Below are 57671 nucleotides of genomic sequence, written 5' to 3'. Positions count from 1 at the left end.
TACGGCGTTTACCGAACCAGCGAAAAGGCTTGAACAGCCAGGCTGAGTGATTTGGGTGAATATAACCATACAGATTGGGGACGTGAATAGTGATGAGCTATGTTCTTCGCTTTGATGAGATCGATCGCCACTGTTTGCCGATGGTCGGCGGAAAGGGTGCGAATCTGGGGGAAATGGCCAAAGCGTCACAACAGAGGCCTATCGCCAGTTTATCGCCAAAAGCGGGGAGTTGGATGAATGGCTGGACGCGTTAAATCGCTTAAAACCGGAACAGCTTGATGAGATCCGCATGTGGGGGGAGAGAATCCGCAACCACCTGCTTGAGCTTCCGTTAACGGAGGAAATACAATCGGCAATCGTCGGAGCTTGGGAGGCGCTGGGCAAAGAGCACGCTTATGCCGTCCGCTCCAGTGCGACCGTCGAGGACCTCCCAACTGCCTCATTTGCCGGGCAGCAGGAAACATATCTGAATGTAAAAGGGGAAGAAGCACTCCTCGACGCCGTCAAAAAATGCTGGGCGTCCCTGTTTACCGATCGGGCCATCACTTACCGGGCCAATAACGGATTTGACCATCGCTCCGTCTTCCTGTCCGTCGTCGTTCAGCAGATGGTTTTTCCGGAAGCATCCGGCATTATGTTTACGGCAGACCCAGTCACCGGACATCGGCGCACCGTTTCCATCGATGCCGGATTTGGTTTGGGAGAGGCGCTCGTTTCCGGCATTGTGACGGCAGATTTGTACAAAGTCCGGGACTATGAGATTATCCAAAAACAGATTGCCAAAAAAGAAAAAGGGGTTTTTCCGGTTCAGGAGGGCGGAACGGAAATCCGTGAACTGCCGCCTGAACTTCGCCAGGAACAAGTGCTCCCGGACCACAAAATCTTGGAGTTGGCGGAACTGGGACGAAGAATCGAAAATCATTACGGTTCCGAGCAGGATATCGAGTGGTGTTTGAAGGGCGATGAACTCTATATTCTCCAAAGCCGCCCGATTACTTCCCTCTATCCGGTCCCTCCGTCAAAGAATGGCGAATATTGCGTCTATCTTTCGGTTGGCCATTCGCAAATGATGACCGATTATATGAAGCCGCTCGGGATCTCGGTTTTTCAATCGCTCATTTCCCTTGATGATGTCACCTCTCAGTTTCCTGAGGTGGGCGGGCGTCTTTACTGGAATTGTTCCGGTTTCCTGTTCCTGAAGCCGGTTCAACGAAAGATTCTCAAAAGCACGGTTGCCGATGATAACCTGGTGGCGCTGAAAAAAGTGATCCAAAGCGAAGATTTTCAAAAGCTGGCACCAAAGCGGGGCGGGATGCGAAAAGCATTCGGTACATTGAAATTGATGTTGGGCCTGTACCGGAAGATCATTCCCCGGTTGATCCAGATTTGGTATTGGGAAGATCCGCAACTCGCGCTGAAAAAGGCCTTTGCCACATATGAACAGGATTTGGCCCGGTTCAGACAGGCATTGTCCCAACGCACCGGATCGGAACGGATTCGGTTGATCCGCGATCAAGCCGTTTTTGAGACGATCGTCGATCCCTTGGCCTACACCTATGCCGGATTCATTGCCTTGCCGGTCATCAATAGAAAACTGAAAAAATGGCTGGGAGAAGAATTGAGCCCCTCCATTCAAAAGTCTCCACCCGGAAACATCACCAGCGAAATGGGGCTGGCGATCGGGGATTTGGCAGATGCGGCCAGACCTTATCCCGAAGTCGTCCGGTACCTGGAACAGGCAGAAGACCGCACGTTTTACGAGGGGTTGAGCCGGGTGGAAGGCGGTGACGCATTCCGGGCGGAATTGGAGCGGTTCATGGAAAGATTCGGCATGAGGGCTCCCGGAGAAATCGACATTACACGGGTTCGTTACAGGGAAGCGCCCACCATGCTCGTCCCGTCCATTCTCAGCCATATGAGAAGCAATGCCCCCGGAGAGCACCGGGAAAAATTTAAAAACGGAGAACGGGAAGCCCATGAAGCGATTCAGGACTTGCTTAAACGGGTGAAGGAGCGCTGCGGCAACAGGAAAGCGAAAAAAATGTCCCGGCTCATCTCTCTTTACCGAAATACAGTGGGCATCCGTGAACTGCCCAAATATATCATGATTCGTTATTTCTCTCTTTATCGGGAAACCATTTTGGAAGAAGCCCAAACCCTTGTGAAAAAAGGGGTGTTTGAGCAGAAAGAGGACGTTTATTATTTGCGGCTGGACGAATTGATCGCCTTGCTGGAAGACCGCCTGAAAAAGGATGAAGTTCATGAACGGATCCGTTCCCGCAAGGCATCGGAAGAGATTTACCGAAAACTGACTCCTCCGTTCGTCATCACCAGTGAAGGGGAAACATTTTCAGCGGTCATCCGCAACGAGCAGGCACCGCCTGGGGCTTTGGTCGGCATTCCTGCTTCCGCGGGTGTTGCGGAAGGCTATGTCAAGGTTGTTCGCAGATTGGAAGAAGGAAAACTGAACAAAGGAGACATCTTGGTCGCTCCCTACACAGATCCCGGTTGGACGCCCTTGTTCCATTCGGCCAAGGCACTTGTGACGGAAGTCGGGGGCATGATGACCCACGGTTCCGTCGTGGCCCGGGAATACGGCATTCCCGCCGTTGTCAGTGTGGAAAATGCGACCCGGATTCTGAAGGATGGTCAGTATGTCCGTGTGGATGGAACCAACGGATATGTGGAGATCCTTGATGAAAATAATTGACAGGAATCCCCGCTGATTGCTTTCCGTTTGATAAATGATTGTTTACCCCGCCAGCATCAGGTGGGGTAATTTTCTTGATCATGCCGGATTACTCCATTTTTTGAAGGATGCGAAGAAGCTTGTGGATTGCGTAGTCCAGATCAATCCTTTCATCTTCACCAAGTTGATTGATCCGGTTGATCAGCAAAGAATGTATATCTTCCCACCGCGTTTTCACCAGGTTTTTTCCTTTTTCAGTCAACATGAGCTTGACATATCGCCTGTCGCTGACATCCTGCCTTTTGATGAGATATTCCTTTTCCTCGAGCTTATTGACCAACGGGGTTAATTGCTGTTTGGAAATATTGATGTTTTTGGCCAATCGGGTCATCGAAATTCCGTCTTCAATCGGGAACAGTTCCTCCAAAATGTGAAATTGCAGATGGGTTAAATCGGACTGTTTTTTAAGATTTGATGCATTCTGCAATGCAGGTTTGAACAGCTTGTCCTGAAGCAAAGGAAGAAGCTGAATAATATTAGCTGCGAGTTGTTCGGTTTTGGCAGGCACCGCTCAACTTCCTTTCCTCTGACTCTGTTGACAATCAGTCAACGATAATTTATGATTGAGTTGATCAGATGGTAAATAATTATTTATTTTTTATGGGATTTATCGCACTGATCAAGGGTTAAAGGTTAATTTATGTTTACTGTTTGTGCAGATGAGAAATAAGGAATGATTTCTTAGTTTACCACAATAGAGCAGGTTGTTCCATGTGGGGCAAATTTCAAGTGAGAAGGAGAGATTTTCAATGCATTTACCAGGGTTGAAGTTCGGAATTTATCCGCTTGGTGTGGCCGGCACGCCCGCCGGCTTGGCTGTCGGGCCTGAGGACGACTATGAGCAGATTCAACTTGCGTTAAAACGTCTTCGGGGAAAGGCAAAATCACTGTTGCCCAGAATGTATCTCGTTTATACAGGACCGGCTGACACGGATGAGAAACTTTTATCCATTGTGGATAAATATGTACGGTCGGGATTGATCGGAGACTTGACGGTAGGTTCTTTGGCTCCGGACATAGAGATGGAGCGCTGGCTCGGGCTGATCCGGAAAATCATCAGACAGTACGGTTCCGAGATCGCTTCGCTGCAAATTACCAATGAACCCAATTTGACCTTCATGGACGGAGCAAATCCGAATATTGTGCAAATGTTGGTGCAGGGGGTTATTGCGGCAAAGGAAGAAACACAAAAAGCCAATGTGGGAGTGAAGATTGGTTTTGGCTCCGTACCGGACAACGGCCCAAAAACGGCTGCTGATTTCTGGGAGAAGTTGGCCAGGATCGGAGGGGAGACATTTACAGATTCATTGGATTATGTCGCCCATAATTTTTATGTCGATGTATTTGAAGAGCCACTCTCCGCAGATGAGATTCCCGGTTCAGTAGAGCGCTTGCTGCGTCGTTTGCGCGAAGTGAATCTCAGAACAGCCGGAATTCCCGACACCATCCCGATCCACATCGCTGAAAACGGATGGCCCACCGGCAAAAATCCCTTTACCGGCCATGACCGAACTTACGAAAGGCAGGCTGAAGTGCTTGAGCTGATCATCCGCACCGTTTATCAATTGCGCCATGAACTCAATATTACTCATTATAAGCTCTTCGGCCTGCGGGATGCGGACAGTTCCAAGGATGATCTCTTTCATCAATTTGGCATTATGCGGGATGATTACACGCCGAAACCGGCATTTCATACATTCCAACGTCTGGTGCAGGAGCTGGGGGAATAAGAGAAAGGCAGGAATGCAATCGAGGACGTCATAGGGTCCTCGATTTTTTGGTTTGCGGAAATTTCTTGTGAGCAAGAAACAATTCCATGAATTTGTCGAAACGTTCCGGGTCTTCCAGGCGTTTAAAGCCGAATTGGGCGTACAGGCCGTGCGCATCTCTTGTATATAACGTAAATTGATGAATATCTGCCAAACAGGGGCAATTGAGGATGGTTTCAAGCAGCCATTTTGACAGACCCTGTTTGCGGTGTTCCGGGAGAATAAAAACATCCGCCAGGTAGCCAAAAGTTGTATAGTCGGTGACCACACCGAATCCTGCCTGATTGCCGTCTGTTGTATAGAGCCCAAAACAGAGAGAGTGGTTTATGGTACGTTTGATCTGTTCCAGTGTGCGGTTTTGCGCCCAGTAGGATTGATGATTGAGAAATTGCTGTATAACAGAAAGATCCAACCGTTTCCGGTCAGTGCTGATATAGTATTGCCCCTTTTCCACGCGATAGGGCCGGGTGAGATCCATCTGTATCACCTTCGCTGGATTGTTTTTAGTAGAAATATGTTTTTTATATCTTACTGTATTGAAACCTTTGAAAAAACAAAAATAAAAGAGAAGTTGCTACGATTTTTTACATCATTTTTGACAGGCTGTGACGCTTATCCGATTTTTTCAGTGCAGACAGATAAATGCCGCCAGCGATGAGCAGTGCCCCCAGATAGAAGTTCCATGAGAGTTTTTCCCCTAGGGTGAATGCCCCCAGCAAACTGCCGACAATCGGTTGGATGAAGAAAAAGAGCGAGCCGGTGGCAGCATCCACATATTCAAATCCTTTGTTCCAGAGATAAAAGGCGAGAGCAGTCGAGATGATGCCAATGTAGAGAATGCCGATCCAGATCCAGAGACTGTGGGGAACGGTAAACGGATGGTTCCGGTATTCCCAGACGAAGAACGGTGCGGTAAATATCACCCCGAATGTGTTTGCCCAGAAGGTAACGGTCAAAGAGGTGTAGGTGACGGTTTTGAGTCGGGATAAAACGGTGTAAAGCGCCCAGGTCAGCGCTGCGCCGATCAGAGCGAGATTTCCTGCAAAGGAAGGGGATGAAGCGGTGAGCCCGGTCAGGTCGCTGACGATCAGCACCCCGATCGTCGCGAGGAGAAGGGCACTTGTTTTGGATAAGTTCAATTTTTCTTTCAAGATCCACCATGCGAACAGGGAGATGAGGGCAGGGGAAGCGGAGGTGATCAATGATCCCATCGCCGCACCTGACAGGTGAGTGCCGATGAACTGCAGTCCGATTGAACCTGTATAGCCGACGAGCCCGATCAGCGCAAACAGCCAAAGATCCCCGGGTTTTACCCGCCATTCCCGTTTGCGGAGAGCCCATAGCCCGAGGATGAACAGGGCGATCACAAATCGCCATTCCAGTAAAATCCACGAGGGAATGCAGGCCAAAACCACCTTGCTGACCACATACATCCCTCCCCAAATGGCAGCGGCAGCCGATAAACACAGGGGCCCGAGCCAATGTTTCAATATTTCCACTCCTTTTGCCAATCCACCGTCAAAAACGAGGTGGATTTGTATGATGATCATGCGTGCTATATAATGGATATGATGTGCTTCATTGCTTATCCACGAAACGGATTTGCGATAACTGCTGTTTGACCTGTCCGCGGATCGCTTTCAGGTAGACTTGATATAATCTGGCTTGTTCCTGCTTTTCCTGGTTTGTCAGTCCTTCTGCTTTTTTCTTGCGGGCCAGCTCATTAATGCGCTGGATCAGTTGTTGATCGATCATTTCGAATCACTCCTTCTAAGACACTTTACCCAAATCTCTGTTTTTGTGCAAGAACTTGAGAGGATGATGGTTTTTACTTTATGAAAGCTTTGATCTATGCGAGGGTCAGCACCAAAAAAGAGGAACAGGAAACAAGCCTGGAAAGGCAAATCGAGGAGTTATCGGAATGGGCGCGGGAATTAAACATGGAGACTGTTCAGACCATCGCGGAACAGCACAGCGGATTTGACCTTGATCGCCGGGGGCTGTATGAAATGCTGGAGGCGGTCAAAAAAGAGAAAATTCAGGCGCTTCTGGTTCAGGATGATACAAGGCTCGGCCGCGGAGAAGCCAAGCTGGCGATCATTCACCAGTTGTCCCGTCACAATGTACGCATCTTCTGCAAACAACAGGGAGGGGAACTGGAACTCGATGCCGGCGAATCGACCGTTCTCTCGATCATCGCCAAAGTTGAAGAATTGCAGCGCAAAATGATGAACCAGAAAATCAGCTGGGGCATGCGGCGGGCCATTCGGGAAAAAGGATTTAATCCGGCCAAAAATCTGAAAAACCAGGGGATGGGAGGAAGAGAGAAAAAAGAAGTGCCGATGGAGCAAATTGTGGCCCTGAAAGAAAAGAAACTGACGTTTGAAGAGATTGCTGCCACACTAAAAGGATTTGGCTATGATGTGTCCCGTGCGACCGTTCATCGCCGTTATCAGGAATGGAAGAAAAAGTTGGAAGAAAGAGATGGCAGAATCAACGATAGAGTTGGAGGAGTAAAGGATGGCAACGATTCAATGGGAACGTTTTGAAAAGTTAACGCAGACTCCCGGTGCGCCGGGGTTTGAGCATGAAGTGAGAAAAATCATGCGTTCATACATATCCGAATATACGGGAGAGATCATCCAGGACCGGCTGGGCGGCCTTTTCGGGGTGAAAAAAGGTGATCCAAACGGCCCCAAGGTAATGGTCGCCAGTCATATGGATGAGGTTGCCTTCATGGTGACCAAAATCACCAGCGAAGGATTTCTGAAGTTTCAACCCCTCGGCGGTTGGTGGTCCCAGGTGATGTTGGCCCAGCGCGTTGACGTGATCAACCGCTCCGGCAAGCGCATTCCGGGGATCATCGGCTCCATTCCGCCTCATCTTTTGAGCGAGGAGCGAAGACGGAAGCCGGTGGAAATCGGGCAAATGTTTATCGATATCGGAGCGGAAAGCGAAGAAGAAGTGAGAGAATGGGGGATTCGCCCCGGGGATGTTGCCGTTCCTCATTTCCCGTTCGTGGAAATGGAAGGTGGGAAACGCTTGCTGAGCAAGGCCTGGGATAACCGGTTCGGCTGTGGCCTTGTCCTGGAGCTGCTGGACGGCTTGAAACATAATCATCATCCGAACGTGATCTATGCCGGGGCCACAGTGCAGGAAGAAGTCGGTTTGCGCGGCGCAGGAACAGCAGCCACGTTGATTGACCCCGATATCTTCTTTGCAGTCGATTCCGGACCGGCCGGCGATATTCCGGGCGTGAATGACGGCTTTGGCAAGATTGGAAAAGGAGTGGTTATTCGGCTTTACGACCGTTCCATGATCACGCTTCCCGGGATGAGGGACTTTTTGCTCGATACGGCGGAATCGGAAAATATTCCATACCAGTTTTTCGTCTCCCAAGGTGGTACAGACGCGGGCAGGGCGCATCAGACGGGCATCGGGATTCCCTCGGCAGCGATCGGCATCTGCGCCCGCTATATCCACTCTCATGCAGCAGTTGTGGACAAAGAGGATATCGAAGCGGCTAAAGCATTTGCGATTGCTCTGATGAAGCGGTTGGATCGCGCTGCCTTTGAAGCCATTTTGCCCCGTTAAATTGAAAAGACCAGATCGGAAGGCAATCATTTTGCCGCGATCTGGTCTTTTCTTTTCTCCGCACGATTTTCTTAACTGTTTCCCCGGTTTAACAAACGCATTCCGTTGGTGATCAGGGAATGGAGAGATGGGTCATCCTGCCCCAACTGTTCCAGTTCATGTTGGATCCGGTCGGCGAGAAGGCGGTAAATTCCTTTATCCCTGCAAATTTCAAGGATTTCGAGGCGGAGGAGCCAATCGCCGGGGCAGATATCATCCAGGGTTCGGGCAATTGAGGGCAACGCCTCAACCGATGTTTTGCCTTCGCGGATTTCACGCACCGCCTGGTATAAGTGATCCAGGGTAGAATAGGAAGGAACCGGTTCCTCATCCAGCTTCGGCTCTGCTTCATCGGCATAGTATTTTCCAGGATCAGCAGCTCCGGCAAACACGGACACAATCTCCCGGCCAATTACGAGATCGTATTCGCCCCAATCGGGATGAAAAAGCGTCTCGCCTCTGTAAGTGACTGTGCAGTCGGTCAGGGTGAGCAAAAGCGGATGGGAATGTTCTTCGATCCTGTCTGATACTCTGCCGGTTACCCGGAGACCGCTTTCCCAGTGCCAGTCGATGGTACTTCCCGGCTCCCCGCTTCCATTTTGCTTCACTACTCTTCCGATCGGCGCACCGAATCCGGAAGCATGGCGTTTCGTACCCTGACGGGGTAATTCGTTCCCATGAAAGGCGAGAGCGGTCGGTCCTGTCGTTTTCATGTAAACCGCTTCTCCTCTGTCGTCCCGGATCATGTGTGTAAACACGCCGCTCACTTGTAAACCGGTGTTGTACTCCACCGTTGCCACATCGCCGGAAGCGATCGCTTTTTGCAGTCCTTCCGTTCCGCCTGTGCGAAAAGCCATGCGCGCCGAGAATGTTTCCACCGCATCAATCAGTTGCTCAAAATCCCGGCAGACGAACAGCTGCGGCTGCGGTCTGGTGACATCATAGTCCGTCGCGATGCATGTTTCCAAATCAAACGGAAGTTTTCTGACCTGATCGGAAAGGCAATGCTGCCCTTCGCCGATCGACGAGAGAAGGCCTGCGCCGTAAATTTTGGGATTGTCGCAATCACCGATCAAACCGTATTCCACTGTCCACCAGTACAAGCGGGAAATGAGCGTTGCTTCTGATACGGTTGTGGCGGCGGCCCGTTTTTCCTGCAGTTCCTGTTCGGCTTTCCTGATATCATCGGGAGTGGATTCAGGATTTTCCATTACCTGGGTTAACCGTCTCGTTGCCTGAAAAACCTCGTTTTCTTCCCTGCTGGCCAACGCTTTGGCACCGATTTTCCCAAATGTTTTCACATAACGGGCATAGGTCTCATCGCTGAGAATGGGTGCATGTCCGGCTGCCTCATGAATAATGTCCGGAGCAGGCGTATAGGCGATATGCCCCAATGTGCGAATGTCGGTGGCGATGGGCAATAAGCCGTTCGCCTGAAATTCAAAAAAGGCCACCCCGGGAATCAAGCCGTCAATCGGGACAGCGCCCCAGCCAAACGGGGACAGGCATTGATCCATTTCTTCAATGCGCGGAATCCGTTCGATTAAAATGCCTGTTTTCGCCAATCCGTCCTGGTATGCGGCATGAGCCCGCTCCTTGAAGAAATGAACGTTTTGCCTCATTACATATCGCCAAACGGCCTGATCGATCGGAGTATAGCGTTCATATTTTTGCCGGGCGATATAACGTTTCAGGTGAGGCGGGATTTTCTTCGTTTGCAGTGAGACAAAACTCATGGCATTCACTCCTTTACAAAATAAAAAAAGCTCCGTCACCATAGGGACGAAAGCTCCGCGGTACCACCCTATTTGACAAATCGCCTGATTTGCCCACTTTTATGGTTGCCTCATCTTTGACGGCAAGTTGTAATTCACCGGCAGGGCACCCGGGTTTGCACCAACCCACCCGGTCTCTGTTTGCTGTACGTACTGACGGCTACTTTTTTCTTGCAGATGAGAAAATATACGGTTTTCTTTATTGCTTTTAAGCTTATACGCTTTTAAGCGATAAAGTAATTGTAAATAAGCATGCGTATTTTGTCAATCCTGTTAAAGAATTTTCCAGTATGACACAACCTTTAGGCAATGAATTCAGTTATAATGTTTTCGTTGGGAGGTGAGGCAGTGAAGGAACGTTCATACCATGCTCCATATGGGAAGCGGGAGCTGTTGGATGGCGCATTCCGCATACTGCGCCGTCATCTGAAACCGTACTGGTTGTTGTCATTTTTGGGGAATCTGCCGTTTGCCCTGTGGTTTAACTGGATGGATGTGAAACAGATGGTTTCTCCAAGCGCAGTATCGGCAATGGAAATGATCGGCGTTGAAGTTGCCGAAATATTGGTTTTTCTCCTTTTTCTTTACCCATTTTTGCAAAATGCAATATATCAGTCAGTTCAAAGCGGGGAAGCTGGCCTCCGATTTTTGTTTCGCGCCGCCTGGCGAAACGGTCGAAAAGTGTGGCTTGCCCAGCTGATTTTATGTTTGTTCTATTTTGCCCTTTTTTTGGTGATCATCGGGATCATCGGTGTTCCGATTGCTGTTTTGACACAATCCGGCGCGGATGCGGATTTTTCGGTCTTAGCCGCTTCTTTTGTTTCTTTCCTGGCCATTTGCGTGCCGGGGCTTTATTTCTTTGCCAAATTTTCTTTTGTCATCCCGGTGATCCATGAAGAGGGAGGGACGGTCCTGGGGTCCCTGAAGCGGAGTTGGTCTTTGACAAAAGGCTCAGCGGGGATGATCGCCTTGCATATATTTATTCTTTCCTTCATCCTCTCCATTCCTTATCTCGTGCCCGCGGAACTGTACGGAGTGGCCGTTGTGTCATCGCCAGACTGGCTGCTTTTGACCGTTGTGTACGGATATCAATTGCTCATCGCGCCCTTCCTTTATCCGGTGATCCCGATTTATCTGGCATTGGTTTTTGTGAATGAACGAATCAAGAAAGAAGGGCATGACATTTTGCATCACCTTTGATGGGGGTGAGTGTTTATCGCTGCAGATTTTGAGAAGGCCCACCGGCAATTGGAAGAGATTTTGGCAAAGCCCGAATACGGCAGGCAAACCACGACTTTGCCGCAATTTCACCTTCCCGGCTGGATGAATTCGTCTTTGCTGGAAGACACGATGCTGGGAATTTTCATTCTCTTCCTCTGTTGTCTGGTTCTCGGTATTGGATGGATTTTGCTCCGCTATTGGATGAAGCGGGTGAAAAAAGGACCGGTCCATGAAGAAACTCCGGAACAGGAGATCCCTTGGCTTGAAAAAGCAGAGCGTTATTCCGGTCTGGGCGATTACCGTTTCGCTGTTCGCGCGTTATATCATTATGTGTTGTTTTATACATATAAACGGCGGAAATTGGAAGAACTCCCCGGTCAGACCAATGGGGAACAACGGGATCAGATCAGTCAAACGTGGCCGGAAAAAGCGTCTCTTTTTTGCCGGCTGAGCCAGCGGTTTGATGAAATCTGGTATGGACACATGCGGATTGAACCGGCTGAATATGAGCGCTATTTAGAAGGTGCGATGAAGTTTGCAGAGAGTGGGAACAAAGATGCGGAAGAATAAAATCGGGATTGGAATCGTCTTGGCCATCATTGCCTGCTTCCTCGCCGGTCTGATCTGGCTTGAGTGGTCGAATGTCGCGGAAAAAGTTCCTTGGTCTTCGCAAAACCCGGAACCGACAGGGGTAAAAGCATTGTCGGAGTTTTTGTCTGAACGGGGTGTTCCGGCGAAACCGCTGGAAACCGAAAATAACCTGCCCTCCGGTTCCGGAAATACGTTGATGTTTGTCAATCCGCAAACAAATAAACCGAATCCGGAGCGCCTCCGCGCATTGCTGAACTGGGTGAGCCGGGGAAACCAGGTGGTGTTATGGTCTGCTCCTGATTCGGATTGGAGCAAAGCTTTCCGGTTCTCGGGGCAATCCTGCCGATTCGGTGAGGAGTATGTCAGGGTAAAACCGCAATTTCATCAGGAATGGCTGGACGAAGTTCAATTTCTGAGCTGGAAAAGTGCCACGTGCATTGCTCCCAGACAAGGAATTATTCCGGTTCTGAAGGATGATCAAAACCATCTGTTGGTTGGGTATAAACAGTCAGGTCAGGGGCGGATTGTTTATGTCCCGGACCCCTCGATAATCGCAAATAAAAATATTGATAAGGCCGATCACATTGCCCTGTTGCTGTGGATGGTATCCAATCCCTTTCAGAAGGCGGTTTGGTTTGATGAAACGAGTCACTCCTTGCTGGGACAAGGTGAAGCACCCTCCACGGAAACGGACGAGCTGCCTCCGATTCAGGATGAAGGGATCCCGGAGCCGTCGGCAGTCACTTTTTTGGCCGCATTGGGGATCAACGGCGGATTTGTGCTGGTGCAGATCGTTTTGCTGACACTTTTATGGCTGTTTGCCCGCGGAAAACGATTTGCTTCTCCGCGAATGGAACAAGTGGTCGAAAAACGCGATTCGATGGAATATATTGATGCAATGTCCAGATTGTATCGCCGTTCCAATCTGAGAATGGAAGCACTGCTTTTTATGAAGGAGCAGTTGCATTTGGCGATATTGCAAAAACTGCGGATGCGGGGGCATGAATCGGAAGCGGAGTTGCTGCATCAGCTGGAAGTCGCGATGGGATCGGAATTTCGTCGAAACTATGAAAACATTGCCCGCCTGATTCAGGATGCAGCCGATGCAGACCGAAAACTGACCTCCTACATTTTTGTGGAGTGGAGTCGGACATTACGGAAATTGAGAAAGGAGATTGAGCAGTGGGGAGTTACGTCATCAACGTTGACCGCATCCAAAAGGTGAGCGAACAGGCGATGCAAGCCATCAATCAGGTTGTGCTCGGACAGGAAGAGAATATCCGTTTTCTGTGGGCCAGCTTTTTGGTCGGGGGACATGTCCTCTTGGAAGGAGTTCCGGGACTCGGAAAAACGTTGCTCGTCCGGACGCTGGCCCGAATCGTCGACTGTTCCTGTTCCCGTCTGCAGTTTACTTCGGATCTGATGCCCTCCGATGTGACCGGAACCAAAGTGTATGATATGCAATCGGGAAAGTTTACGTTTCGGAAGGGCCCGATTTTTGCCGATATCCTGATTGCTGATGAAATTAACCGTACACCGCCGAAAACGCAATCGGCCCTGTTGGAAGCGATGGAAGAAAAACAAATCACAATTGACGGGGAGACTTACACCTTATCTCCACTCTTTTTTGTCGCCGCAACACAAAATCCGATTGAATATGAAGGTACGTATTCCTTGCCCGAGGCGCAGTTGGATCGCTTTGCCGTCAAGCTGGTTGTCGATTATCCGGAGGAAAAGGAGGAGGAGCAGTTGCTCGCCGGCCACCGGATCGGGGGAAGAGAAGAAATAACCTTGAAACCGATCGTCGGGATGGAAGAGATATTGGCGATACGTAATGACTTGGAGCAAATATCTGTTGATCCTTCGGTCGTTCAATATTTGTTGCAAATGTTGCGCGCCACCCGCCGACATCCCAAAGTGATGCTGGGGGCCAGTCCGCGTGCGGGCCTAGCCATTCTGTCCCTCAGCAAGGCGGAAGCTGCGATGAGCGGACGGACCTTTGTGACACCGGACGACGTAAAGAGATTGATCAAACCGGCGCTCAGGCATCGCATCCTTTTATATCCTGAGGGGGAACTGGAGGGATGGAAAGCGGATGATGTTTTGGCAGAAATTATGGAAGCTTCAATGGTTCCAAGGTAGAGCGGTCATCCCGGCCCCCCGCTTTCTGCGGCTGGTTTTTTTCAGTGTTTTGATCACCGGATTTGGTGCTTGGTGGGGGCTTGGCGGTCTGTTTTTCCTCCTTTCAAACGGAATCCTGCTCGGGCTGGTGGCGATCGAATTGCTCCAATTAAGGAAAATGCCGAAGTTCGGGGGGGAACGGGAAGCAAAGGCTCTGTTTGAACTCGGAGAAGAGAATCAGATCCGCCTGTCGCTCCATGCTTCAGCTCCCGCGGTCGGAACGATGTGGGTGCGGGATGATTTCCCCCATGGGTTTTCGGTCAATCAGCGGACATTTCAAATCGAGTGGAAAAGAGAGACAGAACAGGCGATTGTTTATACGGTCTGGCCACATCGCCGGGGAAAGCATTTCTTTCACGATTTGCATGTGCGCATGGAAAGCAAATGGAAGTTGTTTCATTATGAAGAGCGGATTCCGGCGCGGCTGGCCGTCGATGTTTATCCCCGTTTGGAACCGGTTCGCCGGGTAAAACAGGGATTCTACCGGAGCATGCCCGCCTCTGAAGGGCAGCCGATTGCGCGGGTTTTTGGCCGGGGACAGGAGTTTTCCCATATCCGGGAATACCGTCCGGATGATGATCCGCGCCAAATCAACTGGATGGGCACGGCCCGGCGCGGCAAACTGGTCAGTAATGTCTATCAGCCGGAAACAGGGCAACAGGTTGCGATTTTTATCGACTGCGGACGGTTGATGGGGGTGCAGAATGACGGGGAATCCCGTTTGGATCGCGCTTTGGAAGCTGCTTTGGGCTACGCGGCGATTGCCCTGGACCGGGGGGAGCAAGTGAGTGTGATCGCTTTTTCAAACCGGATGTTGCGGATGATTCCGCCGGGAAAAGGGATGGCCTATCTCAATAAAATCATTGAAGGCGTCTATGATTTAGCGCCGGATGATGTCGAGTCGGATTACTTGGCTGCATGGGAGGCGGCCGCCCCTTTCCTGAAAAAGCAGACCTTGGTCACGTTGTTTACCGATGCGGCAAACGTTGCTTTTGCCGATTCGTTGTACCGCATGGTAACCCTGGCGAAAAAACGCCACCTCGTTTTGACTGTTTCGATGCAGGAACCGAAGTGGACCGAGATTTTGCAAAAAGAACCGATTCATGAACTGGATGTCTACCGGCAAATTGCCGTGGAGGAACTCATGTCCGAACGGAAAAAGGCGCTCACACGATGGAATCATAAGAAAGTGATTGCCCTCGATGTTGAACCGGAGCGATTGGCAAGCAGCGTCATTTATTCTTTTCTCGACATTCGCCGTCGCATTTGGACGTAAAACAAAAGCCTGTTCCCGATTTTGCGGGAATGGGCTTTTCCGTTAACGGCAATCGAAATCGGAAGCGGAGTATGGCTCTCGTAGACAAAAACCGCCCGGTTTTCCAATGGGGCGGTTTGGCCAACATCATTTATTTTTTATGAACGTAAATTTCTTTGAATGTTCCGGGTTTATTGTTTTCATCATAATAAAATACGAATTCAAGTTGATATTTTCCTTCTTTGTATTGAAAGTAAATCCCGTCCTCCCCGTAAACGACCTGCTCAGGTTTTCCGGCTGTTTCTTCTACGTCGGTGACCGTGATGTTCTCCAGTCTTTGATCAAAAGAAGTAATCCAGGTGACCCGGTTGTTTTCGAGTTGAAAAGATATTTTTCGATCATTGTAGTAAAGATATGCTTCATCTGAGCCTTGATCAGGCTGTCCCCAAACCTTTTGAATGCAAGTTCCTTTTGAACCGATGCCAAATCTTTCACTGTTGATGGTTTTTCCGTGAGAAGCCAGCTTAACCGTTTTGGCGACAACCTGTTTCGGGCTTTCCGACAAGGCTTTCATTTGTGCCCCTGTTGCAGCATGAGCGCCGGCAATGGAGGTCATGAAAATGGTTCCGGTTACAAAAACGGAGAGTAAAATCAGCTTTATCAGCCTGTTCATGCAACTTCCTCCTTTTAATGCTGTTCAAATATATATTCGTAACGAATGGGGAAATTACTTCTATTTTAATTGAGCGGAGGACAAAAAATATTAAAAACAGATAGGATTATCGCTTTATTAATAGAAAATTACTAAATAGACATCTGATTATATGACAAGTGTGGAAGGATTTTGGCCTGGGTGAAGCGGCAGGTTCTTCGTTTGGTGGAAGCAGGAAGGAGGGGAGAGGAGATGGGGTTGGATCCAAGTATTGTAAAGGAGCTGATTCGCATCACGGATGAGGAGCGAGTTTTGCTTTCGCTCGATGAGCGTTACACCTATGCGTTTGATGCGTCTTTTGGAACCTATCTTCCGGATGTTGTCGTCTTTCCACAAAGCGCGACGGAAATCGCGGAAATTATGAAGCTGGCCAACCGGGAACAAATTCCCGTGACGCCGAGGGGAGGAGGGACTTCCCTCAGCGGCGGCCCTCTTCCCGTGGCCGGCGGGATCGTCCTGGCGATGACGCGGATGAATAAATTGCTCAGGATTGACCGGGACAATTTAATCGCCTTCGTCGAGCCGGGGATTACGACGGCAGAACTGCAAAGGGAAGCGGAGAAAGCAGGGCTCTTCTACCCGCCCGACCCCAGCAGTTCCAACGTTTCGACAATCGGTGGGAACCTGGCCGAAAATTCCGGGGGCCCCCACGGGCTCAAATACGGGGTGACCAAGCATTATGTTATCGGGCTGGAAGTGGTTACCCCGCAGGGAGAGATCATCCGCACCGGAGGGATGACGGTCAAAAATGTAACCGGATATGATCTCACCTCCTTGATCGTCGGTTCGGAAGGAACGCTCGGCATCATTACCAAAGCGGTTCTCCGCCTTATTCCCAAACCTCCGGCCCGTAAAGCGCTGATGGCCATTTTTGATGAGATTGTCGATTCCGGGCGGGCCATCAGCGGTATCCTGAAAAACGGCATCCTTCCGGCAAAGCTGGAGATGATGGATCAAGCCTCGATCCGGGCCGTGGAAAACTATCAACCGTCGGGGTTGCCGCTTGATGCAGCAGCAATTCTTCTGCTGGAAGTGGACGGGCACCCGGCGGCGGTTGACGAGGAAATCCGAAAAGCAGCGCAAATTTGCCGGCAATATGCAGCCAGGGAGGTGCGGCTGGCCGCGGATGAAGCGGAACGGGCGGAACTTTGGAAAGCGAGAAAGCTGGTATCTCCGGCAATCAGTCAGGTAAAACCGACGAAAATCTCCGAGGATGCGACGGTGCCGCGCAGCAAAATTCCGGAGATGCTGGAGCGGCTCAGGCAAATCAGGGAAAAGTACCAGCTCCATCTGGTCGTGTTCGGGCATGCGGGAGATGGAAATTTGCATCCCAATATTATTGCCGACAGCAGGGATCGGGATGAGATGAAGCGGGTTGAAGAAGCTGTTGCAGAGATTTTCAAAGCCGCGGTGGAATTGGGCGGAACCTTGTCGGGAGAGCACGGCATCGGAACCATGAAGCCTGCCTTTATGGAGATGGAGCTCGGTTCCGCCGGTCTGGATATGATGCGCCGCATCAAACAGGCATGGGATCCGAACAATATTTTGAATCCGTTTAAAATCTTTCCGCAGCCGGGTCAAACGCGGGTGGTGTTGACCGAGTGAATGAATGGCAAAAGCTCCTTCCTCATGATGAGACATTCAAGTGTGTCAAGTGCGGGTATTGCCTTCCGGTTTGCCCGACATACAAGGTGTTGGAAAAAGAATCAGCCTCACCCCGCGGCAGGATCGCCTTGGTAAAAGCGGCGGCGGAGGGGAAAATCGATGTGTTGCAGCATCTGGCCGGGCCGATTGACCTGTGTCTGGGCTGTCGTGTCTGCGAAGTGGCCTGTCCGGCGGAAGTGAAGTACGGCGTAATTTTGGAAGGCGCCAAACAGGCGATTCACGGGGCCAAACAGGAGAAAAAAGCGGAAACGCCGCTGTTCCGCTGGTTGGAGAAACTCATTTTTCAGTGGTTGTTTCCATATCCCGGCCGTTTAAAAGCACTGAGTGGGATACTGTGGTTTTACCAAAAGACGGGGTTTGCCAGATTGGTTGAAGTCTTGGGGTTCAGCCGGTTCTTGCCATACCATTTGGGGGAGTTTGCTGCGGCGTTGCCTGCGGCCCCCTTTCCTCTCTCTTTTTTTGGAAGGAAAGAGAGGCTCGCTCCACGCAAGGGGAAAAAAGCCCGTGTTGCTTTTTTTACGGGTTGTATCATGGACTCGCTCTTTTTTGAGACGAACCGAAAGAGTATCGAATTGTTAGCCGCAGTCGGATGCGAAACCATTCTGCCCAAAGGTCAAACCTGTTGCGGGGCGCTTCATGCTCATGCAGGTAAAATCAGTCAGGCCAAGAAGCTGGCCAAACGCAACATCGAAGCGTTTGAAAGGTCCGGTGCCGATTGGGTGGTTACCAATGCGGGAGGATGCGGAGCAATGCTGGCCGAGTATCACCACTTGCTGTCGGATGAGCCGGAATGGGCGAAAAGAGCGCAGGCCTTTGCCGCAAAGTGCCGGGATCTCAGTACGCTGTTGGAGGAATGCGGGCCGCTCCCCTTTAAGAAGAAGATTTCCTGTCGTATTACCTATCAGGACTCCTGCCATCTCAGAAATGTACAAAATGTTATTTCCGCTCCCCGAAAGTTACTTCACTCCCTTCCGGGGGCCGAAGTGGTTGAACTATGCGGAGCCGGGGAATGTTGCGGTTCAGCCGGTATTTACAATTTGATCCAATATGAGACTTCCATGAAGGTGCTCGACCGGAAAATGGAGGCGGTCAGAGAAACCGATGCGGAGATTTTGGTCACTTCCAATCCGGGTTGTTTGCTGCAGATGCGTCTGGGGATCAGGAGGGCCGGTTTGGAAAACCGGATGAAAGCAGTCCATCTCGCCGACTTGCTCCATGAAGCCTGCACGGGGGAATAAGTGAGTGGCAGGAAGATAACTTTTCATTCTATGATTAGAAAGAGAAGGAGGAATGAAGCAATGGATTTGGGATTAAAGGGAAAATCAGTTCTGGTTACAGCAGCAAGCAAAGGACTGGGGAAGGCAAGTGCACTTGAGTTTGCGCGGGAAGGTGCCAAGGTGACCATCGCGAGCCGCAACCTGGAAGAACTGAAGCGGGCGGCGGGGGAAATTGAATTGGCGACAGGGCAAAAAGTGACTGTAGTACAAATGGATGTGACGCGGGAAGAAGATATCGAGCGGGCGGTGAAGACGGCAGCGGAGGCCGGAAACGGTCTGGATGTGCTTGTGACCAATGCCGGTGGTCCTCCGGGAGGGACGTTTGACGACTTTGCCGATGAGGCATGGATGGGGGCATTTGAACTCAATTTGCTCAGCGCGATCCGGCTCATTCGGACCAGCTTGCCTTATATGCGGGCCAAGGGAGGCGGAAGGATTGTTACGATCACTTCGACCTCCATCAAACAGCCGATCCAGGGGCTGATTTTGTCCAATACGATCCGTGCCGGGGTAAATGCCCTGACGAAGAGTTTGTCGGTGGAACTGGCCAAGGATCAAATTTTGGTCAATACAGTTGCTCCCGGACGGATCGCCACAGACCGCGTAGCCGAATTGGATCAGGCCAAAGCCGAAGCAAGCGGGAAATCCGTTGACGAAGTGAAAGCGGAAATGAGCGGACAAATCCCGCTCGGCCGGTATGGACTGCCTGAAGAATTCGGCAGGGCCGTAGCTTTCCTCGGTTCCTTCGCCAATACCTATATTACCGGCCAGGCTCTGCTCGTTGACGGCGGAATGGTCAAAGCGCTTTAAGCAACACTGAGTGAAAACCCTTCCCGCTTGATCAAAATAGATGAAGCGGGAAGTCCTGCTTTTTTTAATAAAGATGACAGAAGAAAAGAGGTCCCGGTAATGGAATCGATTCGCAATATTTACTGTGTTGGCCGCAATTATGTTTTGCATGCAGCGGAACTGGGCAATGAGGTTCCCAAATCTCCGATGATTTTTTCCAAACCGACTCATGCGCTTATCCAAGCCCGGGGGCAGGTGATCGATTTGCCCGGTGACCGCGGGGAAATTCATTATGAAACAGAGTTTGTCATTCAGATCGCCAAACCGTACGAAACGGGAATGAAAGCGGAGGATGTGGTGGATCGTTTTGCCCTCGGCATCGATTTTACCTTGCGCGATGTACAGAGCGAATTGAAAAAGAAAGGCCATCCCTGGCTTCTGGCCAAAGGATTTCCCAACTCTGCCGTCATCACGGAGTTTCGGGAATTTCCCGGGACGGAAGTGTGCAAAGCCCGCTCTTTCTCCCTGATTAAAAATGGCGAAGAAGTTCAGCGCGGCAGCCTCAGCGACATGATTTTCGACCTGGATACAATCATTTCATTTTGCGCCGACCATTTCGGCATCGGGCCCGGCGATCTCATCTATACGGGAACCCCGGCCGGCGTGGGAGCAGTTAAAAACGGGGATGAGTTGCAACTGAAGTGGGACGGGGAGATCCTCGGACATTGTTCGATTCACCTATCTGAAAGAATAGAAGGGGCCGTACAATATGAATGACACACTCTTTGAAAATCCGCCTGTTTTGGAAGGGAAAAGAATCCGGCTTGTCCCGATGGAATTCGAGCATGTAAAGCCGCTTTTCAAAATCAACGACCCGTCGATCTGGACCTATACGCTGACCGAGATAAGGACGGAAAAAGAGATGGAAGACTGGGTGGCAGAAGCGATCCGACTGCGCCTGGAAAAGACGGCCTTACCGTTTGTCGTCATCATCAAGGATACAAACCAGCTGGCCGGAGCGACCAGGCTTTTTAACATGAACGGAAAGCAACGATGCTGCGAACTGGGATCGACTTGGTACGGAGTGGAGTATCAGAGAACGTTTGTCAATTCCGAAGCCAAGTTTTTGCTGTTGCAATTTTGCTTTGAAGAACTGGGATTGATCCGGGTTCAGCTGAAGACCGATGAGCGCAATCTGCGGTCTCAAGCGGCGATCGAGCGTCTGGGTGCCGTTAAAGAGGGCATTTTGCGCAATGAACGTATCCTACACAATGGATATATCCGAAACGCCGTGTTGTATTCAATTACCAATCAGGAATGGGAAAAAGTGAAACAAGGGCTGCTGGAACGGGAAAAGCGCTATGCTTTGAGTCTGGTTCATGGCAGGTGATCGATGAAAGCGCCCATCCCCAGCGCACGGGATGAAGTGCTGAACTGCGAGGATATTTTAAAAGGAGCCTTTTTACAGAGGGTTCCTTTTAATTTTTTGGTTGTATCACATAATAAAACAAGGCTTTTCCAAAATACGGATGGATCACCACGTTGATTTCCGTAAAAAAGGAGGGAATCTGTTGGCGAAAAAATCAATGATTGTGAAGTCCGAGCGTCAACCGAAATTCAAAGTTCGCGCCTATACGCGTTGCAAACGTTGCGGACGACCGCATTCGGTATTGCGCAAGTTCGGGCTCTGCCGCATCTGCTTCCGTGAATTGGCTTATAAAGGGCAAATTCCCGGTGTCAAAAAGGCCAGTTGGTGATGGAACGGATCCGGATGCGGGAAAAGAGCGAAAGGCTCCTGCTTTCAAGGCAAGAGCCTTTACTTGATTCCAATAAACGGAAAAACGATCCTACCAAAAGGGGAGAAAGCGGGATTACGAATGAAACACGCTCATTCCATAAGCGAAATGATGGAGATCTGTTTGCTGGCGGGAAAGTTGCTGCTGGAAAGCGGAGCGGAAACCTATCGGGTGGAAGATACGATCGCAAGATTGGCATCGAGCGGCGGGATTGAATCGATTGAGGTTTTTGTGGCTCCAACGGTGATTATCCTTTCGATGAGGAAACCGGGACAAGCGGAGGATTACACCAAATTGGTTCGGATAACGAAACGGTCGACCGATTTGCACAGGGTTACCCTCGTTAACGATCTGTCACGAAAAGTGAGCCGGGAATTTTGTATATTGGAAGAAGCGAAAGAGAAATTGAAACAGATGGAACGGGATTCGTCGCCCTACCCGCCCGGTATGAGAATCACGGCAGCCGCGTTGGTGAGCGGTTGTTTTACCCTGATGTTTCAGGGGAGCTGGAAGGATTTTTTGCCGGCTTTTATCGATGGGGGACTCGGTTATTTTCTTTTTTTGTTTTCAAAGCGATTTGTTTCTGTTCGATTTTTCTCCGAACTTCTGGCGTCCTGCCTCATTGGGGTGGTTGCGAAACTGGCGGTTTTGTTCGGATTGGGAAAAGAGGTTGACCGCATTATCATCGGCTCGGTCATGCCCTTTGTTCCGGGGGTGCTGATCACCGATGCCGTCAGTGATCTCATGAAAGGCCATTTGTCTTCGGGAATGCTGAGGGGAGCTGAAGCTTTTTTAACCGCGTTTGCGATCGGAACCGGCATTGCAGTGGTGATTGCCGTCTGGTAAGCAGTGAAAAAGGAAGGGATATGTTGAATGATCGTTGCGTTCTTAGTCAGTTTCATGGCTTCAGCAGGCTTTGGCATCCTTTTCAATGCTCCTAAAAAAGCGTTGGTTCCCGGCGGGCTGATCGGGGCGATCGGTTGGGTGCTTTATATGGGATTATCGAGCCGGAACCATTTGGCCCAGGTTTTTGCCACGGTAGTGGCCTCGTTTGCGGTAACAGCGATCAGCCAATGTCTCGCCCGGATTTACCGGATGCCGGTTCTCGCCTTTAATGTTTCCGGGATTATTCCTCTTGTGCCCGGGGGGATCGCCTATCACACCATGAGACAACTGGTGGAAAGCAATTACATTGCCGCGATTCAATCGGCGTCGCAAACCTTTTTGATCTCGGGAGCGATCGCGTTCGGGCTTGGGTTGGGTGGAACCATTATCCCGATTATGATCAATAAATGGTGGCCGGTTGCAAAGCAAAAGTGACGTGTCTTTTTAACGGTTTACGGATCCTGGTACCCTTTTCGCTCATTCAGGGCCTTGTCATCCCCGACCACCATCCGCAGATGGCCGGGCAAGATGGAGAGGGTTACAGGGGTATAACTGTTTTTTTCGCCGTCACAGTCCACTTTCAATGGGGGAGTCGTTTTTACACGGACTTTTTTGGCGTGAAAATAAACCAGATCTTTTCCTTCCGGCTCTTCCGAAGTCAGGTAAGATGTGAGCATCGACCAGAAAGAACTGAAGGAAACCTCCTTGAAAATCAGGACATCGAGCCAGCCGTCGGTGACGCTGCTCTGCGGGAAGTAAGCATTTACCCCTCCGATAAAAGAGCCGTTTCCAACCAGCACCATCGTTGCTTTTCCTTTAAAAGCGGCAGTATCCGCTTCGATATCCAGTTAAACGCTTCCTGATGATTCAGTGTTTGCACGGCGCTGAGATAGTAGGAAAGGCGCCCAAACTTCTCTTTTAAATCACCGCGGATCTCTTCGGAGACCTGCGTGATGAGTCCGATTCCCCAAAAGTTGAGAAAATAGCGGTCTCCGTGTTTTCCGATATCGACTTTCCGCTCTTTTAAATGGATGATCTGTTCAACCGCTTCCCGGTAGTCCTGGGAGATGCCCAGTGTTCTGGCGAAGTCGTTGCAAGTGCCGCCGGGCAGCATGGCGAATAAAGGCGGATTCCTTAACTTTGCCAGCGCATTGACGCATTCATGAACGGTTCCGTCCCCGCCAACAGCAATTACGAGATCCGCACATGCCCCCTGTTCACCGATAATTCTCGCACTGTCCCCCGGCCTGGAAGTATGACAAATCTCGATTTTATCGGCGATCTCTTGAAAGCGCCGGGATACTGCATCGACATTTGTGATCAGTTCTTTGTTTCCGGCGTTTGGATTTACCAGGAAAATGATTTTGTCCATTCGCATCCCCCATCAGAATCGGGCGCCAAGGAAAGCCCCGTCCGGATTAGTAAATCAAGCGTGGTTTCTTCCAGAATAGCAAAAAATGGTTGCACTTGCGAGGGCGGTCACGCTTTGTTCCTGATTCACTTTTTTCAGATTCATGAAGGGCCTGGATCGTGGAGCAGCCCCTGTCGAGAGGGTTATCGTCGTCCGCATCAGGTTTTTTAAAGATGAAAAACCTCTTCTCTAACGTAACAGTGTTATGTTACAATAAAAGCGGAGGGGGTGTTCGCGATGGAGCAAGAGTTGATTTCCAAAAAGGAACTGCTCGAGATGACCGGGATTTCGTACGGCCAGCTATACCGTTGGAAACGAAAAAATCTGATTCCGGAAGATTGGTTTATCCGCAAATCTACTTATACCGGACAGGAAACATTTTTTCCACGTGAAAAGATCCTGGGGCGGATCAACAAAATCAAAAGCATGAAGGATGACCTTTCGCTGGATGAAATCGCCCGCCATTTTATGCCTGATCTTAAACAAGTTACGCTGTCAAAAGAAGAATGTTTGAAACGAAACATTGTTTCGGAGTTGGTTGTCCGGATTTTTACGGAGCAGAACGGGGAGAAGAATGTTTTCACTTTTGATCAAATCTTTCAGTTGTTTGTGCTGGAAAAGGCGTTGCAAAGCGGGCAAATAAGCTTGGAAGAAGGGAAATTGCTGCTTAAAACTTTGGTTCTGCATGCCGGCGGCTTGAAAGGGAAAAACGGAGAACTCGTTTTTATTCGCAAAATGGGGGTTTCGGCGTTTATTTTGGCGGGGGCAACGGAGATCTTTTTTGATCCCGAAGTGAATGTTCTGCTGCGCTTGAGTTTGGCTGATCTCTTGGAAGAATTGAGATTAAGGATGGAATAGAACGGGGGATGCAGAGTGGAACGGGATAAGATGAGAGACCTGGTGATCTCCGGGAGCGGGAGTGCTTCCGGAGGAACGTTTGATCACGTGAAAATCAGTGGGACGGGCAAGATTGCAGGAGATTTGGAGTGCAGCCATTTAAAAGTTAACGGTGCACTGAAAGTGGATGGGAATGTAAAGGCAAAGAAAGTAACGATTAATGGAACAGCAGAATTCTCGGGAAGGTTGGACTCTGAGGAAATTCATATCCAGGGTACATCCAGCAGCGATGACCTGAAATGCAAAACCTTGAAAATATCCGGTGCTGCCAAAGTGAACGGTTGCCTGAGTGTGGAGGAATTGAAGCTGAAAGGGTCGATCGATGTGGAGAAAGATTGTGAAGCTGAAGTTTTTGAGGCCTCCGGAATTTTTACGATCGGCAGATTATTAAACGCCGGCACAATTGATGTGAAGCTGTACGGGACCTGCCGTGCGAAGGAGATCGGTGGAGAAAAGATCAGCGTGAGGAAAGGCGGTTCCCGTTTTAACCGCTTGATCAAGTCGCTGTTCCTTTTGGCTGATGACACCCTGAAAGCGGAAGTGATTGAAGGGGATGATCTCGATCTCGAAAATATCAAGGCCGATGTGGTGCGGGGAAATAATGTCATCATTGGGGAAGGATGCGAAATCGGCTTGGTTGAATACAAGCAAAACTATAGCGGAGAAAATGGGGCAAAGGTAACAGAGGCAAAAAAAATATAGGTTCAGTCTCACTTGGTTTGGAATCTTAACCGGCGTCAACCCTCGGATCGGGGAGCCGGTTTTTTCTTTTTTGCCGGTCTGGTAGAGTAATGGTGATGAAGGAGATGATGAGATGAAGAGCAAAGATGAGATGACAAAGATCCCTGTTTTTGTTTACGGAACATTACGTTCCGGCTTGGAAAATTATAAACGGATTCTGCAAAATAAAACGGCAAGCGAAATACCGGCTGCGATGAAAGGAAAGATGTACAGTGTAAATACGGAATTAAGTTATCCGTGCGTGATTGAGGGAGAGGATACGATTCAGGGGGAATTGATGGTGATTAAAGAAGAGTACTATTGGGATGTATTGAAAGATTTGGATTGGCTGGAGGATTATCAGGAGGATGATGAAGAAGGTAGTCTCTATTTACGGCGATTAAGGGAAGTGAATTTGCAAAACGGAGAAAAAGCGATCGCCTGGGTTTATCTTTGGAATCGGGGAGTCTCGGAGGATTTATATGTAAAAAGCGGAGACTGGAAACGATATATTCACCAAAGCAAAAGAGATCCCGACAAATCCTGAATTTCGTTTTGATTTTTTATTTTGAAGAATAAAACACCGGCCTTGAGATTCCGCGTTGAGATTGGCCCGGAAATCGGCGAGCAGATTCCCGCTGGCGATGGTGTAGCGGGCGTTCCACGGATAACCGACGCTGTCGGTGGGGGAGGCGCCCAAACCGGAGACGATGACATGTTGCGGGTTCATTCCCCCCATAGCTGCTTCGATCACCGGATTTTTGGCGGCTTCTTCCTGTTCTTTGACCGGAGCTTTATCCAACAAGCGCGCAATCATCGTGGCGATCATTTCCACATGCGCCAGTTCTTCTGTTCCTGTATCCAAGAGCAGGTCCCGGTATTTCGATTTGGTTTTGCAGCGACAGTTCCATCCCTGAAACAAATATTGCATGGCGACAGTAATCTCACCAAATTGTCCGCCCAGAATTTCCTGTAATTTTTTGGCGTAGACCGGATCGGGACGTTCCGGCTTCGCTTCATACTGTAGTTCCTTAATATGAAAAAATATGGAGATCCTCCTTGCTCCTCATTTTTTGTACCAACATATGTGATGAAAGCCCAAATGGAGCCAGTCTGGGCCCGTATTATTTCCATGCAGCGAAAGTGTTTTGCTAGATTATGATCCCCCCTGAACTTTTTGGCCGAATGCGTATCCAATCAAACCCCTGTTCCACATATTTGCGAATTTACATAATAGATTAATTTATAATAATTATTAAATAAATAAAGGGGAAGTTTTCATGGTGAGACGACCTGAGAATTACCCATATATTTATGCTCCACAGCCTATCCGAAAAGATGGCGCCGGTGGGGTTGATTTAGGCCCGCGAGATGTGATGCGCGACCTTGAGAATCCTGACATGCTCGTTCCACCGTCCACGGATGCCGGGACGATCCCTAACTTGAAGTTTTCTTTTTCCGACACCAATATGGTGTTGGATCATGGCGGCTGGTCCCGGCAAATAACAGCCAGAGAGTTGCCGGTCGCAACGACGCTCGCAGGGGTGAACATGTATCTGACGCCGGGCGGGGTACGGGAGTTGCATTGGCATAAACAAGCGGAGTGGGCTTTCGTGCTTTGGGGTCGTGCGCGGATCACTGTGGTTGATCAGAACGGTCGGAATTTCATAGCCGATGTCGGTATGGGTGATTTGTGGTACTTTCCCCCCGGAATTCCACACTCGATTCAAGGGCTGGAGGAAGGATGCGAGTTTCTGCTCGTCTTTGATGACGGCAACTTCTCAGACCTCGATACGTTCACCATCTCCGATTGGTTTGCGCACACACCGAAGGACGTGCTGGCGGCAAATTTCGGTGTGCCGAAAAGGGCATTTGCCCATATTCCGAAGAAGCAGCGTTACATATTCCAGTCAAAAGTGCCCGGCCCATTGGAAAGGGAGAAGGTATCAAGTCCATATGGGACAGTTCCGATAAGCTTCACACACCGGCTGCTCGCGCAGAAGCCAATCGTAACGCCGGGAGGAACCGTGCGAATAACTGATTCCACCAACTTCCTCATTTCACTCCGGATCGCGGCTGCTCTGGTGGAAGTCAAGCCGGGAGGAATGCGGGAAATGCATTGGCATCCGAATAACGACGAATGGCAGTATTACATCGCAGGAACAGCACGCATGACGGTATTCGCGGCCAATGGCACGGCCCGCACTTTCGATTACCGGGCTGGTGATGTCGGATACGTACCGTTTGCATTCGGGCACTACATCCAGAACACCGGTGATCAAAGCCTGTGGTTTTTGGAGATGTTCAAAAGTGACCGTTTTGCTGATGTGTCGCTGAACCAGTGGATGGCGCTGACTCCATGGGATCTGGTAGAGGACAACTTGCATGCAGGGCCGGAGTTGATGAACGCGCTGCGGAAGGAGAAGTGGCCGGTTGTCAAATACAAGCACAGATCCAAACGGTAGTGCGTCATATCACGGATTGGAGCAGTATCCCCTAAGCCGCCCGAATACCTCGTGGTGCGATCCATCCCGGAGAAGGAAATGCGATGACTGTCGCAACCTTGGTCGTAAAAAGGGTGACCGGCCAAAAGATTGACGTTTGGCACGGTCACCTTTATAATCATCGGCATCCGGGAGGCTGTTGGATGCCGGGGGCAAGGTAAACAGCGGATATGTTTCCTTTTCGGATTGACCCCCTTTCTGCTTCCGTGTCTTTTGCTGCTAAGCTGGAAGGAGTCGCGTTTATTGAACGTTATGCCTGCGGGATATCGAGAATTTATCGGGGGAAGAGGTTGCTGCAATTTATACTGCCGCGGCGCGAGCCATGTTGCTTCAAATACGTTACTTACCATGCTTTTATCGATCAAAAGGATGTTTCGGTGGGAGGGAACGGATTGACCAGAGTCTATTTGCTGAGGCATGGAGAGACAGAATGGAATCATGACGGTAACCGGTACTGCGGGCGGACGGATCTCAATTTATCCGCGACAGGAAAAAGACAAGCCGAATGGGTGAGTGAGTATTTGCAAGGGGTTCCTTTTACGGCCGCTTATGCCTCCACTTTAAAACGCGCGCGTGCGACTGCCGAAATCATCGCCCGGCACCATGATCTTCCGGTTCGGAGCGATGAGCGAATCGTTGAGGTGGATTTCGGAGAGTGGGAAGGGAAAACGCGGCCGGAGTTTACAAAGACCGACCCTGAATCTTGGGAAATGTGGTGCCTGAACCCGGCAGTATTCAGGGCAGGTCGTACCGGGGAAACAGCCTGTGAGGTATTGGAGCGGGGCAGGTCCTTTTTTGCCGAACTTGCGCAAAAGCATCCGGATGATACGGTTTTGGTGGTTGCTCACAGTTCGTTTAACCGTATTTATCTCGCCGGTATGTTGGGGATGCCGCTGAGCAACTATCGCCGTCTCAGCCAGGATAATACCGGAATGAACATTTTTGAATTATCCCCTGATCACGAACTGATTTTGATTCAGATGAATATAAACCAACATCTGGTTCATGAATAACGGACCGTGAAAAAAGGCCCGTCTCCGGTAAAGGCAGAAGTCACATGCGCGCGGCCAGCTTGGTTAACATGTTCCTCCAACTTTCAGCCAATGCGGGACAAGCAGCCAGCTCCAGGAACGCTTTCTGATCACCTTTCTTATGGTGGAGAAGATCATTGCATTTGGAGACTGTCCATTCGGAGTGGGGGCGATCAAGCAATCTCACTTGTTCCCCGGCTTGAACCTCCCCTTCCTGCAGAACGCGAAAATACCAGCCGGTCCGCCCGGTTGTTTCCATCCGCTTGGTCAGGTCATCGATCCCCCAAAGGCGGGCAGGTTTCCAACATGGAATACGCGGTTGGGAAATCTGCAAGATGGCCTTTCCGATTTGATAGATATCTCCGATGCATACGGTTTCTTCCGTTTGATCAGTGATGACAAAATTTTCGCCAAATGCGCCGTAGGTAAAATCGCTGAGGTTCAATTCCTGCCGCCAAAGGGGATAATGGGAGTCAGCATAACCCAGTACTGCCTTTTCCGGTCCGCCATGATGCTTCAAATCCGCTTGATCATCCCCCTCAAGTTTGGTCCTTCCAAGCCAGACGGCACCTTCTGTTTCTGTTTTGTTAATTGCGCTGTGCCACGGTTTTCCCTCAGGAGGAAAAAGAAAGGTTTTTGTCTTTCCAACCAGAACGGTTTTTAAAGTCGCCATATAATGACCCCATACGCTTCGGACTTTTGGGGTTCATTAAGGCCAGCATGGGACCGCTCCTTTCTCTATCAGCGTTTATATATTATATTCGATGTCGGGGTGATCCGAATATAAAAACAGGGGTCACCGTACCGAAAAAAGAATCATTCACTTCTCGTTCAGATAATTATTATGTATAATAAAATTTTGATTAGTTTTATTGTTTGTATTAGTATAAGATATCCTTGAAGGGAGGAATTAGGATGAGAAACCTTTTCATGTCCATCTCCACTTTATCTCTCTTAATGCTTGTTATGGTTGGCTGTTCATCGACAGAACCACGAAAAAATCATGGTGATCTTTCGCCGAATGTAAAATGTATGGATGAAAAGGGCATTAAATATGAGAAAAGAGCAGATGGTTTTTATATGAGTGACAATGATTGGGATCACTTTATCAAGTTTTGCAGTTAAAAGATTTGACCTGAAGTTAGGAATGGTATGGGGAAAAATCGTTTCAGCGGAGAATTTATCAGGGGATTTTAAAAAACATTGACCAGAAAGTTTATACCCATCTGTTTATCCAGTATCCTGAATAATAGGAATTTATTCATTGACAAAACAAATTAGGTGCTCTTATTATTTTATAAGGTTAACTAATTTTTTGGAAAGGAGTTTTGGATCATGACATTGCAAGAAAAGTCAATTGCGATCATCGGTGGCGGTCCGGGCGGCTTGATGTTAGCCCTGATTTTACAGCGTAACGGAATAAAAGCGACTATTTATGAACGTGAACCCGATGATAAAAATATGGAGAGAGGTGGATCTTTGGATATTCACGAAGATACTGGGCAGTTAGTTTTAAAAGAAGCAGGTGTATATGAACAATTTCTGAGCAAAGCCCGTTTTGAGGGTGAAGACTTTCGTTTGTTTGATAAAACAGGAAAGATTTATTTGGATGAGGATGCAGATGAAGAATATGGGGCCAGGCCGGAAATAGATCGGGGGGAATTATGTGCATTACTATTAAATGCGTAAGATAAAGAGTGCATTCAATATGGATATAAACTTGATAAATGCATCCCATTGGAAAATGGCAAAACCGAATTGCATTTTGAAAACGGACAGATTGAGATTGCAGATTTGGTGATCGGTGCAGACGGTGCATTTTCCCGGGTGCGGCCAATACTGGCTTCTGAGGATATTTCTTATTCAGGTCTTACGATGTTGGAAATGAATGTGGTAAACGCAGCTGTGAACCATCCTGATTTGGCGTCATTTCATAAACGTGGTACAGTATTTGCTCTTGATGAAGGAAAAGGCATTATTGGTCAGTTAAACGGAAATGGTACGATTAAGGTGTATGTTGGCCTGAAAGTGAATCGGGATTGGTTGGACCGTTGCGGTATTCCTTTTAACAAACCGAAAAAAGCAAAAGAGGCCATTTTGGACTTATTTGGCGACTGGGATGAACAATTGAAAAATTATATTCGTTATGCAGAAGATACAATAATTCCCCGGCGAATTTATATGTTACCAGTCGGATTTAAATGGCAACGCCATCCAAGGATCACGCTGATTGGAGATGCTGCACACTTAATGTCTCCGTTTGCCGGTGAAGGCGTCAATCTGGCGATGTTTGATGCTTATCATTTAGCGTTAGCGATTATGGATAATCAAAACAATGTTTCAAAAGCAATCGAAATATATGAGGAAAAAATGTTTGCTTATTCATCTGAAGCAGCTGCTGAATCAAAAGCAAATTTGGAGTTATGTTTTGGCGATCATGCAGCTGAAAGATTGATGAATGTGATGAATTCGTATAAAAATAAGATTTGAAGGGAGGATGTCTGAATATTAAAACAGGTAGCCTTCAAAGTCAGGACTTAAGGAGGGATTTGCATATTGAAACCGATGGCAGACGGACCAACACGCTGGGATCTCCACTCCCTGTATCCTGGAGAAATCGAAGTCACACTTTCCAAAGAATTGAAGGAATTAGAGGTTGCATTGACTTGTTTAAGCGACCGTTTTCAAACATCATCCGCTGATTTTGACTTGATCAATGAAGACCAACTTCTGTTTTTATCTCAATCAGTCAGACAGATTGAAAAAGCAGACTCATTTTATTATTGCCTTTCTGCTGAAACCCCTGGACATCCCATTCTTACCTCATTACAAAGCCGTGTCTCCTCTCTGAAAGTCAGAATACGTACCCTATTGTCTGATTTGGGGCACCGTCTCGCCTCCATGAGCGATGATCAGTTCGAACAACTGATTCATCAACCTGCCATTCGCCCTTTTATTTCAGAAATTTCCGCACTTCGCGAGACAAGAAATTCCCCTTACCGAGTCTTGGAGGATTTTGCAGCGGAGCTTGCCGTGGATGGGTTGAAAGCATGGGAGGATTTGTATATCCAGCTTCGGAACAAACTGGAAGTCACAGTCCATGACGAGGCAAATCAAAAAAATCGGTGAGGCGAATCGAATTGCCTTAAACGATCCAGATCCATATCAGCGCGAACGACTGTTCAAATCGCTTACGCAAACCTTGGAACGGGATTCCGGGTTATTTGCGTCCGTGTTGAATCATATTGCCGGCTTTCGATTGACACTCTGCGGTTCCGCCAAAAAAGATTTGTTGGAAGAATCATTAAAATCAAATCGCATTGCCCGGTCCACGCTGGATGCAATGTGGAAAGCAATTGATGGATATCTTCCTCAGCTTATTCCATATCTCGGTTTGAAAGCATCCGAATCCGGAGAAAGTCAACTCTCATGGCACCAACTGATGACGCTATCCCTCGACGATCATCAGGAATCCATTCCTTTCCCCAGTGGGGTAGAATGGATCATTCAAGCGTTAAACGATCTGAGCCCGGATATGGGTGACTTTGCCCAATATGCCCTTGCCAACAGGTGGGTGGACGCCGTACCGTTTAAGCACAAGCCCTCAAATGGATTCTGTGCTCCATTTATCAGTGATAAGGAATCCCGTATTTCCCTTCGCTATGACAATAATATGGAGAGCGTTCGGATTCTGGCTCATGAACTGGGACACGCTTGGCATTATCGTCAACTGGAAGACCGCCTCTCCTTATTCTTGCTGGAAGACCAATTTCCAATGACGATTGCCGAAACCTCTTCCATTTTCTTTGAATTGGCTTTGGTGGATACCGTGATCCGGGAGTCAAAAGATCGAAAAACGAAAAAATCCTTGCTCAATTGGAAAATGCAAAGGAGTATCAATTACCTGATGGCCGTCAGGGGAGCTTATTTGTTTGAAACCCGTTTCTATGAAAAAAGGAAATCTGGGCCCTTGAGTGCCAGTCAAATTGAGGAATTGTCGATGGAAGCTCAGAAGGAAGCTTTTGGAGGCAGTCTCAGTCAATATCAGCCTTTTCAATGGATAAAAGCAATACAGTTTTACAGAACAGATGTACCTTTCTACAACTATCCTTATACTTTTGGTTATTTGTTCAGTGTAGGTCTTCTGGAAACAGCAAAGAAAGAAGGAAAGCAATTTGCCCAAAAGTTTACGTATTTTCTAAAAGAATCAGGAACAAAACCCATAGAAGAATTAGCTGACGATCACTTTCATATAAAGCTTTCCCGGCCGGACTTTTGGCAGCAATCCATCAATCGAATTGTTAAAGATATCGAGCAATACACTATTTTATCCAAAAAATAATATTGAGATAAAATGATCCCTTCACGATATAGATCGGCTCCTTAAGCAGGGATGAACATTCTTTTTTAATTTTTGCCAAAACGGGGACAAACACGAAGGAAAAGGAACCTTTTTTAAACGTGATTCCCTGATACAATCGATGTTGAATCGCTCTTATCGGATAGTGGAGGGGAATATGAGAGGATCTAACAGGTTAGGGAAATTTGCTAAAAAAGTGCTGAAACGAAAAAGTTTTTGGATCTGCTTCGCGATTCTCATTTTCATTTATGTTAACAACAGCTCGCTGTTTGCAAAAGCGCCCGCCGGGCAGCCGCATCTTCTTGCGCACCGGGGGTTGGCCCAAACTTTTAACATGACCGGACTGACAAATGACACTTGTACCGCACAGCGCATTTACCCGCTGGAACATCCCTATCTGGAAAACACGATAGCTTCGATGCGGGCCGCTTTTAACAAGGGAGCCGATATGGTTGAATTTGACGTGCAACCGACGAAGGATGGTCAGTTTGCCATCTTTCACGACTGGACCCTTGACTGTCGCACCAACGGAACCGGGGTGACCCGCGACCATACGATGAAAGAGTTGAAGTCCCTGGATATCGGATACGGCTACACGGCTGACGGTGGCAAAACCTACCCATTCCGGGGCAAAGGCGTTGGTCTTATGCCATCGCTCGAGGAAGTGTTGGAGGCATTTCCGAACCGGATGTTTTTGATCGATGTGAAAAGCAATGACCCGACAGAGGGGATTCAGCTGGCCGACCACCTGGCCAAACTGCCGGTTGAAAGACGTGAGCAGTTGGCGGTATATGGTGGTGACGAACCGATCGCAGCGCTCAAGAAAAAGCTGCCCGATATGCGGGTTATGTCCAAGGCGACGGAAAAGGGATGCCTTTTGCGCTATTTGGCGATCGGCTGGACAGGGGTGGTACCGGAAGCGTGCGAAAAGACGGAATTGCATATCCCGGAGAAGTTTGCCCCGTTGTTGTGGGGATGGCCCACCCGTTTTCTCGACCGGATGGATCAGGCCGGAACCCGGGTGATCCTTGTCGCGGGGAGCGGAGATTTCTCCCGAGGATTTGATACGGCAGGGGATTTAAAGCGAATCCCGCCGGACTATAATGGATGGATTTGGACTAATCGCATCGACCGGATCGCTCCTCTTGTTAAAGGAAAAGAAGACGTGGCAAAATAACCAGATCCCCTCCTGTACGGTTCATCCCGGAAGGAGGGGATCTGTTATGAAGCTATTTCAATTTCATTTTCTGCGATTTTCCCTTATGTGAATGTTCACGATCGATCAGCAGCCATCTGCCGGTTGTGGTGGCAATCATGGTCGGGGTGAATGATTGAGACGGATTTTTTTTCAGTTGGTTTAATTCATTGACCTGAATATGAGGAAAACTTAACTCCTTCAACAACAACCGATAACATTGCTCGCGGGCTTCGCGGGGAACCCCTTCGCTTTTGATCCAGCGGATCGCCTCTTTGAATTTTCCCTGTCCAACCAAACATTGAACATAGAAAGGCAAAATATCGTTTAAGGATCGCCTGAATTGCAGTTTGGACCGATTTCCCCGTCCTCCGCCCGGTTTCCAATAGATGAGTCCTTCATTCTCCATGCTTTTTAACAATCGCTTTGCATTGCGCGGGGTGCAATAAAGCAAATCTGCCAATTCGCTGATGCTCATATAGAACGATTGATATTCTTTAATATCTTTGAGTTGTAGACGTAATTCCAAAAAGTATTCGATTGTTTTCACATGAATCACCTACAAAATCATTATAGCGAATTTTATACGAGCAAAGATAGAAAAGAAGCAAAATGAGTAAGTATGAGAAATACATCCTTTCGCAAGGAGGGGGAGATGGATCACAATGTCATAGGTGATTATTCAAGAGAAGGAAATTGATTTTTTATACAAATTGGTTTGTTATACAAACCAACTACGTATACGCAAAACAATGCATAAACCGTTCCTGTTGATGAGCAAAAAGGAAGGGAGATGATGGTTTCCCTCTGTCCGCCAAGAAATAGACGAGGGAAAAACCGTTTCAGATCTCCCGAATGAAGGGATGGAGGCTGTTGGCAAAGAGCGAAAGCCTCTTCGTTCCTCTAGGGATGAGTATAGGAAATGACAAAGTGAAGGATCGTCAACGCAGAGGATGGATTGATATATTTATGGGGACGATCTCCTTTAAAACGAATGGAATCGTACTCATCCAAGCAGTAAGTTTCCCGGTCCACTTCGACCGTTAACCGGCCGGACATAACGGTTACAAATTCCATCACCCCTGGCCGGTGCGCTTCCGACAGATATTCCCCTCCCGGCTGCAAGTAACCCCGATAAAGTTCAAACGAGCCATAAGAAGAAAACAATGGTTCAGCGACAAACACCTCGTTTGAGCTGCTCAGCTTCAGTCCGTCCTTTTTGCGGGCGATGGAGACATCCGCTTCAATCGACAACAGCGCGGTAATCGGGATATTCAGGCCGTTTGCGATTTTCCAGATGACGGACAGGGTAGGGTTCCCTTCGCCGCGTTCGATTTTGATCAATGTTAATTTGCTGACATTGATTTGCTTGGCCAAAGCTTCCAGGCTAATCCCCCTGTTGATTCGTAATTGCCGCAGATTTGCGCCGATGCGCTTTCCCACGGATCCTTCTTCCCACGGACTTTCGATGTCCATTTTTTCCTCCTTTGATTAAAAAACAAGGTATTTTATCCTTTTATATATTATAATAAACTATAAGTTAATTATAATATACTTTTGGTTTTTCGTTTACATCCTTAAAAAAGAGAAAGGGATGTGTGCAAAGTGGATGAAAAAAAGAGCGTAAGATCCGGTTTGATTGAAGCTTTGCCATTAGCAATCGCCATTGCCGCCTACGGTTTATCTTATGGTGTACTCGCTTCACAAGCCAAATTCGGTTTGGCGGAGACCGTGGGAATGTCCCTGCTGGTTTTTTCCGGGTCTGTCCAAATGGTTACCGTGGCAATGTTGGCGGCGGATGCAAATCTGACCAATATTCTTTTTACCACCGTTTTGTTAAATCTGCGCAATTTGCTCTATGGTGCCGCCTTGGCCCAGGGAATTGCGCCTGCCGGGAAGTGGAGATGGTTATTATCATTTGGAGTTACAGATGAACCGTTTGTTTTAGGGAGCGCCAGGTTTAAAAGATACGGACCTGACCCGTTGTATTATGCGATTGTGACAGGCACTTTGTATTTGGCTTGGATCATTTCTTCGCTCAGCGGGGCTTTGATCGGAAACCGGATGGATCCGCAGCAATGGGGATTGGACCTGGCATTTCCGGTCACCTTTATGGCTCTTCTCATCCCCGGTCTCAAGGAAAATCCGGTCATTGCAACGGCACTCTCCGCGGCTGTCATTGCCGTTGTGCTTGAATATTTTTTTTCCGGTAACAATTTTACACTCATCCTGACGGGCGTTTTATCACCGCTTATCGGTCTTTATGTGAAGAGGAGGTTCCGGCATGATTAGAAACTGGCTTTTAATCGGTTTGCTGGCGGCTTCCACTTATCTTTCGCGCATCATCGGGCTCGAATTGATGGCCGGGCGAAAGATGAGTCCTGCTTTGCGTTCATATTTTCATTATGTTCCTGTCGGAATTATTTCGGCCCTGATCATCAAACAAATCTTCGTGCCGACGGATGGGCGGATCGTCATTTCTCTTCCGGTTCTGGTCGCCTGTTTTATTACTTTCGTGGCAATGAAGATGTTTAAAATGTTTCTTCCTTCTGTTGTGGTCGGAGTAATCTGCGGGTTATTCATCCGTTATCTTTTAAATGCCTGACATGGAGTATTTTTAATTTGGATGAGGAATGGACTGTTCAACAGCCCGACCGTGAGAATTGTCCCGATTCCGTCAAAGCTCTTATTGGTTGAAGCGGACAGGGGAATACTCTGTAGCGGTGGTTCCTTTCAGATGCTTTTTCGCTACATTGAGGCTTTTGGATAACAATACCGCCTGCTCGGGCGGTTTTTTTATTGGATCGTGATATTTGTTTTCGATTGAGCGCAATGTTCTCCAGTTCAGATCATTTGGTTTGCTTTAAGAGTGTATTTTCTGATTTCGAAGACGGCGGATGAATTTTCCCTTCTGTCCTGTGCAGCACCTTACATAAAATAAGTTCCGATAATCTTACATTATCGGAACCTATTCTTGAAGGTGATAAATCAGGCTGTCTACATACCAAAAAAGGAATCATGCTTTTTGTGAATGAGGAATTGGCCCGAAGCGCAATGGGGAGTGAAGTCCGAAAGGGCGAAGAATAAGGTCGCATCGAAGCTGTCCTGATATAGCTTCAGAAGTAAAGATCGGACCCTTTCGGCCGTGATCCGGGTTATACTGTGTAGAGGTGATCATCAATCCGCGGGAACGCATGAGTGTGAGTGTATACAAATAAACGCTGTTTCCGTTATATGGAGGATTCGGTATGAAGAGTGATTTTTTTTACAAATACCCAAAAAGGCTTTTGAATAAAGGAACAGGGTTTCTTTCGGATTATAGTTATTCTCTCAATCCGTATACTGGTTGTGCATTTGGCTGTTCCTACTGTTATGTGCGTCAAATGCCTGTTTCGTTGTTCCGTAAAGAGGAATGGGGAAGCTGGGTGGACATCAAGAAAAATGCTGCAGACTTACTGCACAAAGAGCTTAAGAGGGCCAAGAAACAAGGAAAAGTGACCATTTTTATGTCATCCAGCACAGACCCTTATCAGCCGATCGAGTACAAGGAGAGAGTAACGAGATCCTTGTTGGAAGTAATGGTGGAAAATAAACCGGATTTTTTGTTTGTGCAGACCAGGAGCCCTTTGGTACGCAGAGATATTGATTTATTTCTTCTTTTAAAAGACAGAGTCCGAATCAGCATGACCATTGAAACAGACAGGGAAGATATGCGTAAACATTTTACGCCCGATGCCCCGCCGATCAGCGCCAGGTTAAAGACGCTGCGTCTTTTATCCGATGCAGGCGTACCGACCCAGGCGACAATTGCTCCGGTGTTGCCCAGCAGCGAGGAGTTTCCGGAAAAGTTGCGATTGGTCGATCGTGTCTGTGTGGATGATTATTTCATGGGAGACGGCAGCGGAGGGAAGCGAACCGGGAAATTGGGGATTTTTTCAGTGTACAAAGAATTGGGTTTGGAAGAATGGTATGATCCTTCAGCATATCGCATCGTATATGACAGGCTGAAAAAAGTATTCTCAAACGACCAAATCTATTTGAGCAAGCAAGGGTTCTCGCCTTGATTAAGTCAATTTGCCAAACATGAAAATAACCGCAAATTTGTTTGCTTCACAAATCGAATCAAAGCAATATCAGAAAACTTCTCCTCAAGTCCATTCATATTGAGTTCATAAACTTGATATATCCTCTTAGTGTCCAGCAAAACCAAGAAGGTGATGGATTAAGGATGATCAAAATTTTAATCGTGGATGATGATCCTCACATTCGGGAACTGATTAAACTTTTTTTAAGTAATGAGGGTTTTTCCCTTTATGAAGCAGCGGACGGGTGCGAAGCGCTCAAACTGCTGGAATCCGTAAAAGTAGACTTGGTGATTCTGGATGTCATGATGCCAAACATGGATGGATGGGAATTGTGCAGGGAACTGAGAGAGCATTATGATATTCCTTTGCTGATGCTTACCGCTAAAGGGGAAACATCGCAAAAGGTAAAAGGGTTTGAGTTGGGAACGGATGATTATCTGGTAAAGCCGTTTGAACCGCTTGAATTGGTGGTAAGAGTAAAGGCGCTCCTCAGACGGTATCAAATTAATATCTCACAAACCGTCCAGGTTGGGAAAATGCTTCTTAATCGCAAAACTTATGAAGTGGTTATGGATGGCCGCAGTATGGTTCTTCCCTTGAAAGAATTCGAACTCCTTTTTAAGCTGGCCAGTTATCCGGGAAAAACGTTTTCCAGAGATCAGCTGATCGAAGAAATCTGGGGATACGATTTCATGGGCGATGAGCGAACCGTTGATGTTCATATCAAGCGGCTGCGGGAACGGTTTCCCGAAGAAGAATCTTTGTTCAGAATCCGGACGGTTCGGGGATTGGGCTATCGGTTGGAGGATGATTCATGAGCAGGTGGCGAATCGTCTCTAATATCGCGAAAGTATGGATGCTGATCCTCTTATGTTCATCCGTCGCTTATGCAATCACTTTCGGTCTCTTTGGTTTTATCCCGCAGCCCGGTGACTTCATCCGATACATTCTGAGTGAAACGCTTGCCTTTTTGATTTTCGGATTGACCGTATTTTTGATTGGCAGGACTAAAAATTCGAAGAGATCTGACGTATTAAACACGATGACCGACGCTTTGCGGCAGATCGCCAAAGGCAACTTCCGAGTCAAACTGAATGCACAAAAACTGACGGAACAAAATCATCCGTTTGGGAAGATCTTTGACAGCATTAACCATATGGCAGAGGAACTCAACCGGATGGAACAGATGAGGCAAGAGTTCATTTCCAATGTCTCGCACGAAATTCAATCCCCGCTCACTTCAATCCGCGGCTTTGCCAATGCCCTGCAAAACGATCAGCTCAGTCCGGAAGCACGCTGGCGTTATCTCAAAATTATTGAAAAGGAAAGCACCCGGTTATCCAAATTAAGCGAGAACTTGCTCAAACTGACCTCGCTGGAGTCAGCAAATCATCCGTTTGATCCCAAACCATATCGTTTGGACAAGCAACTGAGGCAGGTCATTCTCTCATTGGAACCGCAATGGGAAGAAAAGTCAATGGAGATGGATATATCCCTTGATGAGCTCCGCATCGTGGCGGATGAAGATTTGATGAATCAACTGTGGGTGAATCTGATCAGCAACAGTATTAAATTCACTCCGGAAGGTGGTTGTATCAAGATTCAATTGCGGCAAAAAGGAAAATTTGCCGAGGTGATCCTCGCTGACACGGGAATCGGCATTGCCGAGGAAGACCAGGCGCATATATTTGATCGGTTTTATAAAGCTGACAAATCCCGGAATCGTTCCGTCGGGGGCAGCGGTCTCGGTCTGGCCATTGTGAAAAAAATCATCGATATGCACGGCGGAAAAATCGAGGTCGAGAGCAGACTCGGTGAGGGAACAAAAATGATCGTCACGATTCCTTGCGGTTATGAAATCTAGTTTGGAGGTTTATGGATGGAACAAACAAGACCCGCTGTGAAAGTAACATTAAAGCAGTTTATCGATTTGGTCGATCTACGCGCATTACCCAAATTTTTAGTCGTTCTTATCTTGGGATTGAGTCTGGTTTCAACCATTGCCAGCCTGGTCGTGCCATGGTTCACCAAAAATATCATTGATGTGATGACAGTCAAATCATTGGATCTGAAAACGATCCTGCTTCTGCTCGGATCTTTTATCATTCAGGCGGCTTCAGCCGGTTTTTCCACCTATTTTCTGGCTTTCCTCGGGGAAAAAGTGGTCGCCAATCTGCGTAAACGCCTGTGGAATAAAACTTTGGTACTTCCTGTTTCCTATTTTGATCATCATCAGTCCGGGGAAACAGTGAGCCGCATCAATAACGACACAGCCGTGATCAAAAATTTAATCAGTGTGGAGTTGGTTTCGATTTTTACCGGAGTCATCTCTCTGATCGGCTCATTAGTGGTTTTGCTCTATCTGGATTGGTCAATGACGCTGGTCATGCTTACTTCTGTCCCGATCATTTTTTTCATTATGCGGCCGATCGGGAGGAAAATGTATTCGATTTCCAAGAGTTTGCAAGGGGAGATGGCCAGTTTCACCAGCCTGCTCACACAGGTTGTTTCGGAAATTCGCCTGGTTAAAGCGTATGTGGCTGAGCAGGTGGAAAAGAAAAACGGAGAACAAAAAATTGATCATCTGTTTCAAGTCAGCCTGAAAGAGGCAAAATGGACGGCGGTCCTGCAGCCGATGATGTCCTTTGTGATGATGTTCATGCTCGTCGTGATCATCGGTTATGGGGGATATCGCGTTGCATCTGGTGCTTTGAGTGCGGGAGACCTGGTCGCCTTTATTCTGTATTTGTTCCAAATCATCATGCCGCTCACCATGATGACCCGCTTTGTTACCAGTGTGCAAAAAGCGATGGGGGCCACCGAACGGTTGATGCAAATTTTGGATCATGAGCAGGAAGAAGTGAACTCCGGGAACAAAAAGATTGATCTGTCCCAGCCGATCCATTTTGATCAGGTCAAATTTGCTTATCCAAACCATGAAACGGTTATTCACGGTGTGAGTTTTACCATTCATCCCGGCAAGATCACGGCGATTGTCGGTCCGAGCGGAAGTGGGAAAACAACGCTCTTTGCGCTGTTGGAGCGGTTCTATCAGCCGACAGAAGGAGCAATCCGCCTCGGCGATACGCCGCTTTCCGAATTCGGGCTCCGGCAATGGCGCAGTGAGATCAGTTATGTATCCCAGGAAAGTCCGCTTTTGGCAGGAACGATACGGGAAAATATCTGTTATGGGATGGATCGCGAAGTTTCGGATGAAAAGCTGGAGAGAGCGGCCGAACTTGCTTATGCGGATGAGTTCATCAGGCAGTTGCCCAACGGGTTTGATACAGAAGTAGGCGAACGGGGGATCATGTTATCCGGAGGGCAGCGACAGCGGATTGCCATTGCCCGGGCGATTCTGCATGATCCCAAAATCCTGATGCTGGACGAAGCGACATCGGCTTTGGATTCCACTTCGGAGAAAGTGGTTCAGGAAGCACTGCAAAATCTGATGAAGGGGCGGACCACGCTCGTCATCGCGCACCGTTTATCCACTGTGGTTGATGCCGACCAGATTTTGGTTCTGGAAAAAGGAAGGGTGACAGGGATGGGCAACCACGAACAGCTGCTCAGAGATCATCCGCTTTACCGAAAGCTGGTGGAACAACAGTTTAAGTGGGAATTGCAAAACGGGAGGGCCAGTTAGGTTTTATTGCAAATTAATGTTGTTTGTCATGGCATGAAAGGATATATTATAGATAGATGTTATCTATAATAGCAACTGGAGTTGTCCCGAGATGCATTGCAGTGTTGGGGTAGAATATGCCTTGCATGGTTTGGTTCGTCTTGTGAATCCACCAGTGAACCAACCGGTCGGGATCAAGGGATCAAGGAATCAGCCAAATATCAAGGTGTATCTGAATCCTATTGATCCAAAATCTTCACGAAGCTGGCCAAAGAGGAGATCATCCGTTCCATCTCGGGAGCAAAAGGCGGTTTTGAGCTGGCAAAAGTGCGAAATCCATCTCTTTTTGGGATGTCGTTGTTGCAATCGAAGGATCAAAACCCATTTTCCAGTGCAGAAATATCACCAGCGAGTGTATTTTGTGTCGGGAAAATGGGATTCCTTCCTGCTTGAATTCAGCCCCCTGCCGGATCAATTTGGTCATGTTGGAAGCGGAGATCCCGAAAGAAGTAAGAAGAAAACGATGGAGTGGTTCAAATCGGCCAGTAACATGTCATTTTTTTAATATAATTATAGATAATATCTATCCTCGATATCCTTTGAAAGGAGAATGACCATGCGAATAAAGGCCCAGGAGGTAAGTCCTGAAGTTTACACTGCCATGTATGGACTGGAGAAATTCGTCAAGCAAAGTGGATTGGACCCCAAACTTTACGAACTAATCAAAATCCGTGCCTCGCAAATCAATGGCTGCGCTTTCTGTTTGAATATGCACACGCAAGACGCTCGAAAAATGGGAGAATCTGAACAAAGGATTTATATGTTGAATGCCTGGCGTGAATCCCCCTGTTATACAGAAAAAGAACGCGCAGCCTTGGCCCTGACCGAGGCAGTTACTCTGATCTCTGAACAAGGGGTTCCGGATGATCTATATCAAGAAGTACGAAAATATTTTGATGAAAAAGAATTTGTCGCTCTGATCATGGCCATCAACACGATTAATGCCTGGAACAGACTGGGGATATCGACCGGTTTAACACCTCAATAACCACCCCGAGACGGATGAAAAACGGTTTTTCCCCTTTGTAACATGCTTTTTTGACCAAATTAAAAAAGCTGCTCGGATTTAAATGACCGGGCAGCCACAAGTGTTTTCGTCCATTCACCTTCTTCACTTGAGAAATCCGCTCTCTACCAGCATTTGCTTAATTTCTTCTTTGGTCATCAAAAGATCGGTAGAACTGAAATTTTCCATCTTTGCCGGCTTGGCATGGGAATAAAACTGCTTCAGCCCCGGAAGATCAATTGTCGGAAGAACGATGATATAGTTTTCATGATCGATTACGGTATGCTCTTTTTCATAATCGGAAATCAGAACTTCATGGAGCTTTTCTCCTGCTCTGGCGCCGATTTCAACAATCCGGACATTCTTTTTTCCGGATGCTTCGATCAAGACTTCGGCCAAGTCGAGAATCCTGCATGCGGGTGAGTTCATAATAAAAATCTCTCCCCCTCTTCCGTCGATGGCTGCTTTGAGCAGGGGTATCTTTTGGAGGCAAAAAGAATCGGGTCATTCTTTTATCAGTAATTTTAATCTTTAAATAACTGAAGGACACTCCCGTTGGTTCCCAGGATATTGCCACTTCTTACATTGATGGATTTGGTTTGCGAACAAATTTTATTGGCGTAAACGGTCAGTTTTTCCGCGATGGCCTTCGTCATCCCGTAAAAGTTGATCGGATTTGCAGCTTTGTCGGTCGAAATATTGATTACCTTTTTCACTTTGTTTATGATCGCTGCCTCAATCACGTTTTGAGTACCGATGACATTGGTTTTCAGGGCCTCGAGCGGTTGCTCTTCACAAACGGGGACATGCTTCAGTGCTGCCAGATGAAATACATAATCGACCCCTTTGCGGGATTTGATCAATGCTTCCCGATCCCGGATGTCGCCGATGCAAAAGCTGAGTCGGGGATCTTCCATCATTCTTTTCATTTGTACATGGCTCGTTTCATTTCTGGAAAAAACGATGATTTTCTTGGCCTTCAGTTCCAACAGTTTGCGTACCAGTTCAGTTCCGCATGAACCGGTCCCGCCTGCCACCAAAATAACTGCATCCTGAAACATTGGTTTCCCCCCCCTTTCCTTTTCAGACAAGTTGAATTCCGGATAAAATCGTTCGCCAGTGATGGTCATTTCCTTCCCATATCTCCTTATTGGGTAATTCCAATGCACAAACTTTTTCCAGTGACCAGTTTTTCTCGACAATGCCGTTTACATCAGTATGATTGATCAGGAGAATGCGAAAATCATGGGTGACCATTCCCGACAAAACAGTTTGAAGTTCTTGAGCTTGTTGCAATGTACCTTCAGTCCTTACAAAGAGAATTCGCTTACAGGTAGCGGTCTTCTCCAAAAATCGTTGAATCCGCCGGTTCAATTTCTCTTTCACTTCGGGATAGGTGTTTAATTGGGTGAGCGTATTTCTGTCTGCTTTAAAATCATGAGAAGAAACGATGTTATAGGCATCATCTGATATGCAGATATGCGGTTCTTTCGAATCCACTCCCGTGGAATACCCGATAATTCTCAAATTGGGCAACTCCATAAAACCGATAAAGCGATTCCGCAAAAGGCGGTTGATCAGATAAAGAAGGGGAAGCCATCCAATCCAACACGCCCGAATACGGCCGTAAATTGTTTTTTCTGAGCTGCAGGGCCGCCAGGCAAAGATCGCCCAAACTAAAAATTGCGTCATACTTCCCATATAAATCTTTCAATTTCATTCTCCCAACCCCTTAAGCCAAAATCTAATTTTCCTGAAATTCAGGAATCACCATCGTTTACGCTTATTGGAAATGGCGCTGTTGTAAACTGTCAAGACTCTGTTAACCGCTTTATCCTGATCCCAATGAATCAATCCTCAGTTTCTTGCGTTTGTTCCGAGTCGCTTTCGGTATGCTTCGTCTTCCAGCAATAAATTCATTTGCGCGCACAAAGCATTTGTATCTCCCGCCGGAACTATGATCCTCGTAACTCCATGCTCAACCATTTCGGGCAATCCGCCTGCATCCGTTACAATCACGGGCTTTCCGGCGAGTTGTGCTTCAATCACGGACAACGGCTGGTTATCAAAGAGAGAGGGGAACACGAAGAGATCTGCACGAGCCAACAAACTGGGGACGTCATCCCGTTTCCCGAGAAAGAGAATGTCTTTGTCCAATCCCGATGTCATGCTTTGTATCTGCAACTCCGCCTTCTTTTCACCGTCCCCGACAATCCAGCAAACCCAATCATCCCGCAGCTGTTTCAATTGGCCCAGAGCGGAAATCAGATGGTGAATTCCTTTCAGTTCGACCAGCCGGCCCGTATAAAGAATCACTTTTTTGTTGGCCGGAGTCTGAAGCGAGCATGGCTCCCCGATTCGCCTGATGAAATCCTCTGTGTTGTATCCATAGGGAAACACTTTTACCTGTCCTTCTGGAACCAGAAATTCATTGGTCAGAATTCGTTTTAACCAATTGTTTGACACAATCGTGTATTCGGCGGACGTCGCTCCGATATATTCGAGTTTGTCAAAGTACTCTCGGGCCAGGTGGGAAGTGGGAGATTTATGAATGGTCTTTAACTGGTACCTCATCTCATGAGCGACAGAACCATGCAGAGTGGCTACAAGAGGGACTTCTTTTGGTTTCGCCCCGTTGATGCATCCGGTTGAAATCACATCTTGCGTATGGATGACATCATAGTTTTGCAAACCAAAGTGAAAGGCGGCGATCTGATAACAGTAACGTTGAAGTTCGGTGTATCTCACGACTTCATTTTGACTGTGAATGAGCGAATTTTGTTGGTTGAGTTTGGAATAAACCAAAGGCAGAAGCATCTCTTTTGCCAGTTTGCGGTCTTGGGTAACCATGTGAATATAGTTATTGTCATGCCCATATCCGAGTAAATCTACCTGATGGCCCAGAGAATCAAGCTTGTTTTTAAGTTGAGTCATATAGTTCCATACTCCACCCAAATGCGGAACCGCCCAGAACGTAGCGAGTAGTATTCTCATCGCTATAATCCTTTCTTTGGATTTTGTAATATATTAAGAAATTGAAACTATGGTATGGGTGGTTGTTAGTTGTGATCAGCACAATATCTATAGAAAAAGTGATTGAAAAAACCGGCCGGAAAGGTTTCGCACATCTTTCTCGTTGCCAAGTTTGTTTATCATGGTATATGGGATTGAATATTATGTATATGAAATGTTAATGTTGCCCCTGATCAAAAAAGAGCACCGATCCTTTTGTTTCGGAAATCGGTGCTCTCCCATTTCTGCAAACCACGCTCACTGGGCTAAAATCGCGCCGTAGTGTCCATTTATCGTGATGGTGACGGTACCATTTTGCACTGTATAAGTTTTGCCGCTGATTTTGTCCGTGACCGTGCTGCCGTTGGTCATGCTGAGCTGCCAGACGGGGACTGTAACCGTGTGGCTGACGGTATCGTTATTGAGGACGACTGCAATTCGGTTCTTGGCATCAAAACGGCCATATGCGTAAATTTTATTTGGATCATCTGTCAGCAAGGTCATAAAGGAACCGGTACGGAGCGCAGGATACTCATTGCGGATGGAAATGAGCTTCCGCGTAAGGGCGACGGCGCTGTTGGAGGACGTGCCCTGGGACCAGTCAAAGGTACGCCGGTTGTCCGGGTCGGCCCCGCCTTGCATCCCGTATTCATCGCCATAATAAATCGTCGGAGTGCCGACATATGTCATTTGGAAGAACAGGGCCAGGTAGGTTTTCCATATGTCGCCTTCTGCCCGCGTGCCAAAACGGGGAATATCATGGTTGGAAAGGAAATTCATCATCGATTGCTGGACATTTGTCGGATAGTTAGCCCGCGTTCCTCTTAACCAACTGTCAAACTGCGAAGTGCTGAGCGAAGCGGGATTATTTTGATAATCTTTTCCGGTGATCCATTCGGAAACGGGTTGAGTGAAACCATCAAAATTGGTGGCTGCATCCCATTGGTTTCCCTGCGCTGTCCAGGGATTGGCGTTTCCCCAATATTCTCCAATGATGGCTGCGTTTCTGTTTACTCCTTTCACGGCATTGCGGAATTCGCTCCAAATCTGGTGATTGGTTGCATCGCTTCCGTTATTTCCGTTGGCATCCACATATTGAGCGGCATCCAAACGCCAGCCGTCAATGGAGTAAGGAGAGTTCAGATAACTTTTGGCGATTGAATCGGTGTTGTTGTAGATGATCCCCCGAACCGCCGAACCGCTTTGGCCGTAATTCAACTTGGGCAAACTGCTGAAACCCAGGAAAGAAGCGTAGGAATTGGGCCAGGCGGTAAATGTGTAATAATTAAACCACGGGCTTGATTTGGACTCGTATGCGCCTTGCGTGCTGAAGTTGTTGTATTTGTCAAACCAGGGATGGCTGTCTCCCGTATGATTGAAAACGCCATCAAGAATCAAATAGCCTTTTGGCCCGTTTGCCGAGCTGTGGATGTGGCTGGCCAGCGTTTGCAAAGTGGAATTGGTGCCGAATGCCGGATCGACCGTCATATAATCTTGCGTGTCGTATTTGTGGTTGGTCGGAGCCTTGAAGATGGGATTGAGATAAAGGATATTCGCTCCCACTGTATTCTTGATATATCCCAGTTTTTGGTCGATTCCCTCGAGGTCCCCGCCGAAGAAGACCAGGCTGTTATTATAGCCGGGATCTGCGTAAACACTGCTTCCCCAAGCCTTTTTTTCGGTGGGGGTGCCATTGTAGGTGTATTCACCGGTTTGCACATCATTGGAAGGATTTCCATTGTAGAAACGATCGGGGAAGATCTGGTACATAACCCCGTTTTTCAGCCAATCCGGTGTCTTGAAGTCGGGGATAATGAAAAAGTCACCGGAACTGGGTTCGCTGGAAGAAGGGCCGTAGGCATTGTACCATACAGTGCTGGAACCATCATTGATCTGAAAACGGTAATACTTGATGGAAGAGCTGGCAGGGATCGTTCCTCTCCAGTAATCGAAAGTTCCGGTCGGATCATTGGAATCCCAGACCATCGGGATCCAGTGAAATGCATTGTCCGCTGTATCCCAATATTTGATATTGGCGCTGGTGATATCGCCTTTGAAGGTACGCAGCTTCAGCGTGACACTCTGGGTGGAGGTGGGCTCGGGCGCAAGGTCGAAAAGAGGGCCCTGGTCATGAAACAATCCGTCCCATTCGACATTGTTGTCGTTGGACGCAGCCTTGGCAACCGGAGGTGAAAAAGAAAGAGGCAAAATCAACAGCAAGGGCAGGGAACAGGTGAGGAAACGGGTAAAACGCATGTGTAAACACCTCAGATGCAGTAGAGATTTTGTGCAAGCGGTTGCATAAAACGCTTACAACATCATTATAAACGATAAAAGAAAGAAATTCTCCTGATTATTTTAAAAAATCCGGCGATCTTACCATGAAAAAAGCAGCCCATCCGGTTGGACGGGCTGCTGTCGGGTTACGTTCCCGATTCCTCAGGTCTGTCAAAGAAACGCTGGTGTGTTTTGCGTTTCCAGAACCTGTGATAGTACACATATTGTCCGATCAGAGCGACGGTGAATGAAACGGGATAGGCGAGCCAGACCCCATACAATCCCACTGTCCGCGAAAAAATGTAGGCTGCAGGGATTTCCGCAAGAATGACAGATAAAATAATCAGCGATGTGGGCCAGAAAACCGTTCCGCTCGAACGCATCAAACCGGACAAAATGATCACATGCCCGAGGAGGATAAAGGCCCATAAAGTGAGGTACAATGACTTTTGCGCCACAGTGATGGTAGACGGGTCGGTTAAAAACAAAGAAAAAATCTGCCGGCTGAATATATAGATCAATCCCGACAAAACAATCCCGATCAAATAGTTGAGACGGACAGTCGTTTTCACTAATTCTCCCAGGCGATCTTGTTGATTGGCACCGATCATCTGGGCCCCGAAAATACCGATGGCAATTGCCAGGCTCATGGCCGGGATCTGCACATAGTTGATCACCTGATTAATAGCGCCGTAAGCGGCTGTTGCTTGTGCACCGAAATGGTTCACAAAAGTGACAATGGCGATCTCTGATAACGAAATGACAATCATCTGGATACTCGTCGGCAAACCGATCTTGGCCATCAGGCGTAAAATCTGCGGATCAAGTTTCAGCTTCTTCAGCGTGGTTTTATCCAGTGCGAGTGGATGGCGGGTTTTAAGCAGGTAGAGGATCAAAATGATGAATGTAATGAAACTGGCCAAGATTTGCGCTAGAGCTGCTCCTTCCAATCCCATCTCCGGCACACCCCACCCGAACAGGAATAAGGGGGTGAGCAAAATCGTCAACCCTGTGCTGATGACGAGAAAGTAGAAAGGCGTTTTGGAATCGCCCGTACCGCGCAACAAGGTGGTGTAAATCACATAGAGAAACAGCATGGGCAATCCTGCAAACAGCATCTGCATATATTTTTCCGAATCTGATTTGATCTCTTCGGGAATACCGATCAGGTTCAGCAATTGGTCTGAAAAAACAAGCCCGATTGTCAAAGATAAGATCCCCAGCAAGAAGCTGAACGAAAGAGAGGTTCCTACTGTTGCCTTCATCCTCTCGATATTTTTGCTGCCGAAGGCCTGACCGATGAGAACCGAGCTTGCACTCCCCAATCCGATCACAAAAGAGATGAGAAAAAAAGTGAGCGGAAATACTGCGCTGGCCGCTGCCAAAGCATCCTCCCCGATTTTTTGGCCGATGAGAACCGAACTGACCGTGCCGCCCAAAGATTGTAAAACATTACTGAATACTAACGGGATTAAGAAGATCACAAGCGTCTTCCACAAAGGTTGTGAGGAGTCGGCGGGAACTTTCTTCTTTTTTTGTTCCGAATCCATTTCCGTTATTGCCGGATTTTCCTGCGACAAAATACATGCCCCCTTTTGGATTTATTTAGGTGAAGCTCCAGATCTCTCTATGAAAATGCATAGTCTATTTTATATTTCAAAATCAATCTTGATAAGTATTGAATTTTATTTTGTTTTCCCTTCAATATTGATTTTTGGATTTATATAAATGATTGTATGTTCCTCTTTATTCTTGGCATGATGGGCGGTTGGAATACGACGAAGCGTAGCTTGCTTTGCTTGGGAAGACTCAAGACCGGTTTCAACGGCAAGTATTTCGCAAGCGCTCGCAATAGCTCGATATCATTTCTGCCTCCTGCAATTTATGACTGTTTTCGCTATACTTCAAATGAAAGTCTGATCGCAATCCATCAATGCTTTAAAAAACAGTTTTTATGAACAGAAACCTTTATTTCAAGAGAGTACGGCAGATGTCTTTTACCCAATTCTGTTGATATTTCCAACTTTCCCAGACATCATGCATCCATTTTCGAAGCATTACATCTCGAATTTCTCCCGGTTTTTCTTTCAAAACATCACAAACAGTTAGCGAAAAGGATGATTTATCCGGAGGTTGCAAAGCTGTACTAGTTTTCCGCTGTAACCATGTTCAATGGCATAATACAATCCAATTAACGCAAAAGCAGTGGTGATATTTTTCATTTCATTTCCGGAATGCTGAGCAGCGTATGCATCGACAGCATGTTGATGAATGAAATTGATGTCTTGCTTGCTAAGTGTATAATAGGTAAGTTCAGTGTATTTTTGATAGCATTCACTTGTTGCATTGTAACTGTGGGTCAGTTCAAAATGTTGATTGGGCAGCTTGAGCCCGCAACCTGGGCATTCGTCTATCTGTTTGCTTGATTTTTCCATTGCTCCGTCCCCTCTCATGAAATGGACAATAAGCCTTGGTTCGCTATCTTTATGTCAAGCGAATCATTGTGCGAGTTGTTGCATTTACATTGGAAGAAGCAGTGGTCAATAGATAAGCCCGATTCCCTTCAAATCATTGCTCGTCTGAATTTTTTGAAATGGGGTTAGTCAGGGAGTGGGACTGTGATTAAATTACACGAATTGAAGGCGATTGGCAAGAGTATTCGGGCTATTTCGAGAGAAACTGGACATGCCCGCAATGCTGTTTTGAGAATATATAAATCTGGCATGTAAGAAGACCAAACATGGAAGAAACTTTCTTCCGGCATCCTCCTTAAGGGGATGCTGTTTTTTAATACACATATTCGCTTTTCACGCAATTTGGTTAAACCGACACTTCATTCTCATTCCGCTGAATCAAAATTCCTTTTAAAAATATTTAGCAAGCGATTCTTGAAATTACTATTTTTTTAGTATTCTGAAATAGAGAGGGGTTTTTCTTATGGAAAAGCGAAAGAATTTGCGGAGAAGATTCGTTTAAGAAAAAACGGATCATATGAAGATATGAATCAGCCCCGTTAAATTAGTGGTAAATGAAGTAAAAAGCCTGGGTTCCGTCTGTGGTCAGAGGGTTACCCGGGCCTTGCATTTATCCTGCCGGTTTTTCTTTGGCGGCTAATAGTATCCTGCTCACTGGTATATTTTTGTTGAACCATCGCAGCACCAAGGAAGGCAAAAGCCAGCATCAACTCCACATCCAAGGATTTCAAGCCTTGTCGAATCCGCTCCATGCTGGCACCGGAATACATAAGCAGGGAACCGACTGTTGCAATCAGTTTACCAAGGTGAGTTGTCACTCTGCGTCCTGTAATTCATAACTCACCTTGATCAAGAACCGATTCTTTTGACTGAGCAAAGTCATCTCATGAATTCCCAGGGGGGATCACCGTAATCATTAAATGCAATCATAGAATATTCCTTACAGCAGAAAGATGAATGCCAAAAAATGAAGCGGACGGATTTGCATAATATTTCCATTTGACTTCTTTCCTTAAATATAATAAAACAAATCAAATTACTATACTTTACATTCTATAGTATCAACGATAATATAAGGTTATCGTTGGTACTGAAAAAGAGAGAAAAAGGAGAGAGAGAGATGGCCGACGAACATTATCACTCCCTCATCGTACCCCGGCACGACAATGCATTAACGCGGGAAATGGTCACACTGAATGATGCTGCGATGGAATACATTGAGCATGCAATGGCTCACAACACCCGCAAATCGTACTTATCCGATTGGAGGCATTTTGAGGAGTACTGCCAAAAACGGAATCTTCGACATCTTCCGGCCGAACCGGAAACGGTGGCCAATTATCTCTCCGAACTGGCAAAAGGCACGGCTGATGAAACAGGAAAGAAACGAAAGACTTCAACTATCCGGAGACGCATCATCACCATTCGAAAGTTCCATGACTTGTGGATGTCAGTTCAACGTAGCCAGGCAAAGGAGAAAGGGATTTCTTTTCAGGAAATGCTCAATCCAGCTGATTCGGTTGCGGTGAGAGAGACCTGGAAAGGGATTCTGCGAAAAGAAGGAGAGAGGGTGACGAAAAAACGCCCCCTGACCGCCGAGATCGTCACTGCGATTTGCAGGGAGATCCCCAATGACTTGCAGGGGATTCGGGACAAGGCGATTTTGACCTTGGGTTATGCAGGAGCTTTCCGTCGTTCAGAGTTGTCTGCTCTGGACGTGGAAGATTTGGAGGAAACCGGTAACGGGTTGTGGATTACCATTCGTCAATCCAAGACGGACCAGACCAAGAAGGGGGAGCGGATTCTGATTCAATACGGGCAAAGTAACGAAACCTGTCCCATCAGAAATTTGCGGCGCTGGTTAAAGGCGGCAGGCATCCGAAATGGAGCCGTCTTTCGCCGGATAGACACTTCGCGAAAAGAAGTATGGCCCCATCGCTTGAGTCCGCAAGGGATTAAAGACACGATCAAGCGGGTTGCCAAAAAGGCCGGGTTTGACGAAGAGGATTTTGCCGGACATAGTATGAGGAGAGGGTTTATCACGACAACCTATGCCTTGGGGCATCACGAGCGTGACATTATGGAACACACCCGGCATAAATCGTTGCAAGTGTTCCGTGGCTACATTGATGACCTCAAGAAGACCGAGAACAATCCGACATCGAATATGGGGATTTAGGGTCACTTCATGATCCGATTTGATCACCAGTTGTGTACCATCCCATCCGGAGACCAATCAAAATCATAAACGCTCCGATATGGGATGTTCTTCACATGATCGATCACATTATGAATCATATGAAATATGATTTGATCGATGATATCAAGGATGAAAGTTAAATCTCTGATTTTCTTTGTCTCGTCTGTGTTGCTACCATTTCTGACAAATCCAAAGTGACTCGCATTTTCAAACCTTCCATCATGATTGGTACGGCTGTCCTGCCAAAATCAAGCGACAGGTTTTAATAGAGAAGTGATTGGGGAACATCAATAAAAATCCGAGCACATCCAAGAGTCTGTGAACCTCCCGGGGATTTTGCAGGATTGGAGGTTTACAGACTGATTTTGTTTTTTATAAACTGAAAATAATTGATATTATCGATATTCACACACGGGTTTAGTTGTATCCATATTGGAATTGAAACATTGCTCCAGGCGACGGAAAATTTCCTCAGTAAAATCGTTTAGTTGTATCCATATTGGAATTGAAACTAAACTCCAACTTGAAGGTAATCATCAACAGCAAGAGTTTAGTTGTATCCATATTGGAATTGAAACGGATGGAGCCGATCTCATGAAATCCCTTTTCCGTGTATGTTTAGTTGTATCCATAATTCCAGGTGATATGTGGTGATTTAGTGCGGAGAAAAACGATTGAGCGAGTTTTTGCCGATATGAAAGAGATGCATGGAATGCGTTGGACGACGCTTCGTAGGAAGCGTCGTATTCAGATGTACAGTCTGACTCCTACCAGTAATATACAATGGTAGGAGTCATCAGCTCCTAACAATATTTATTCTGCTCGGCAAACAATTTTCCAAGCTCTCTTAATAACGCTGGTGAATCGAGTCGTCCCATATGAACTTCGATAAACACCAGTTTATTTGCTTTTTCAGCTTTAGAGAGCACTTCTTCCAGTTCTTCTTCAGTTTTAATTTGAAAGCTGATGCTATTCCCATTTAGATCCAGCACATCCGGTATGCGTCTATAATTCCACCTGTTTATATCGTTATACCTCTGCTCGGCACCATGAATCATTCGTTCAACGGTGTAACCGTCATTATTGATCAAGAAAATAATCGGTTTCAGGTCATGAAGAAGGATCGTAGACAATTCTTGAGCAGTAAGTTGGAATGATCCATCCCCGATGACCAGGATATTGCGTCGATTTTGATCTGCAAGCTGTGTTCCGAGCAGTGCTGGCAATGTATAACCGATGGAACCCCAAAGCGGTTGCCCTACAAACGTTGTTTTTTCCGGAAGCTTGACAGTAGACGCGGCGAAGAATGAGGTTCCTTGTTCCGCCAAGAGTACATCGCCCGGTTTGAAAAACGATGCAAGCCGTTGCCAGAAGCGTTCTTGGGTAATTGATTCTGATGACGGAATAAACGGGCTTCCATTGCCTGCTGGATGAGGATTCAAATTCCATGTCCGATGTTGAACGTGTTCCGTTAATTGTTCTAATGCTTCGCGCATAGAAACGGCTTGGAACACTTCATTATTGATTCGAGCATACGAAGGATGGATTTCAATAATGTTGGTCTTCTCAAGATCGTGAATAAAACGGAAGCCGCCTGTAATTGAGTCTGTCAGCTTAACACCAATTAAAATAAAGCAGTCACTCTCTTGAATGCATTGTTTTAAAAAGTCCTCACTTAATTGTCCTGTATGAACTCCAATGAACTGAGGGTGAGTTTCATCGATTACCCCTTTCCCCATACTAAAGGACGCTATGGGATATCCGGATGCTTCTACAAATGTGCGCAATTGATCATATAAGCGGTAACGATTCACTTCATAATCAGCTAAAATAAACGGTGAATTTGCTTTATTGAGCTCTTCTGCCGCTTTTTGTACAAATTTATTTAATTGTGTAGGGTCGCTCACAGGTTCAGGTAAGGCGAGAGAAGTTTGTGGTGCATCAATTTCTTTATAGCTTATATCCGCTGGGATATTGATGTGAACCGGTCTTTTTTGCAGCCAGCATTCACGGAGAACACGGTCGATTTCTTCAGCTGCATTCTCTTCGGTCAACATGGTTTGGGCAACAGTAACCTCTTTGAACATATTCATAAAATGCGTAAAATCGCCATCGCCCAACGTGTGATGAACCAATGCACCCTTTTTCATCACTTTCGTCGACGGCGTACCGGTAATTTTGACCACAGGGACTTGTTCAGCATAAGATCCGGCGATCCCGTTGATCGCACTCAGCTCGCCGACACCAAATGTGGTCACAAGGGCAGCGATGCCATTCACCCGTGCATATCCGTCTGCAGCATACGCTGCATTTAACTCATTACAATTCCCGATCCATTCCAAACCTTCCATATTAACAATTTGATCGAGAAATCCGAGATTATAATCACCGGGCACACCAAAGACATGCCGGACGCCCATCTCTTTAAGCCGAAGAAGTAAGTAATCGCCAACCGTTATTTTTTTGCTCATCTATCTCATCCCTCTCGATAAACGATGGTTATAATAGAAATAAACACTTATAGCACTGTCGCAAAATAGGTCAATCACATTGACCTATTACAGAATACATCACTATCCAAAAAAGGTCAAGTATATTGACTTATATTGGGATGTATTGTTATTCACTTAGAAGGAAGGAAATGAAATGGATAAAAATCAAGAAGAGCAATTAAATCAAGTCTTAGTCATGTTTTATTTCGCTTACAAAACTTTTACGGAAAAACCTGATGAAATCATAAAAGAATATGGAATCCAACGCTTACATCATCGCATTATGTTTTTTGTCGCCCGATTTCCTGGATTAAGTGTCAATGAATTACTATCGCTGTTGGAAATAAGCAAGCAAGCTCTTAATAACCCCTTGCGTCAACTGATTAAAAAAGGACTGATCACAACCAAGTCCTCTGATCAGGACCGCCGCATTAAACAACTGATTCTGACAAAAGAAGGTGAAAAACTGGAAAAAAAACTTAGTCAGGTGCAAAGAGGGCAAATGAAAAAAGTGTTTACTGATCTTGGAGAGGATTACCAAAATGCGTGGTTAAAGGTAATGACAAAGCTGTCAAATGACCGCGCTGGTTATCGAGTATGGTCGGATAAACAAAACGATAAATCAAAATGATCATAAAGCCATATAAAAACCCTGCGAATGAAAATGATTAATCGAAGGGTTTTTCTTCAGTCTGAAACCTCCACTGATTCATTCAGCGGAGGTTTTCTTGTCTTGAGGCGAAGAAAAAGAGATAGAAGAATATTGACTGGAATAGTAAAAGCTGCCCCCGACAAAAGGGCAGCTTTTTCATTAGCTTTTGCACTGAAAAACGGATACCGGCCATTATTTAGGCGATCGAATTTGCAACATCTCGTAAAATACTTTAATGGTTCCCATAATATCAATTCGGTCATCGATGTAATGCTGCATGTTATATCCGTTAAACAGAGCCATTGCAGCGGTCGCCAAGGTTCTTGCATCAAGCGGACTGCCAATAAGCCCCTCTTTTCTCATGGCTTCAATAAACTGCGTAAGGTCCTGTCGCCACTCTTCCATCTGTTTGGCCAATTCTTGTTGAACTTGAGGCAAGTATTGACACGTCATGGCTGAATGAAGGAGAACGGCGGAAAAACCCTTTTCGTATGTCTTGACCACCATATCAGTGGAAAACTTTACAAAATCATCAACCAGGTCGCGGTTTTCTTGGGTCAAAAGCTCCCGCAAATCCTCAAAATAAAAGCTAATCCCATCCCGGAGAACCTTCATCAAGAAATCCTCTTTGGTTGCAAAATGAGCGTAGAATGCGCCTTTGGAAAGTCCTGCTTCCTTTACAATCTGATCGACACTGGTGTTGCTGTACCCATATTTGGCAAACAAAACAATTCCTGCGTCTACCAGCTTTTGAATGGTACGTTCTGTCATCTCTTGTTGTTTCATGAAATATCCCCTATTTTCAGAAATTTTTTAATTAACATATTGATTATAACATGAAAAATGTTTAAAATAAAGATACACCAACCAGTCGGTTTAAATACACTGACTAGTTGGTGTGAAAACAACCTAAAGGTTGCTCAAAGGAGGAGATTTGATGTTAAAACGATTTTTGATGGGTCTCTTCACAATTGTGGCTGTAGTAAGTTTTAGTACTCAAACTTTCGCAGCTGCGCAAACAAGCCGCCATATTTATGTAGATTCTATGTCAGACAATTCCGCGCCTTTGTCAGATGCATCCAGAGTGTATGTATACAAAGGTCAAGTGCTTGATGCAGATGTATCTTCTCTTGGAAAGCAACCAGTTTGGGTACACATTTATTCGGGTGGGAAAACCTTATTCAAAGGGTACGTAAACTTAAGCATAGACTGGAAAAACAAGCATGTACCCGTAGGGTATGTGAACATCGAAATGTCTTGTAGTTGGTTAGATGATTTTTGTGCTGGTGAAGGTATGTTAAGAGCTCATAACTAAAAATACTGTTTAGAAATCCCATCCTGTACAGGATGGTTGAGATTGATGACAAACCCC

At 47.1% G+C, this 57671-nt stretch carries 54 protein-coding genes and 5 pseudogenes (1 of these 59 running past the window's edge); 39 read left to right on the top strand and 20 right to left on the bottom strand.

All coding sequences use genetic code 11. The annotated features are described in order from the left end of the window. The 3 genes in view from JG50_RS0116985 to JG50_RS18460 are tightly spaced (at most 59 nt apart) and all read left to right on the top strand, a layout consistent with a single transcriptional unit that may run on beyond the window. Positions 1–33, top strand: partial view of a TetR/AcrR family transcriptional regulator gene (locus JG50_RS0116985; RefSeq protein ID WP_033102293.1) — the 3' portion only. The gene continues 618 nt to the left of window position 1, outside the view; only the last 33 of its 651 coding nucleotides appear in the window; the start codon falls outside the window, past its left edge; it ends in the stop codon at positions 31–33. A gap of 59 nt (positions 34–92) precedes the next feature. Then, on the top strand, positions 93–254 hold the full coding sequence (locus JG50_RS20790; protein ID WP_235281729.1) for a hypothetical protein: 162 nt from the start codon (positions 93–95) through the stop codon (positions 252–254). Continuing rightward, a complete protein-coding gene (locus tag JG50_RS18460) occupies positions 230–2710 on the top strand; it encodes a phosphoenolpyruvate synthase (protein ID WP_235281727.1) in 2481 nt (826 codons plus the stop codon). The genes JG50_RS20790 and JG50_RS18460 overlap by 25 nt, the downstream gene beginning before the upstream one ends. An 88-nt stretch (positions 2711–2798) precedes the next feature. Here the strand turns inward: JG50_RS18460 and JG50_RS0116975 are convergent, their stop codons facing one another. Further along, complete coding sequence (locus tag JG50_RS0116975) at positions 2799–3257, bottom strand: MarR family winged helix-turn-helix transcriptional regulator (protein WP_033102292.1); 459 nt, start codon at positions 3255–3257, stop codon at positions 2799–2801. A gap of 241 nt (positions 3258–3498) precedes the next feature. Between JG50_RS0116975 and JG50_RS0116970 the strand changes: the two genes are divergently transcribed. Continuing rightward, positions 3499–4479 carry a glycoside hydrolase family protein gene (locus JG50_RS0116970; protein ID WP_033102291.1) on the top strand — a complete coding sequence of 327 codons (981 nt, stop codon included), beginning with the start codon at positions 3499–3501 and terminating at the stop codon, positions 4477–4479. 28 nt (positions 4480–4507) lie between these two features. Here the strand turns inward: JG50_RS0116970 and JG50_RS0116965 are convergent, their stop codons facing one another. From JG50_RS0116965 to JG50_RS19580, 3 genes are all read right to left on the bottom strand, one after another. Then, complete coding sequence (locus JG50_RS0116965; RefSeq protein ID WP_052154444.1) at positions 4508–4996, bottom strand: GNAT family N-acetyltransferase; 489 nt, start codon at positions 4994–4996, stop codon at positions 4508–4510. Positions 4997–5102: 106 nt separating this feature from the next. Beyond that, on the bottom strand, positions 5103–6008 hold the full coding sequence (locus tag JG50_RS0116960; protein WP_033102290.1) for a DMT family transporter: 906 nt from the start codon (positions 6006–6008) through the stop codon (positions 5103–5105). Positions 6009–6096: 88 nt separating this feature from the next. Further along, positions 6097–6273 carry a DUF896 domain-containing protein gene (locus tag JG50_RS19580; protein WP_081944021.1) on the bottom strand — a complete coding sequence of 59 codons (177 nt, stop codon included), beginning with the start codon at positions 6271–6273 and terminating at the stop codon, positions 6097–6099. 80 nt (positions 6274–6353) lie between these two features. On the opposite strand from JG50_RS19580, the gene JG50_RS0116955 reads away from it, so the two are divergent. Then, a complete protein-coding gene (locus tag JG50_RS0116955) occupies positions 6354–7067 on the top strand; it encodes a YneB family resolvase-like protein (RefSeq protein ID WP_052154443.1) in 714 nt (237 codons plus the stop codon). Then, a complete protein-coding gene (locus JG50_RS0116950; protein ID WP_033102289.1) occupies positions 7039–8112 on the top strand; it encodes a M42 family metallopeptidase in 1074 nt (357 codons plus the stop codon). The genes JG50_RS0116955 and JG50_RS0116950 overlap by 29 nt, the downstream gene beginning before the upstream one ends. A 71-nt stretch (positions 8113–8183) precedes the next feature. Here the strand turns inward: JG50_RS0116950 and JG50_RS0116945 are convergent, their stop codons facing one another. Next, on the bottom strand, positions 8184–9887 hold the full coding sequence (locus JG50_RS0116945; protein WP_033102288.1) for an aromatic amino acid hydroxylase: 1704 nt from the start codon (positions 9885–9887) through the stop codon (positions 8184–8186). A gap of 387 nt (positions 9888–10274) precedes the next feature. Between JG50_RS0116945 and JG50_RS0116940 the strand changes: the two genes are divergently transcribed. Genes JG50_RS0116940 through JG50_RS0116920 form a run of 5 tightly spaced genes read left to right on the top strand, consistent with a single transcriptional unit; the run spans position 10275 to position 15195 of the window. Further along, the gene (locus JG50_RS0116940; RefSeq protein ID WP_033102287.1) at positions 10275–11126 is read left to right on the top strand and encodes a hypothetical protein; all 852 of its coding nucleotides are present in this window, start codon (positions 10275–10277) and stop codon (positions 11124–11126) included. A gap of 9 nt (positions 11127–11135) precedes the next feature. Then, positions 11136–11717 (top strand): DUF4129 domain-containing protein, encoded by a 582-nt coding sequence (locus JG50_RS0116935; RefSeq protein ID WP_033102286.1) that lies wholly within the window; start codon positions 11136–11138, stop codon positions 11715–11717. Next, positions 11704–12963, top strand: a complete 1260-nt coding sequence (locus tag JG50_RS0116930; protein ID WP_033102285.1) for a DUF4350 domain-containing protein — start codon at positions 11704–11706, stop codon at positions 12961–12963. Before JG50_RS0116935 ends, JG50_RS0116930 begins: the two co-directional genes overlap by 14 nt. Next, complete coding sequence (locus JG50_RS0116925) at positions 12921–13880, top strand: AAA family ATPase (RefSeq protein ID WP_309485183.1); 960 nt, start codon at positions 12921–12923, stop codon at positions 13878–13880. The genes JG50_RS0116930 and JG50_RS0116925 overlap by 43 nt, the downstream gene beginning before the upstream one ends. Next, complete coding sequence (locus JG50_RS0116920; RefSeq protein ID WP_033102284.1) at positions 13834–15195, top strand: DUF58 domain-containing protein; 1362 nt, start codon at positions 13834–13836, stop codon at positions 15193–15195. The genes JG50_RS0116925 and JG50_RS0116920 overlap by 47 nt, the downstream gene beginning before the upstream one ends. A 130-nt stretch (positions 15196–15325) precedes the next feature. On the opposite strand, the gene JG50_RS0116915 is transcribed toward JG50_RS0116920, so the two are convergent. Further along, complete coding sequence (locus JG50_RS0116915; RefSeq protein WP_033102283.1) at positions 15326–15847, bottom strand: DUF4309 domain-containing protein; 522 nt, start codon at positions 15845–15847, stop codon at positions 15326–15328. A 231-nt stretch (positions 15848–16078) separates the two neighbouring features. Here JG50_RS0116915 and JG50_RS0116910 point away from each other — a divergent pair, with 231 nt between their 5' ends. The 8 genes from JG50_RS0116910 to JG50_RS0116875 all read left to right on the top strand — a co-directional run bounded on the left by JG50_RS0116910 (position 16079) and on the right by JG50_RS0116875 (position 22733). Next, a complete protein-coding gene (locus JG50_RS0116910; RefSeq protein WP_033102282.1) occupies positions 16079–17491 on the top strand; it encodes an FAD-binding oxidoreductase in 1413 nt (470 codons plus the stop codon). Continuing rightward, the gene (locus JG50_RS0116905; RefSeq protein WP_033102281.1) at positions 17488–18789 is read left to right on the top strand and encodes a (Fe-S)-binding protein; all 1302 of its coding nucleotides are present in this window, start codon (positions 17488–17490) and stop codon (positions 18787–18789) included. Before JG50_RS0116910 ends, JG50_RS0116905 begins: the two co-directional genes overlap by 4 nt. A gap of 60 nt (positions 18790–18849) precedes the next feature. After that, positions 18850–19638 carry an SDR family oxidoreductase gene (locus JG50_RS0116900; RefSeq protein ID WP_033102280.1) on the top strand — a complete coding sequence of 263 codons (789 nt, stop codon included), beginning with the start codon at positions 18850–18852 and terminating at the stop codon, positions 19636–19638. Positions 19639–19737: 99 nt separating this feature from the next. Next, positions 19738–20394, top strand: a complete 657-nt coding sequence (locus tag JG50_RS0116895) for a fumarylacetoacetate hydrolase family protein (RefSeq protein WP_033102279.1) — start codon at positions 19738–19740, stop codon at positions 20392–20394. Next, positions 20387–21007: a GNAT family N-acetyltransferase gene (locus JG50_RS0116890; protein WP_081944020.1), complete on the top strand. Its 621-nt coding sequence runs from the start codon at positions 20387–20389 to the stop codon at positions 21005–21007. The genes JG50_RS0116895 and JG50_RS0116890 overlap by 8 nt, the downstream gene beginning before the upstream one ends. Before the next feature lie 181 nt (positions 21008–21188). Continuing rightward, positions 21189–21374, top strand: coding sequence for a type Z 30S ribosomal protein S14 (locus JG50_RS0116885; RefSeq protein WP_033102278.1), 186 nt, complete (start codon positions 21189–21191; stop codon positions 21372–21374). Between the two features lie 120 nt (positions 21375–21494). Beyond that, positions 21495–22259 carry a threonine/serine exporter family protein gene (locus JG50_RS0116880; RefSeq protein ID WP_033102277.1) on the top strand — a complete coding sequence of 255 codons (765 nt, stop codon included), beginning with the start codon at positions 21495–21497 and terminating at the stop codon, positions 22257–22259. Positions 22260–22286: 27 nt separating this feature from the next. Further along, a complete protein-coding gene (locus JG50_RS0116875) occupies positions 22287–22733 on the top strand; it encodes a threonine/serine exporter family protein (protein ID WP_033102276.1) in 447 nt (148 codons plus the stop codon). A 17-nt stretch (positions 22734–22750) separates the two neighbouring features. Here JG50_RS0116875 and JG50_RS19125 read toward each other — a convergent pair whose 3' ends face one another. Together JG50_RS19125 and JG50_RS18455 are read right to left on the bottom strand one after the other, a co-directional pair. Then, positions 22751–23101, bottom strand: coding sequence for a diacylglycerol/lipid kinase family protein (locus tag JG50_RS19125; RefSeq protein ID WP_052154442.1), 351 nt, complete (start codon positions 23099–23101; stop codon positions 22751–22753). Further along, complete coding sequence (locus JG50_RS18455; protein ID WP_052154441.1) at positions 23062–23670, bottom strand: diacylglycerol/lipid kinase family protein; 609 nt, start codon at positions 23668–23670, stop codon at positions 23062–23064. Before JG50_RS18455 ends, JG50_RS19125 begins: the two co-directional genes overlap by 40 nt. Before the next feature lie 276 nt (positions 23671–23946). Between JG50_RS18455 and JG50_RS0116865 the strand changes: the two genes are divergently transcribed. From JG50_RS0116865 to JG50_RS0116855, 3 genes are all read left to right on the top strand, one after another. Then, positions 23947–24567 carry a YhbD family protein gene (locus tag JG50_RS0116865; RefSeq protein ID WP_033102275.1) on the top strand — a complete coding sequence of 207 codons (621 nt, stop codon included), beginning with the start codon at positions 23947–23949 and terminating at the stop codon, positions 24565–24567. A 15-nt stretch (positions 24568–24582) separates the two neighbouring features. After that, the gene (locus tag JG50_RS0116860) at positions 24583–25308 is read left to right on the top strand and encodes a polymer-forming cytoskeletal protein (protein ID WP_052154440.1); all 726 of its coding nucleotides are present in this window, start codon (positions 24583–24585) and stop codon (positions 25306–25308) included. 112 nt (positions 25309–25420) lie between these two features. Then, positions 25421–25873, top strand: a complete 453-nt coding sequence (locus tag JG50_RS0116855) for a gamma-glutamylcyclotransferase family protein (protein ID WP_033102274.1) — start codon at positions 25421–25423, stop codon at positions 25871–25873. A 36-nt stretch (positions 25874–25909) separates the two neighbouring features. On the opposite strand, the pseudogene JG50_RS0116850 reads toward JG50_RS0116855, so the two are convergent. Continuing rightward, a pseudogene (locus JG50_RS0116850) lies at positions 25910–26374 on the bottom strand (manganese catalase family protein); the annotation flags it as partial. Between the two features lie 232 nt (positions 26375–26606). Here JG50_RS0116850 and JG50_RS0116845 point away from each other — a divergent pair. Together JG50_RS0116845 and JG50_RS0116840 are read left to right on the top strand one after the other, a co-directional pair. After that, positions 26607–27791: an oxalate decarboxylase family bicupin gene (locus tag JG50_RS0116845; RefSeq protein ID WP_052154439.1), complete on the top strand. Its 1185-nt coding sequence runs from the start codon at positions 26607–26609 to the stop codon at positions 27789–27791. A 431-nt stretch (positions 27792–28222) separates the two neighbouring features. After that, positions 28223–28843, top strand: coding sequence for a histidine phosphatase family protein (locus tag JG50_RS0116840; protein WP_033102312.1), 621 nt, complete (start codon positions 28223–28225; stop codon positions 28841–28843). 40 nt (positions 28844–28883) lie between these two features. Here JG50_RS0116840 and JG50_RS0116835 read toward each other — a convergent pair whose 3' ends face one another. After that, positions 28884–29534 (bottom strand): MOSC domain-containing protein, encoded by a 651-nt coding sequence (locus tag JG50_RS0116835; protein WP_052154438.1) that lies wholly within the window; start codon positions 29532–29534, stop codon positions 28884–28886. Positions 29535–29776: 242 nt separating this feature from the next. Here JG50_RS0116835 and JG50_RS0116830 point away from each other — a divergent pair, with 242 nt between their 5' ends. The 5 genes and pseudogenes from JG50_RS0116830 to JG50_RS0116815 all read left to right on the top strand — a co-directional run bounded on the left by JG50_RS0116830 (position 29777) and on the right by JG50_RS0116815 (position 34398). Beyond that, a complete protein-coding gene (locus JG50_RS0116830; protein WP_033102273.1) occupies positions 29777–29986 on the top strand; it encodes a hypothetical protein in 210 nt (69 codons plus the stop codon). Positions 29987–30196: 210 nt separating this feature from the next. Beyond that, positions 30197–31351, top strand: a pseudogene (locus tag JG50_RS18450) (FAD-dependent oxidoreductase). Positions 31352–31417: 66 nt separating this feature from the next. Next, positions 31418–31990: a gluzincin family metallopeptidase gene (locus tag JG50_RS19120; protein WP_052154437.1), complete on the top strand. Its 573-nt coding sequence runs from the start codon at positions 31418–31420 to the stop codon at positions 31988–31990. A 103-nt stretch (positions 31991–32093) separates the two neighbouring features. Then, on the top strand, positions 32094–33203 hold the full coding sequence (locus JG50_RS18445; RefSeq protein ID WP_160173931.1) for a M3 family metallopeptidase: 1110 nt from the start codon (positions 32094–32096) through the stop codon (positions 33201–33203). 175 nt (positions 33204–33378) lie between these two features. Next, positions 33379–34398, top strand: coding sequence for a glycerophosphodiester phosphodiesterase family protein (locus JG50_RS0116815; protein ID WP_033102272.1), 1020 nt, complete (start codon positions 33379–33381; stop codon positions 34396–34398). A 52-nt stretch (positions 34399–34450) separates the two neighbouring features. On the opposite strand, the gene JG50_RS0116810 is transcribed toward JG50_RS0116815, so the two are convergent. Next, complete coding sequence (locus tag JG50_RS0116810; protein WP_033102271.1) at positions 34451–34966, bottom strand: SgrR family transcriptional regulator; 516 nt, start codon at positions 34964–34966, stop codon at positions 34451–34453. Between the two features lie 353 nt (positions 34967–35319). Next, complete coding sequence (locus JG50_RS0116805) at positions 35320–35892, bottom strand: helix-turn-helix domain-containing protein (protein ID WP_181735456.1); 573 nt, start codon at positions 35890–35892, stop codon at positions 35320–35322. A gap of 129 nt (positions 35893–36021) precedes the next feature. Here JG50_RS0116805 and JG50_RS0116800 point away from each other — a divergent pair, with 129 nt between their 5' ends. The 7 genes from JG50_RS0116800 (at position 36022) to JG50_RS0116765 (ending at position 43174) form a co-directional block, all read left to right on the top strand. Next, positions 36022–36708 carry an AzlC family ABC transporter permease gene (locus tag JG50_RS0116800; RefSeq protein ID WP_033102309.1) on the top strand — a complete coding sequence of 229 codons (687 nt, stop codon included), beginning with the start codon at positions 36022–36024 and terminating at the stop codon, positions 36706–36708. Continuing rightward, complete coding sequence (locus tag JG50_RS0116795; protein WP_033102270.1) at positions 36701–37021, top strand: AzlD domain-containing protein; 321 nt, start codon at positions 36701–36703, stop codon at positions 37019–37021. Before JG50_RS0116800 ends, JG50_RS0116795 begins: the two co-directional genes overlap by 8 nt. A gap of 643 nt (positions 37022–37664) precedes the next feature. Next, positions 37665–38480 carry an SPL family radical SAM protein gene (locus JG50_RS0116790; RefSeq protein WP_033102269.1) on the top strand — a complete coding sequence of 272 codons (816 nt, stop codon included), beginning with the start codon at positions 37665–37667 and terminating at the stop codon, positions 38478–38480. A gap of 164 nt (positions 38481–38644) precedes the next feature. Further along, complete coding sequence (locus tag JG50_RS0116785; protein ID WP_033102268.1) at positions 38645–39319, top strand: response regulator transcription factor; 675 nt, start codon at positions 38645–38647, stop codon at positions 39317–39319. Then, a complete protein-coding gene (locus tag JG50_RS0116780; RefSeq protein WP_081944018.1) occupies positions 39316–40365 on the top strand; it encodes a sensor histidine kinase in 1050 nt (349 codons plus the stop codon). Before JG50_RS0116785 ends, JG50_RS0116780 begins: the two co-directional genes overlap by 4 nt. A 15-nt stretch (positions 40366–40380) precedes the next feature. Next, entirely contained in the window at positions 40381–42147 is a 1767-nt protein-coding gene (locus JG50_RS0116775; protein WP_033102267.1) for an ABC transporter ATP-binding protein, read from the top strand. 589 nt (positions 42148–42736) lie between these two features. Then, positions 42737–43174, top strand: a complete 438-nt coding sequence (locus JG50_RS0116765; RefSeq protein ID WP_033102265.1) for a carboxymuconolactone decarboxylase family protein — start codon at positions 42737–42739, stop codon at positions 43172–43174. Positions 43175–43297: 123 nt separating this feature from the next. On the opposite strand, the pseudogene JG50_RS18440 reads toward JG50_RS0116765, so the two are convergent. The 6 genes and pseudogenes from JG50_RS18440 to JG50_RS18425 all read right to left on the bottom strand — a co-directional run bounded on the left by JG50_RS18440 (position 43298) and on the right by JG50_RS18425 (position 50916). Then, positions 43298–44253: pseudogene (locus tag JG50_RS18440) on the bottom strand (polysaccharide biosynthesis protein). Positions 44254–44275: 22 nt separating this feature from the next. After that, a pseudogene (locus tag JG50_RS18435) lies at positions 44276–44912 on the bottom strand (DUF1796 family putative cysteine peptidase). A 137-nt stretch (positions 44913–45049) separates the two neighbouring features. Further along, positions 45050–46186 carry a glycosyltransferase family 4 protein gene (locus tag JG50_RS18430; protein WP_081944017.1) on the bottom strand — a complete coding sequence of 379 codons (1137 nt, stop codon included), beginning with the start codon at positions 46184–46186 and terminating at the stop codon, positions 45050–45052. A gap of 276 nt (positions 46187–46462) precedes the next feature. Then, complete coding sequence (locus tag JG50_RS0116745; protein WP_033102264.1) at positions 46463–48460, bottom strand: glycoside hydrolase family 13 protein; 1998 nt, start codon at positions 48458–48460, stop codon at positions 46463–46465. A 167-nt stretch (positions 48461–48627) separates the two neighbouring features. Then, entirely contained in the window at positions 48628–50031 is a 1404-nt protein-coding gene (locus JG50_RS0116740) for an MATE family efflux transporter (RefSeq protein WP_052154446.1), read from the bottom strand. Positions 50032–50449: 418 nt separating this feature from the next. Then, positions 50450–50916 (bottom strand): annotated as a pseudogene (locus tag JG50_RS18425) (DUF5946 family protein). Positions 50917–52075: 1159 nt separating this feature from the next. Here JG50_RS18425 and JG50_RS0116725 point away from each other — a divergent pair. Continuing rightward, the gene (locus JG50_RS0116725) at positions 52076–53134 is read left to right on the top strand and encodes a site-specific integrase (RefSeq protein WP_052154435.1); all 1059 of its coding nucleotides are present in this window, start codon (positions 52076–52078) and stop codon (positions 53132–53134) included. An 824-nt stretch (positions 53135–53958) separates the two neighbouring features. Here the strand turns inward: JG50_RS0116725 and JG50_RS0116720 are convergent. Then, the gene (locus JG50_RS0116720; RefSeq protein ID WP_033102262.1) at positions 53959–55626 is read right to left on the bottom strand and encodes an alpha-keto acid decarboxylase family protein; all 1668 of its coding nucleotides are present in this window, start codon (positions 55624–55626) and stop codon (positions 53959–53961) included. 175 nt (positions 55627–55801) lie between these two features. Between JG50_RS0116720 and JG50_RS0116715 the strand changes: the two genes are divergently transcribed. Next, a complete protein-coding gene (locus JG50_RS0116715) occupies positions 55802–56278 on the top strand; it encodes a MarR family winged helix-turn-helix transcriptional regulator (protein WP_033102261.1) in 477 nt (158 codons plus the stop codon). A 213-nt stretch (positions 56279–56491) separates the two neighbouring features. Here the strand turns inward: JG50_RS0116715 and JG50_RS19570 are convergent, their stop codons facing one another. Continuing rightward, the gene (locus JG50_RS19570) at positions 56492–57085 is read right to left on the bottom strand and encodes a TetR/AcrR family transcriptional regulator (protein ID WP_081944016.1); all 594 of its coding nucleotides are present in this window, start codon (positions 57083–57085) and stop codon (positions 56492–56494) included. Positions 57086–57236: 151 nt separating this feature from the next. On the opposite strand from JG50_RS19570, the gene JG50_RS0116705 reads away from it, so the two are divergent. Continuing rightward, positions 57237–57614, top strand: coding sequence for a hypothetical protein (locus JG50_RS0116705; protein ID WP_033102260.1), 378 nt, complete (start codon positions 57237–57239; stop codon positions 57612–57614). The last annotated feature ends 57 nt before the right edge of the window (positions 57615–57671 follow it).

The organism is Thermoactinomyces daqus, from assembly GCF_000763315.1.
Lineage (GTDB): Bacteria > Bacillota > Bacilli > Thermoactinomycetales > Thermoactinomycetaceae > Thermoactinomyces_A > Thermoactinomyces_A daqus.
This window is presented reverse-complemented; position numbering and strand designations above follow the sequence as displayed.

Excerpts from the sequence above, each read along its gene's own strand:
- JG50_RS0116780 (WP_081944018.1), top strand. The coding sequence starts at position 39,316 with ATGAGCAGGTGGCGAATCGTCTCTAATATCGCGAAAGTATGGATGCTG.
- JG50_RS0116815 (WP_033102272.1), top strand. The coding sequence starts at position 33,379 with ATGAGAGGATCTAACAGGTTAGGGAAATTTGCTAAAAAAGTGCTGAAA.
- JG50_RS0116795 (WP_033102270.1), top strand. The coding sequence starts at position 36,701 with ATGATTAGAAACTGGCTTTTAATCGGTTTGCTGGCGGCTTCCACTTAT.
- JG50_RS0116910 (WP_033102282.1), top strand. The coding sequence starts at position 16,079 with ATGGGGTTGGATCCAAGTATTGTAAAGGAGCTGATTCGCATCACGGAT.
- JG50_RS18455 (WP_052154441.1), bottom strand. The coding sequence starts at position 23,670 with ATGGACAAAATCATTTTCCTGGTAAATCCAAACGCCGGAAACAAAGAA.
- JG50_RS19125 (WP_052154442.1), bottom strand. The coding sequence starts at position 23,101 with ATGGTGCTGGTTGGAAACGGCTCTTTTATCGGAGGGGTAAATGCTTAC.
- JG50_RS19580 (WP_081944021.1), bottom strand. The coding sequence starts at position 6,273 with ATGATCGATCAACAACTGATCCAGCGCATTAATGAGCTGGCCCGCAAG.
- JG50_RS0116715 (WP_033102261.1), top strand. The coding sequence starts at position 55,802 with ATGGATAAAAATCAAGAAGAGCAATTAAATCAAGTCTTAGTCATGTTT.
- JG50_RS0116765 (WP_033102265.1), top strand. The coding sequence starts at position 42,737 with ATGACCATGCGAATAAAGGCCCAGGAGGTAAGTCCTGAAGTTTACACT.
- JG50_RS0116920 (WP_033102284.1), top strand. The coding sequence starts at position 13,834 with ATGATGTTTTGGCAGAAATTATGGAAGCTTCAATGGTTCCAAGGTAGA.
- JG50_RS0116830 (WP_033102273.1), top strand. The coding sequence starts at position 29,777 with ATGAGAAACCTTTTCATGTCCATCTCCACTTTATCTCTCTTAATGCTT.
- JG50_RS0116930 (WP_033102285.1), top strand. The coding sequence starts at position 11,704 with ATGCGGAAGAATAAAATCGGGATTGGAATCGTCTTGGCCATCATTGCC.
- JG50_RS0116955 (WP_052154443.1), top strand. The coding sequence starts at position 6,354 with ATGAAAGCTTTGATCTATGCGAGGGTCAGCACCAAAAAAGAGGAACAG.
- JG50_RS0116790 (WP_033102269.1), top strand. The coding sequence starts at position 37,665 with ATGAAGAGTGATTTTTTTTACAAATACCCAAAAAGGCTTTTGAATAAA.
- JG50_RS0116740 (WP_052154446.1), bottom strand. The coding sequence starts at position 50,031 with ATGGATTCGGAACAAAAAAAGAAGAAAGTTCCCGCCGACTCCTCACAA.
- JG50_RS0116915 (WP_033102283.1), bottom strand. The coding sequence starts at position 15,847 with ATGAACAGGCTGATAAAGCTGATTTTACTCTCCGTTTTTGTAACCGGA.
- JG50_RS0116865 (WP_033102275.1), top strand. The coding sequence starts at position 23,947 with ATGGAGCAAGAGTTGATTTCCAAAAAGGAACTGCTCGAGATGACCGGG.
- JG50_RS0116890 (WP_081944020.1), top strand. The coding sequence starts at position 20,387 with ATGAATGACACACTCTTTGAAAATCCGCCTGTTTTGGAAGGGAAAAGA.
- JG50_RS0116895 (WP_033102279.1), top strand. The coding sequence starts at position 19,738 with ATGGAATCGATTCGCAATATTTACTGTGTTGGCCGCAATTATGTTTTG.
- JG50_RS0116900 (WP_033102280.1), top strand. The coding sequence starts at position 18,850 with ATGGATTTGGGATTAAAGGGAAAATCAGTTCTGGTTACAGCAGCAAGC.
- JG50_RS18430 (WP_081944017.1), bottom strand. The coding sequence starts at position 46,186 with ATGAGAATACTACTCGCTACGTTCTGGGCGGTTCCGCATTTGGGTGGA.
- JG50_RS0116720 (WP_033102262.1), bottom strand. The coding sequence starts at position 55,626 with ATGAGCAAAAAAATAACGGTTGGCGATTACTTACTTCTTCGGCTTAAA.
- JG50_RS0116950 (WP_033102289.1), top strand. The coding sequence starts at position 7,039 with ATGGCAACGATTCAATGGGAACGTTTTGAAAAGTTAACGCAGACTCCC.
- JG50_RS0116970 (WP_033102291.1), top strand. The coding sequence starts at position 3,499 with ATGCATTTACCAGGGTTGAAGTTCGGAATTTATCCGCTTGGTGTGGCC.
- JG50_RS0116965 (WP_052154444.1), bottom strand. The coding sequence starts at position 4,996 with ATGGATCTCACCCGGCCCTATCGCGTGGAAAAGGGGCAATACTATATC.
- JG50_RS0116875 (WP_033102276.1), top strand. The coding sequence starts at position 22,287 with ATGATCGTTGCGTTCTTAGTCAGTTTCATGGCTTCAGCAGGCTTTGGC.
- JG50_RS20790 (WP_235281729.1), top strand. The coding sequence starts at position 93 with ATGAGCTATGTTCTTCGCTTTGATGAGATCGATCGCCACTGTTTGCCG.
- JG50_RS0116845 (WP_052154439.1), top strand. The coding sequence starts at position 26,607 with ATGGTGAGACGACCTGAGAATTACCCATATATTTATGCTCCACAGCCT.
- JG50_RS0116775 (WP_033102267.1), top strand. The coding sequence starts at position 40,381 with ATGGAACAAACAAGACCCGCTGTGAAAGTAACATTAAAGCAGTTTATC.
- JG50_RS0116745 (WP_033102264.1), bottom strand. The coding sequence starts at position 48,460 with ATGCGTTTTACCCGTTTCCTCACCTGTTCCCTGCCCTTGCTGTTGATT.
- JG50_RS0116835 (WP_052154438.1), bottom strand. The coding sequence starts at position 29,534 with ATGGCGACTTTAAAAACCGTTCTGGTTGGAAAGACAAAAACCTTTCTT.
- JG50_RS0116785 (WP_033102268.1), top strand. The coding sequence starts at position 38,645 with ATGATCAAAATTTTAATCGTGGATGATGATCCTCACATTCGGGAACTG.
- JG50_RS0116805 (WP_181735456.1), bottom strand. The coding sequence starts at position 35,892 with ATGGACATCGAAAGTCCGTGGGAAGAAGGATCCGTGGGAAAGCGCATC.
- JG50_RS0116705 (WP_033102260.1), top strand. The coding sequence starts at position 57,237 with ATGTTAAAACGATTTTTGATGGGTCTCTTCACAATTGTGGCTGTAGTA.
- JG50_RS0116880 (WP_033102277.1), top strand. The coding sequence starts at position 21,495 with ATGAAACACGCTCATTCCATAAGCGAAATGATGGAGATCTGTTTGCTG.
- JG50_RS19570 (WP_081944016.1), bottom strand. The coding sequence starts at position 57,085 with ATGAAACAACAAGAGATGACAGAACGTACCATTCAAAAGCTGGTAGAC.
- JG50_RS0116725 (WP_052154435.1), top strand. The coding sequence starts at position 52,076 with ATGGCCGACGAACATTATCACTCCCTCATCGTACCCCGGCACGACAAT.
- JG50_RS0116945 (WP_033102288.1), bottom strand. The coding sequence starts at position 9,887 with ATGAGTTTTGTCTCACTGCAAACGAAGAAAATCCCGCCTCACCTGAAA.
- JG50_RS0116855 (WP_033102274.1), top strand. The coding sequence starts at position 25,421 with ATGAAGAGCAAAGATGAGATGACAAAGATCCCTGTTTTTGTTTACGGA.